Source organism: Xylophilus sp. (genome assembly GCA_009914555.1).
Classification (GTDB): Bacteria; Pseudomonadota; Gammaproteobacteria; order Burkholderiales; family Burkholderiaceae_C; genus WNDY01.
The window spans coordinates 1-53,875 of record WNDY01000005.1; the positions used below are offsets into that span (position 1 = coordinate 1).

At 70.5% G+C, this 53,875-nt stretch carries 57 protein-coding genes, 1 tRNA gene and 9 pseudogenes; 35 read left to right on the plus strand and 32 right to left on the minus strand.

All coding sequences use genetic code 11. The annotated features are described in order from the left end of the window. On the plus strand, positions 1-286 hold a 286-nt coding region (locus GAK38_RS04300; protein ID WP_291783619.1), incomplete at its 5' end, for an IS3 family transposase. Positions 287-322: 36 nt separating this feature from the next. Next, positions 323-1,447 (plus strand): DUF1631 family protein, encoded by a 1,125-nt coding sequence (locus GAK38_RS04305; RefSeq protein WP_325341954.1) that lies wholly within the window; start codon positions 323-325, stop codon positions 1,445-1,447. A gap of 290 nt (positions 1,448-1,737) precedes the next feature. Here GAK38_RS04305 and GAK38_RS04310 read toward each other — a convergent pair whose 3' ends face one another. The 4 genes from GAK38_RS04310 to GAK38_RS04325 form a co-directional block, all read right to left on the minus strand. Then, on the minus strand, positions 1,738-2,760 hold the full coding sequence (locus GAK38_RS04310) for a P1 family peptidase (RefSeq protein ID WP_325341747.1): 1,023 nt from the start codon (positions 2,758-2,760) through the stop codon (positions 1,738-1,740). Continuing rightward, the gene (locus GAK38_RS04315; protein WP_325341749.1) at positions 2,757-3,083 is read right to left on the minus strand and encodes a type II toxin-antitoxin system RelE/ParE family toxin; all 327 of its coding nucleotides are present in this window, start codon (positions 3,081-3,083) and stop codon (positions 2,757-2,759) included. The genes GAK38_RS04310 and GAK38_RS04315 overlap by 4 nt, the downstream gene beginning before the upstream one ends. After that, positions 3,080-3,361 (minus strand): YlcI/YnfO family protein, encoded by a 282-nt coding sequence (locus GAK38_RS04320; protein WP_325341750.1) that lies wholly within the window; start codon positions 3,359-3,361, stop codon positions 3,080-3,082. Before GAK38_RS04320 ends, GAK38_RS04315 begins: the two co-directional genes overlap by 4 nt. A gap of 133 nt (positions 3,362-3,494) precedes the next feature. Next, positions 3,495-5,510: a heavy metal translocating P-type ATPase gene (locus tag GAK38_RS04325; RefSeq protein ID WP_325341752.1), complete on the minus strand. Its 2,016-nt coding sequence runs from the start codon at positions 5,508-5,510 to the stop codon at positions 3,495-3,497. 40 nt (positions 5,511-5,550) lie between these two features. Between GAK38_RS04325 and GAK38_RS04330 the strand changes: the two genes are divergently transcribed. Continuing rightward, the gene (locus tag GAK38_RS04330; RefSeq protein ID WP_325341753.1) at positions 5,551-6,015 is read left to right on the plus strand and encodes a Cd(II)/Pb(II)-responsive transcriptional regulator; all 465 of its coding nucleotides are present in this window, start codon (positions 5,551-5,553) and stop codon (positions 6,013-6,015) included. A 7-nt stretch (positions 6,016-6,022) separates the two neighbouring features. Here the strand turns inward: GAK38_RS04330 and GAK38_RS04335 are convergent, their stop codons facing one another. Beyond that, positions 6,023-6,331, minus strand: coding sequence for a hypothetical protein (locus GAK38_RS04335; RefSeq protein WP_325341755.1), 309 nt, complete (start codon positions 6,329-6,331; stop codon positions 6,023-6,025). Between the two features lie 89 nt (positions 6,332-6,420). On the opposite strand from GAK38_RS04335, the gene GAK38_RS04340 reads away from it, so the two are divergent. The 7 genes from GAK38_RS04340 to GAK38_RS04370 all read left to right on the plus strand — a co-directional run bounded on the left by GAK38_RS04340 (position 6,421) and on the right by GAK38_RS04370 (position 10,971). Then, positions 6,421-7,290 carry a methionine ABC transporter ATP-binding protein gene (locus GAK38_RS04340; RefSeq protein ID WP_325341756.1) on the plus strand — a complete coding sequence of 290 codons (870 nt, stop codon included), beginning with the start codon at positions 6,421-6,423 and terminating at the stop codon, positions 7,288-7,290. Positions 7,291-7,349: 59 nt separating this feature from the next. Further along, the gene (locus tag GAK38_RS04345) at positions 7,350-8,012 is read left to right on the plus strand and encodes a methionine ABC transporter permease (RefSeq protein WP_325341758.1); all 663 of its coding nucleotides are present in this window, start codon (positions 7,350-7,352) and stop codon (positions 8,010-8,012) included. A gap of 43 nt (positions 8,013-8,055) precedes the next feature. Beyond that, on the plus strand, positions 8,056-8,874 hold the full coding sequence (locus GAK38_RS04350) for a MetQ/NlpA family ABC transporter substrate-binding protein (RefSeq protein WP_325341760.1): 819 nt from the start codon (positions 8,056-8,058) through the stop codon (positions 8,872-8,874). 24 nt (positions 8,875-8,898) lie between these two features. Continuing rightward, positions 8,899-9,477 carry a hypothetical protein gene (locus tag GAK38_RS04355; protein WP_325341761.1) on the plus strand — a complete coding sequence of 193 codons (579 nt, stop codon included), beginning with the start codon at positions 8,899-8,901 and terminating at the stop codon, positions 9,475-9,477. Between the two features lie 173 nt (positions 9,478-9,650). After that, positions 9,651-9,726, plus strand: a tRNA-Lys gene (locus GAK38_RS04360). Positions 9,727-10,077: 351 nt separating this feature from the next. After that, on the plus strand, positions 10,078-10,512 hold the full coding sequence (locus GAK38_RS04365; protein WP_325341956.1) for a hypothetical protein: 435 nt from the start codon (positions 10,078-10,080) through the stop codon (positions 10,510-10,512). A gap of 195 nt (positions 10,513-10,707) precedes the next feature. Then, on the plus strand, positions 10,708-10,971 hold the full coding sequence (locus GAK38_RS04370) for a hypothetical protein (protein ID WP_325341763.1): 264 nt from the start codon (positions 10,708-10,710) through the stop codon (positions 10,969-10,971). Between the two features lie 84 nt (positions 10,972-11,055). Here GAK38_RS04370 and GAK38_RS04375 read toward each other — a convergent pair whose 3' ends face one another. The 7 genes and pseudogenes from GAK38_RS04375 to GAK38_RS04405 all read right to left on the minus strand — a co-directional run bounded on the left by GAK38_RS04375 (position 11,056) and on the right by GAK38_RS04405 (position 17,039). Continuing rightward, on the minus strand, positions 11,056-11,841 hold the full coding sequence (locus GAK38_RS04375) for an MBL fold metallo-hydrolase (RefSeq protein WP_325341765.1): 786 nt from the start codon (positions 11,839-11,841) through the stop codon (positions 11,056-11,058). A 42-nt stretch (positions 11,842-11,883) separates the two neighbouring features. Next, positions 11,884-12,987, minus strand: a complete 1,104-nt coding sequence (gene bamC, locus GAK38_RS04380) for an outer membrane protein assembly factor BamC (protein WP_325341767.1) — start codon at positions 12,985-12,987, stop codon at positions 11,884-11,886. 64 nt (positions 12,988-13,051) lie between these two features. After that, entirely contained in the window at positions 13,052-13,948 is an 897-nt protein-coding gene (gene dapA / locus GAK38_RS04385; protein WP_325341769.1) for a 4-hydroxy-tetrahydrodipicolinate synthase, read from the minus strand. Positions 13,949-13,978: 30 nt separating this feature from the next. Then, positions 13,979-14,560 carry a class I SAM-dependent methyltransferase gene (locus tag GAK38_RS04390; protein WP_325341771.1) on the minus strand — a complete coding sequence of 194 codons (582 nt, stop codon included), beginning with the start codon at positions 14,558-14,560 and terminating at the stop codon, positions 13,979-13,981. Then, positions 14,551-14,673, minus strand: coding sequence for a hypothetical protein (locus tag GAK38_RS04395; RefSeq protein ID WP_325341773.1), 123 nt, complete (start codon positions 14,671-14,673; stop codon positions 14,551-14,553). The genes GAK38_RS04390 and GAK38_RS04395 overlap by 10 nt, the downstream gene beginning before the upstream one ends. Further along, a pseudogene (locus GAK38_RS04400) lies at positions 14,670-15,894 on the minus strand (MFS transporter). The gene GAK38_RS04395 and the pseudogene GAK38_RS04400 overlap by 4 nt, the downstream one beginning before the upstream one ends. A gap of 71 nt (positions 15,895-15,965) precedes the next feature. After that, positions 15,966-17,039, minus strand: a pseudogene (locus GAK38_RS04405) (serine hydrolase domain-containing protein). 164 nt (positions 17,040-17,203) lie between these two features. Between GAK38_RS04405 and GAK38_RS04410 the strand changes: the two are divergent. From GAK38_RS04410 to parC, 5 genes and pseudogenes are all read left to right on the plus strand, one after another. Beyond that, positions 17,204-18,172, plus strand: a pseudogene (locus tag GAK38_RS04410) (LysR family transcriptional regulator). A gap of 196 nt (positions 18,173-18,368) precedes the next feature. Then, positions 18,369-18,515 carry a hypothetical protein gene (locus tag GAK38_RS04415; RefSeq protein WP_325341775.1) on the plus strand — a complete coding sequence of 49 codons (147 nt, stop codon included), beginning with the start codon at positions 18,369-18,371 and terminating at the stop codon, positions 18,513-18,515. 80 nt (positions 18,516-18,595) lie between these two features. Beyond that, positions 18,596-20,575 carry a DNA topoisomerase IV subunit B gene (locus GAK38_RS04420; RefSeq protein WP_325341777.1) on the plus strand — a complete coding sequence of 660 codons (1,980 nt, stop codon included), beginning with the start codon at positions 18,596-18,598 and terminating at the stop codon, positions 20,573-20,575. A 254-nt stretch (positions 20,576-20,829) separates the two neighbouring features. Then, positions 20,830-21,411, plus strand: a complete 582-nt coding sequence (locus tag GAK38_RS04425; protein ID WP_325341778.1) for a lytic transglycosylase domain-containing protein — start codon at positions 20,830-20,832, stop codon at positions 21,409-21,411. A 56-nt stretch (positions 21,412-21,467) separates the two neighbouring features. After that, the gene (parC, locus tag GAK38_RS04430; protein WP_325341779.1) at positions 21,468-23,810 is read left to right on the plus strand and encodes a DNA topoisomerase IV subunit A; all 2,343 of its coding nucleotides are present in this window, start codon (positions 21,468-21,470) and stop codon (positions 23,808-23,810) included. Between the two features lie 58 nt (positions 23,811-23,868). On the opposite strand, the gene GAK38_RS04435 is transcribed toward parC, so the two are convergent. Then, on the minus strand, positions 23,869-24,051 hold the full coding sequence (locus GAK38_RS04435; protein WP_325341781.1) for a hypothetical protein: 183 nt from the start codon (positions 24,049-24,051) through the stop codon (positions 23,869-23,871). Between the two features lie 467 nt (positions 24,052-24,518). Beyond that, a complete protein-coding gene (locus tag GAK38_RS04440; RefSeq protein ID WP_325341958.1) occupies positions 24,519-25,124 on the minus strand; it encodes an IMPACT family protein in 606 nt (201 codons plus the stop codon). Positions 25,125-25,292: 168 nt separating this feature from the next. Here GAK38_RS04440 and GAK38_RS04445 point away from each other — a divergent pair, with 168 nt between their 5' ends. Beyond that, positions 25,293-26,024, plus strand: coding sequence for a DUF2383 domain-containing protein (locus GAK38_RS04445; protein WP_325341783.1), 732 nt, complete (start codon positions 25,293-25,295; stop codon positions 26,022-26,024). A 445-nt stretch (positions 26,025-26,469) separates the two neighbouring features. Then, positions 26,470-26,994, plus strand: a complete 525-nt coding sequence (locus GAK38_RS04450) for a YgaP family membrane protein (RefSeq protein ID WP_325341784.1) — start codon at positions 26,470-26,472, stop codon at positions 26,992-26,994. A 9-nt stretch (positions 26,995-27,003) separates the two neighbouring features. Here GAK38_RS04450 and GAK38_RS04455 read toward each other — a convergent pair whose 3' ends face one another. Beyond that, on the minus strand, positions 27,004-27,462 hold the full coding sequence (locus GAK38_RS04455) for a RidA family protein (RefSeq protein WP_325341786.1): 459 nt from the start codon (positions 27,460-27,462) through the stop codon (positions 27,004-27,006). Between the two features lie 229 nt (positions 27,463-27,691). Here GAK38_RS04455 and GAK38_RS23830 point away from each other — a divergent pair, with 229 nt between their 5' ends. The 3 genes and pseudogenes from GAK38_RS23830 to GAK38_RS04460 all read left to right on the plus strand — a co-directional run. Continuing rightward, on the plus strand, positions 27,692-28,141 hold the full coding sequence (locus tag GAK38_RS23830; protein ID WP_443089152.1) for a DUF4131 domain-containing protein: 450 nt from the start codon (positions 27,692-27,694) through the stop codon (positions 28,139-28,141). Further along, positions 28,132-28,176: pseudogene (locus tag GAK38_RS23835) on the plus strand (hypothetical protein); the annotation flags it as partial. The gene GAK38_RS23830 and the pseudogene GAK38_RS23835, both read left to right, overlap by 10 nt. A 12-nt stretch (positions 28,177-28,188) precedes the next feature. Further along, positions 28,189-29,158 (plus strand): annotated as a pseudogene (locus tag GAK38_RS04460) (ComEC/Rec2 family competence protein); the annotation flags it as partial. Between the two features lie 5 nt (positions 29,159-29,163). On the opposite strand, the gene GAK38_RS04465 reads toward GAK38_RS04460, so the two are convergent. Beyond that, positions 29,164-29,811, minus strand: coding sequence for a LysR family substrate-binding domain-containing protein (locus tag GAK38_RS04465; RefSeq protein WP_325341960.1), 648 nt, complete (start codon positions 29,809-29,811; stop codon positions 29,164-29,166). Then, a pseudogene (locus GAK38_RS23840) lies at positions 29,694-30,083 on the minus strand (LysR family transcriptional regulator); the annotation flags it as partial. The gene GAK38_RS04465 and the pseudogene GAK38_RS23840, both read right to left, overlap by 118 nt. A gap of 161 nt (positions 30,084-30,244) precedes the next feature. Between GAK38_RS23840 and GAK38_RS04475 the strand changes: the two are divergent. From GAK38_RS04475 to GAK38_RS04485, 3 genes are read left to right on the plus strand one after another with little or no spacing between them, the layout of a single operon-like run. Continuing rightward, the gene (locus GAK38_RS04475; protein ID WP_325341962.1) at positions 30,245-30,853 is read left to right on the plus strand and encodes an RraA family protein; all 609 of its coding nucleotides are present in this window, start codon (positions 30,245-30,247) and stop codon (positions 30,851-30,853) included. 44 nt (positions 30,854-30,897) lie between these two features. Then, positions 30,898-31,881, plus strand: coding sequence for a Bug family tripartite tricarboxylate transporter substrate binding protein (locus tag GAK38_RS04480; RefSeq protein ID WP_325341787.1), 984 nt, complete (start codon positions 30,898-30,900; stop codon positions 31,879-31,881). A gap of 23 nt (positions 31,882-31,904) precedes the next feature. Next, on the plus strand, positions 31,905-32,558 hold the full coding sequence (locus GAK38_RS04485; RefSeq protein ID WP_325341789.1) for a 4-carboxy-4-hydroxy-2-oxoadipate aldolase/oxaloacetate decarboxylase: 654 nt from the start codon (positions 31,905-31,907) through the stop codon (positions 32,556-32,558). Positions 32,559-32,926: 368 nt separating this feature from the next. On the opposite strand, the gene GAK38_RS04490 is transcribed toward GAK38_RS04485, so the two are convergent. Then, the gene (locus GAK38_RS04490; protein WP_325341791.1) at positions 32,927-33,238 is read right to left on the minus strand and encodes a c-type cytochrome; all 312 of its coding nucleotides are present in this window, start codon (positions 33,236-33,238) and stop codon (positions 32,927-32,929) included. A gap of 203 nt (positions 33,239-33,441) precedes the next feature. Between GAK38_RS04490 and GAK38_RS04495 the strand changes: the two genes are divergently transcribed. The 8 genes and pseudogenes from GAK38_RS04495 to GAK38_RS04525 all read left to right on the plus strand — a co-directional run bounded on the left by GAK38_RS04495 (position 33,442) and on the right by GAK38_RS04525 (position 38,845). Further along, positions 33,442-33,579, plus strand: coding sequence for a hypothetical protein (locus GAK38_RS04495; RefSeq protein ID WP_325341793.1), 138 nt, complete (start codon positions 33,442-33,444; stop codon positions 33,577-33,579). A 35-nt stretch (positions 33,580-33,614) separates the two neighbouring features. Then, positions 33,615-33,902, plus strand: a pseudogene (locus tag GAK38_RS23845) (nitric-oxide reductase large subunit); the annotation flags it as partial. A gap of 24 nt (positions 33,903-33,926) precedes the next feature. Next, a pseudogene (locus GAK38_RS04500) lies at positions 33,927-34,607 on the plus strand (Rrf2 family transcriptional regulator); the annotation flags it as partial. Between the two features lie 15 nt (positions 34,608-34,622). Further along, the gene (locus GAK38_RS04505) at positions 34,623-34,967 is read left to right on the plus strand and encodes a metal-sulfur cluster assembly factor (RefSeq protein WP_325341797.1); all 345 of its coding nucleotides are present in this window, start codon (positions 34,623-34,625) and stop codon (positions 34,965-34,967) included. An 11-nt stretch (positions 34,968-34,978) separates the two neighbouring features. Then, a complete protein-coding gene (locus GAK38_RS04510; RefSeq protein WP_325341799.1) occupies positions 34,979-36,082 on the plus strand; it encodes a hypothetical protein in 1,104 nt (367 codons plus the stop codon). A gap of 68 nt (positions 36,083-36,150) precedes the next feature. Next, on the plus strand, positions 36,151-36,396 hold the full coding sequence (locus GAK38_RS04515; protein ID WP_325341800.1) for a TIGR04438 family Trp-rich protein: 246 nt from the start codon (positions 36,151-36,153) through the stop codon (positions 36,394-36,396). A 137-nt stretch (positions 36,397-36,533) separates the two neighbouring features. After that, the gene (gene ilvD, locus GAK38_RS04520; protein WP_325341802.1) at positions 36,534-38,393 is read left to right on the plus strand and encodes a dihydroxy-acid dehydratase; all 1,860 of its coding nucleotides are present in this window, start codon (positions 36,534-36,536) and stop codon (positions 38,391-38,393) included. A gap of 29 nt (positions 38,394-38,422) precedes the next feature. Further along, on the plus strand, positions 38,423-38,845 hold the full coding sequence (locus GAK38_RS04525) for a PaaI family thioesterase (protein WP_325341803.1): 423 nt from the start codon (positions 38,423-38,425) through the stop codon (positions 38,843-38,845). 17 nt (positions 38,846-38,862) lie between these two features. Here GAK38_RS04525 and bfr read toward each other — a convergent pair whose 3' ends face one another. From bfr to GAK38_RS04570, 9 genes and pseudogenes are all read right to left on the minus strand, one after another. After that, the gene (gene bfr, locus GAK38_RS04530; RefSeq protein WP_325341805.1) at positions 38,863-39,345 is read right to left on the minus strand and encodes a bacterioferritin; all 483 of its coding nucleotides are present in this window, start codon (positions 39,343-39,345) and stop codon (positions 38,863-38,865) included. Positions 39,346-39,471: 126 nt separating this feature from the next. Then, on the minus strand, positions 39,472-41,445 hold the full coding sequence (locus tag GAK38_RS04535) for a TonB-dependent receptor (protein WP_325341807.1): 1,974 nt from the start codon (positions 41,443-41,445) through the stop codon (positions 39,472-39,474). 5 nt (positions 41,446-41,450) lie between these two features. Further along, on the minus strand, positions 41,451-41,705 hold the full coding sequence (locus tag GAK38_RS04540; protein ID WP_325341809.1) for a hypothetical protein: 255 nt from the start codon (positions 41,703-41,705) through the stop codon (positions 41,451-41,453). Between the two features lie 58 nt (positions 41,706-41,763). Continuing rightward, complete coding sequence (locus GAK38_RS04545; RefSeq protein ID WP_325341964.1) at positions 41,764-42,192, minus strand: TonB-dependent receptor domain-containing protein; 429 nt, start codon at positions 42,190-42,192, stop codon at positions 41,764-41,766. A 52-nt stretch (positions 42,193-42,244) separates the two neighbouring features. Beyond that, positions 42,245-43,387 (minus strand): annotated as a pseudogene (locus tag GAK38_RS04550) (TonB-dependent siderophore receptor); the annotation flags it as partial. An 87-nt stretch (positions 43,388-43,474) separates the two neighbouring features. Then, the gene (locus GAK38_RS04555) at positions 43,475-43,939 is read right to left on the minus strand and encodes an STN domain-containing protein (protein WP_325341811.1); all 465 of its coding nucleotides are present in this window, start codon (positions 43,937-43,939) and stop codon (positions 43,475-43,477) included. 96 nt (positions 43,940-44,035) lie between these two features. Next, entirely contained in the window at positions 44,036-44,566 is a 531-nt protein-coding gene (locus GAK38_RS04560; protein ID WP_325341966.1) for a FecR domain-containing protein, read from the minus strand. A gap of 3 nt (positions 44,567-44,569) precedes the next feature. After that, entirely contained in the window at positions 44,570-44,839 is a 270-nt protein-coding gene (locus tag GAK38_RS04565; RefSeq protein WP_325341812.1) for a DUF4880 domain-containing protein, read from the minus strand. Continuing rightward, the gene (locus GAK38_RS04570) at positions 44,826-45,326 is read right to left on the minus strand and encodes a sigma-70 family RNA polymerase sigma factor (protein ID WP_325341814.1); all 501 of its coding nucleotides are present in this window, start codon (positions 45,324-45,326) and stop codon (positions 44,826-44,828) included. Before GAK38_RS04570 ends, GAK38_RS04565 begins: the two co-directional genes overlap by 14 nt. A 94-nt stretch (positions 45,327-45,420) precedes the next feature. Between GAK38_RS04570 and lgt the strand changes: the two genes are divergently transcribed. Further along, entirely contained in the window at positions 45,421-46,248 is an 828-nt protein-coding gene (gene lgt, locus GAK38_RS04575) for a prolipoprotein diacylglyceryl transferase (protein ID WP_325341816.1), read from the plus strand. 70 nt (positions 46,249-46,318) lie between these two features. On the opposite strand, the gene GAK38_RS04580 is transcribed toward lgt, so the two are convergent. Further along, positions 46,319-47,311, minus strand: coding sequence for a TauD/TfdA dioxygenase family protein (locus GAK38_RS04580; RefSeq protein ID WP_325341818.1), 993 nt, complete (start codon positions 47,309-47,311; stop codon positions 46,319-46,321). Positions 47,312-47,388: 77 nt separating this feature from the next. Here GAK38_RS04580 and GAK38_RS04585 point away from each other — a divergent pair, with 77 nt between their 5' ends. The 3 genes from GAK38_RS04585 to GAK38_RS04595 all read left to right on the plus strand — a co-directional run bounded on the left by GAK38_RS04585 (position 47,389) and on the right by GAK38_RS04595 (position 50,536). Then, on the plus strand, positions 47,389-47,646 hold the full coding sequence (locus tag GAK38_RS04585; protein ID WP_325341820.1) for a hypothetical protein: 258 nt from the start codon (positions 47,389-47,391) through the stop codon (positions 47,644-47,646). Positions 47,647-47,650: 4 nt separating this feature from the next. Next, positions 47,651-48,991 (plus strand): LLM class flavin-dependent oxidoreductase, encoded by a 1,341-nt coding sequence (locus GAK38_RS04590; RefSeq protein ID WP_325341822.1) that lies wholly within the window; start codon positions 47,651-47,653, stop codon positions 48,989-48,991. A gap of 273 nt (positions 48,992-49,264) precedes the next feature. Next, complete coding sequence (locus GAK38_RS04595) at positions 49,265-50,536, plus strand: MFS transporter (protein WP_325341824.1); 1,272 nt, start codon at positions 49,265-49,267, stop codon at positions 50,534-50,536. A 10-nt stretch (positions 50,537-50,546) separates the two neighbouring features. Here GAK38_RS04595 and GAK38_RS04600 read toward each other — a convergent pair whose 3' ends face one another. From GAK38_RS04600 to GAK38_RS04615, 4 genes are read right to left on the minus strand one after another with little or no spacing between them, the layout of a single operon-like run. After that, positions 50,547-51,155, minus strand: a complete 609-nt coding sequence (locus GAK38_RS04600; protein WP_325341826.1) for a 2OG-Fe(II) oxygenase — start codon at positions 51,153-51,155, stop codon at positions 50,547-50,549. A 51-nt stretch (positions 51,156-51,206) separates the two neighbouring features. Next, positions 51,207-51,995 carry an ABC transporter ATP-binding protein gene (locus GAK38_RS04605; RefSeq protein WP_325341828.1) on the minus strand — a complete coding sequence of 263 codons (789 nt, stop codon included), beginning with the start codon at positions 51,993-51,995 and terminating at the stop codon, positions 51,207-51,209. Positions 51,996-52,021: 26 nt separating this feature from the next. Then, the gene (locus GAK38_RS04610) at positions 52,022-52,831 is read right to left on the minus strand and encodes an ABC transporter permease (protein ID WP_325341829.1); all 810 of its coding nucleotides are present in this window, start codon (positions 52,829-52,831) and stop codon (positions 52,022-52,024) included. A 4-nt stretch (positions 52,832-52,835) separates the two neighbouring features. Then, a complete protein-coding gene (locus tag GAK38_RS04615) occupies positions 52,836-53,702 on the minus strand; it encodes an ABC transporter permease (protein ID WP_325341830.1) in 867 nt (288 codons plus the stop codon). Between the last annotated feature and the right edge of the window lie 173 nt (positions 53,703-53,875).

The window sequence follows — 53,875 nt, forward strand, 5'->3', positions numbered from 1 at the left end:
TGACCGTGGTAGCCAATACTGCTCGCGCGAGCACCGCGCCCTGTTGGAGCAATACGCTTTGATCGCCAGCATGAGTGCCAGAGGCAACTGCTACGACAACGCAGCAATGGAGAGTTGGAACCACAGTCTGAAGGTCGAGGCCATCCATGGTGAACACCTCGCCACACGGGAGCAGGCCAAGGCTCATGTGTTTGACTACATTGAGGTTGACTACAATCGGATCCGGCTGCACTCGACCCTGGGCTACCTCAGCCCAGAGCAGTACGAGCTGGCCAATGTCGCTTAGATAGGTGTCCGTAAATCAGGGGCAAGATCAGAGAACATCACCCAGGACGAGCGCCTGCTGCCCGGCGTGCGCCAGGCCGTGCGGGACCTGGAGCCGGCGCTGATGCAGCTCGTGCTGGCCGACCCGCGCTTCTTCAGCGACCGCGAGCATCCCGCGCGCCGCCTGCTCGACGAGATGACGCAGCGCAGCCTGGCCTTCGACAGCGAGGCCGCGCCGGGCTTCAGGGACTTCCTGCGCGTGCTGCGCGCGGCGGTCGACCGGCTGGCCGCCGCGCCGATCGCCGACGCCCGGCCCTTCGAGGCCGCGCTGGAGGGCCTGCAGCGGGCCTGGGCCGCGCAGGATGCGGAGGAACTCGCCCGGCGCGAGCAGGCCGTGCAGGAGCTGCTGCATGCCGAGCAGCGCAACCTGCTGGCCGAGAAGATCGCGGCCGACATCCGCGCCTGGCCCGACGCGGCCCAGGTGCCCGACGAGGTGCTGGCCTTCGCCACCGGCCCCTGGTCGCACGTGATGGCCGAGGCCCGGCTGGGCGACCGCGTGGGCGGCGCCAGCGACCCGGGCGGCTACGCGGGCGTGGTGCCCAACCTGTTCTGGAGCGCCCGGCCGGACCTGGCGCGCGCGGCCATCCCGCGCCTCACGCGGCTGATTCCCGGCCTGCTGGCCAAGCTGCGCGAGGGCCTGAAGACCATCGACTACCCGCCCCAGCAGGCCAGCGCGTTCTTCGAACGCCTGATCGGCCTGCACCAGCGGGCGTTTCAGGCCGGCGGCCCGGCCGGCCGGCAGCCGCCGCCCGCGCCCCCCGCAGCCGCCGCGCAGCCGGCGGCCGCCGCGGTCTCGGCCGCGGCCGCCTCGGTGGCGGCGGAGGAATCGGCTGTCGCCGCCGCGCCGGCGCCCGCGTTCGCGCTGGAGGTCGGTGCCTGGGTCGAAATCCTCGACCACGGCCGCCCGGCGCGCACCCAGCTCACCTGGACCAGCCCGCACGGCACCCTCTTTCTCTTCACCGCGGCCGACGGCAGCACCCGCTCGATGACCCGCCGCATGCGCGACCGCCTGGCCGCAGAGGGCGCGCTGCGCGTGGTGGCCGGCGGCGCCGTGGTCGCCGGCGCGCTCGACGCGGTGGCGCAGACGGCGCTGCGCAATTCGATCAAGCCCGGCAAGGGCTGATACTCCTGGCCATGATGCTCCATAGCGCGCATGAGGAGCGCGCCTGTGGCCTATACCCCCCCCATACTGCAGTCCACGCGAGGCCGGGCCGGCAGGCGTCGCACCAGATGGATGTGGTTTTGCGCAGCGCATACGGTTCGTCGGCACAGGCCGGCGGCACGCACGCTGACCTTTTCGACCTGCGCTTCCAGCCGGGCCGGCGCCGTCATTGCCGCGACCGGACCGGCCGGCGGACAGGTCGCGGCTCGGCAGGAGGAAGCGCTTGGCCCAGCGGGGCGGGGTCCCGTCCCTCAGGGATGGAAGTCCGCCGCGGCCGGCAGCCACAGGCCGCCCACGCGCAGCGACTGCGCGGCCCGCACCGCGCGCACCGTGGCCCGCGCCACGGCTTCGGCGGCCATCACGCCGAGCACCATCGGGCCCGGCGCGCCGTCTTCCCCTGGTGCGACGGCGCCCGTGGAGAGCGCGAACAGCACGTCGCCGTCGCCCGTGGTGTGCACCGGATTGACGGCGCGGGCCAGCCCGTCGTGGCCGGCCGTGGCCAGGCGCTGCGCCTGGGCCTTGGTGAGCCGCGCATCGGTGGCGATCACGCCGATCGTGGTGTTGGCGCCCGGCAGCAGCGGGCGCGGCGGCGCGCCGGCCAGCAGCGTGCGGCGGGTGTCGCGCAGGCGCAGGCCGTCGTCGCTGCGGGCGCCGGCCAGGATGCGGCCGCTGTCCGGGTCGACCACGTCGCCGAGCGCATTGCAGGCCACGATCGCGCCCACGGTCACGCCGCCCACGGTGACCGAGGCGCCGCCGATGCCGCCCTTCATCGCCAGGCCGGCGCCGAACAGCTTGCCGACGATGGCGCCGCAGCCGGCGCCCACGTTGCCTTCCTGCGGCGCGGCGGCGGATGCCGCCGCGCAGGCCGCATAGCCGGCGGCTGCATCGGGGCGGATGCGCGCATGTGCTCGGTCGGCGGCCCCCGGCAGGTCGAACAGCACGGCCGCCGGCACGATCGGGATGGTGGCGATACCCATGTCCAGCCCGATTCCGTGCTCTTCGAGCCACTGCACCGCGCCGTCGGCCGCCGCCAGCCCGAAGGCGCTGCCGCCGGCGAGCACCACGGCATGGATGCGCTCGACGGTGTTGGACGGGTCGAGCAGGGCGGTCTCGCGCGTGCCGGGCGCCGCGCCGCGGGCGTCCACCGCGGCCACGGCGCCGTCGCGCGCGAGGACGACGGTGCAGCCGGTGGGGCGGCGCGGGTCGCTGAAATGGCCGACTGCGATGCCGGCAATGTCGGTGATGGCGCCAGCCGGCACGCAGGCAGAGGTCATCGGTGGTAGTCGCTTTCGCGCTGGCGGCGCACGGCGCCGATGGTCACCGTGGCTGCATCGACGATCTCGAACAGCGCCACGTAGCCTTGCGCGCCGAATGGAATGATCAGTTCGCGCACGAAGCTGCTGGCGCCGGCCTTGCGGCAGCTGAAGGGGCTGTGCGACAGAAACAGGCCGGCGCTGCGGATGGCCTGCAAGGCACGTTCGGGCTCTTCCAGGTCGCCTGCGGCGCTCGCCAGTTCGCATTCGACCAGGTGGTCGAACAGCCCCTCCAGGTCTTCCTCGGCCTCGCAGCTGAAGAGGACGGCGTAGCGCTGCGTCATGGAAAGCGGGCTGCCTGCTTCCGCCGTGCGGCGGCGAGGTTCGCATCGAGCCGGGACAGCACCGCGTCGGCCGGCACGCCGTCGCCTGCGGATTGCGTGCGGGCGATGGCGGCCAGACCGCGCCGCAGGAAGTCGGCCTGCTCGCGGCGCCGATGGACCTCCCGGCGCACCGCGCTTTCGACCAGCGCGGCGAGTGTTTCGCCTTCTTCGAGCGACTGCTCCAGCTCCTGGCGGAACTCGGGCGTGGTGCGTACCGGGGGGATGGTGGCGGTCTTCATCGTCGAAATTGTATTGCGAATGTGATGCGGCAGAACGTCAGCCCGCCGGATACCGCTCGAACACCCGGGCGCGCCCGCCCTCCAGCACCAGCAGCACCTCGAACGCATCGCGCCGCCCGCCGTGGCCGGCACGTCACGTCCCGCGCCAGTGCAGCAGCCGCAGCCCGTTGGCGATCACCAGCAGGCTGGCGCCCATGTCGGCGAACACGGCCATCCACATGCTCGCATGGCCGGCGACGGCCAGCGCGAACACCACGGCCTTGATGCCCAGGGCCAGCGCGATGTTCTGCCACAGCAGCGCATGGGTGCGGCGCGACAGGCGCACCGTCTCGGCGATGCGGCGCAGGTCGTCGTTCATGACGACCACGCCGGCCGTTTCCATCGCCACGTCGGTGCCGGCCGCGCCCATGGCGAAGCCGATGTCGGCGCGCGCCAGCGCCGGCGCGTCGTTGATGCCGTCGCCGGCCATGGCGACCGCGCCGTGGCGGCGCTGGAGTTCCTTGACGATGGCGAGCTTGTCGGCCGGCAGCAGGTTGCCGCGCGCGTTCTCGATGCCGGCCGCGCGGGCCACGGTGGCGACAGTGGCCGCGTTGTCGCCGCTGAGCAGGACCGGCGCGATGCCGAGCGCCTGCAGCTGCGCCACCGCGTCCACGGCCTCGGGCCGCATCGTGTCGGCCACGGCGAACAGTGCGTGGACCGTGCCGTCCGCGACCAGCAGGGTGACGGTGCGGCCGGCCTGTTCGTGGGCGGCCAGCGCGGCCTCCAGCGGCGCGTCGGCCGGGCCTGCCAGCAGCCGGCGGTTGCCGAGCGCGGCCAAGCGGCCGTCGAGCCGGCCTTCGGTGCCACGGCCGGGCAGGGCGCGGAAGTCCTGCACCTCGGCTGCCGCCGCTGCGTCGAACCCGGCGGCGATGGCCTGCGAGACCGGATGGTCCGAGCGCGCCGCCAGGCTGGCCGCCGCGCGCGCGGCCCAGGCGGCGTCCGCGCCGTCCCAGGCCCGCCATTCGACCAGCGCGGGTTGGCCGGCGGTGACGGTGCCGGTCTTGTCCAGGGCCACGGCGCGCAGGCCGCGCGCGGCCTCCAGCGGCGCGCCGCCCTTGACGAGGATGCCGCGGCGCGCGGCGGCGGCCAGCGCGCTGACCACGGTGACCGGCGTGGAGATCACCAGCGCGCACGGGCAGGCGATGACCAGCAGCACGAGTGCGCGGTAGATCGCTTTTGACCAATCCCACCCCAGTACCAGCGGCAGCCCCGCAGCTGTCGCGCATGCCAGGGTGAAGACGACGGGGGTATAGACGGCCGCGAAGCGGTCGACGAGGCGCTGGGCCGGCGCCCTGGCGGCCTGGGCTTCATCGACCGCACGGATGACGCGGGCCAGCGTGGAGTCGGCCGCCGCGGCGGTCACGCGCATGCTCAGCTCGCCGTCGGCGTTGACGGTGCCGGCGAAGAGCGCATCGCCCGGCGCCTTGTCGACCGGCAGGCTCTCGCCGGTGACGGCGGACTGGTCGAGTGCGCTGCGGCCCGCGGTCACCACGCCGTCCAGCGGCACGCGGGCGCCGGGCCGTATGCGCACGGTGGCGCCGGCCGGCACGTCGGCGGCGGGGCGGGCCGCCCAGCCGCCGGTCGCCTCGTCGCACACCTCGGCCGTGTCGGGCGCCAGCGCGAGCAGGCCGGCGATGGCGCCGTGGGCGCGGTCGGCGGCACGGTCCTCGATGCGCTCGGCCAGGGCGTAGAGCGCCATCACCATCGCGGCCTCGGGCCACTGGCCGATCGCGAAGGCGCCGGTGACCGCGACGGCCATCAGCGCATCGATGCCGAGCCTGCCGCGCAGCAGCGACCGGAGGCCGCTGCGGTAGACGCCAAGCCCGGCCAGACCGATGGCGGCCAGCGCGACGGCCATGCCGGCGGTTTCCCACACGCGCTGCTGCGGCCCGAAGGCATGCAGCAGTTCGGCTGCGGCGGCCAGTGCGAGCGAGAAGCCGATGCGCGTCCAGCCCGGCAGGTGCGCATGGTCGTGGCCCGCATGCGCGACGTGGCCATCGCCCGGTGCATGGCCGTGACCGTGGTCATGGTGGTCCGCGCCGTGGTCGTGCGCGTGGGCATGGGCGCGAGGCGGGGAGGGTTGGCGGCAACTGCCGCAGTGGCGACTCATGGCACCATTGGAGACCTTCAAGCAGCTTCAAGGTCAAGCCATGGCAGACGGAGATCCTCCCTACCGTATCGGCGAAGCCGCCCGGCTGTCGGGCGTGCCGGCGGCCAGCATCCGCTACTACGAGAACGAGGGTTTGCTGCCCGCTCCCGGCCGGGAGGACAACCGCTACCGCCTGTACGGCGAGGACGACGTGCATGTGCTGCGCTTCATCCGCCTGTGCCGGGCGCTCGACATGTCGCTCGACGAGGTGCGCGCGCTGCTGCGCCTGGACTGGAACGACCGCGACGACTGCGCGGCGGCGCGGGAAACACTCGATGCGCACCTGGGCCACGTCCGTGCGCGGCTGCTGGAGCTGCAGGCGCTGGAGCGCGACCTGCGCGGCCTGCGCGACCGCTGCGACGGCTCGGCCGGCCCCTGCGGGATCATCCACACGCTGCATACGCGCGCCGACGCGCAGCCGCCCGGCCTGCCGCCGCCGGCCGCGCCGGGCAAGCGGCACGTATAGCCCTTCCTCAGGAGGTCCGCACGCCCCTGGCCAGCCGCCGGCCGGCCTTGTCGAGCCAGAGATCGAGGTTGGCCAGCAGGTCCTGCTGGCTGAAGGAGCAGCTTTCCTCGCTGAACAGCGCGCCGGCCTCCAGCCGGTCAAGCAGGCCATGCAGCACCTCGCCGAAGGCCGGAGGCAGCGCTGCCAGCAGGCCCGCCTGGGACCGTGCGGCCTGGCTGAAGTCGGCAATGCGCATGCTGCCGGCGCGCAATTCCGCCAGCGCCGCGCCCAGCGTTCCCAACGCCGACACGGCCTCGCTATAGTTGGAATTCGACATATAAATATTTTTATTTATTCGTTTTGCAACATTGGCGCTGCGACGGATACTCTGAGCTTTTGCGACGGCGCGGCCGGCACATTGCGTTTATGAGCACGATACCAGCGAGCACAGCGGCCGTGATCCGGCTCGAAGCCGTCGGCAGGACCTTCTCCCTGCCCGGCGGGCAGACCTTCGAGGCCGTGCGTTCGGTGTCTCTCGACATCCACGCGGGCGACGTCTTCGGCCTGATCGGCAAGAGCGGCGCCGGCAAGTCCACGCTGCTGCGCCTGATCAACCTGCTGGAGCGTCCGGACCAAGGCCGCGTCATCGTCGACGGCGCGGACCTGACCCGGCTGTCGAAGAAGGCGCTGCGCGACACGCGCCAGTCCATCGGCATGATCTTCCAGCAGTTCAACCTGCTGCAAAACGCCGCCGTGGCCGACAACGTGGCCTTCCCGCTGCGCCTGCACGGCAACCGCGCCCAGACCGAGATCGCCAGCCGCGTGCGCGAATGCCTGGACATCGTGGGCCTCGCCGACAAGATCGACAGCTACCCGGCGCAGCTCTCGGGCGGCCAGAAGCAGCGCGTGGCCATCGCCCGCGCGCTCGCGCCCCATCCCAAGGTGCTGCTGTGCGACGAGCCCACCTCGGCGCTCGACACCGAGACCACGCGCTCGGTGCTGGCCACGCTGCGCAGCATCAACGAACAGTTCGGCGTGACCATCGTGCTGGTCACCCACGAACTGTCGGTCGTGCGCGCGCTGTGCGACAAGGTCGCGGTGCTCGAAGGCGGCAGCCTGGTGGAGCAGTTCGCCGTGGCCGACTTCGACACGCCCCGCATCAGCGCGCTGGGCCGCGAACTGGCCGAGGAGCAGGTGCGCGACCAGATCCTCGCCGAGCAGGCCGAGCACATCGCGGCCATCGCGGCGCGCGTGGCCCGGCCGGTGCCGCCGGCCGCAGCCGTGCGCCTGGCCTGAGCGGCTTCTTTTCTTTTTCTTCCTTCCGGTCCGCCGACCGCCCCCGAGCCGCATCCCCCATGTCCGAAAGCATTGCCGCCATCCTTCCCGAGCTGTGGGTCGCCGTCGGCCAGACCTTTCTGATGCTCGCCATCGGCCTGTCGGCCGCCATCGTGATCGGCGGCCCGCTCGGTGTGCTGCTGTTCCTGCTCGGCCCCGGCCAGTCGCTCGACAACCGGCCGGCCTACCTGGTGCTGAGCTGGGTCGTGAACACCGTGCGCTCTTTCCCGTTCATAATCCTGCTGGTCGCGCTGGTGCCGGTCACGCGGGTGATCGCCGGCACCTCGATCGGACCGCTGGCCGCGTCCGTGCCGCTGTCGTTCGCAGCCATTCCCTACTTCGCGCGGCTGGTGGAGCAGAGCATCCGCGAAGTGCCGCGCGGCGTGATCGAGGCGGCCCATGCGATGGGCGCGTCCGAAATCCAGATCGTCTGGCGCGTGCTGGTGCGCGAAGCCCGCTCGGGCCTGATCCTCGCGCTGACCGTGCTGGCTGTGAGTTTCCTGTCGTACTCGGCCATCGCCGGGGTGGTGGGCGGCGGCGGCATCGGCGACCTCGCGATCCGCTACGGCTACTACCGCTTCCAGACCGACGTGATGCTGCTGACCGTGGCGCTGCTCGTGGTGCTGGTGCAGATCATCCAGTTCGGCGGCAATGCGCTGGCGCACCGCCTCGACAAACGTTGAACCACACGTTTTCCACTCTTCCCTCGCAAGCAGGAGCCTTTCCATGATCTCGATCCGTCGCCGCATCGCCGTCGGCCTCGCCGCCGCCACGCTGGGCGCGCTGGCCCTGGGCGTCCAGGCCCAGCCGGCCACCAAGAAGGAACTGGTGCTCGGCGCCACCGCCGGCTCCAACGGCGACCAGCTCAAGTGGGGTATCGTGCCGCTGCTCGAGAAGAAGGGCTACAAGGTCCGCATCGTCGAGTTCAACGACTACGTGCAGCCCAACCTCGCACTGGCCCAGGGCTCGCTCGACGCCAACCTGTTCCAGCACCGCGTCTACCTGCAGAAGTTCGCCGCCGAGCACAAGCTCGACCTGGCCGAGATCGTGCAGGCGCCGATCGCGCCGCTCGGCGTGTACTCGACCAAGCGCAAGACCCTGGCGGACATCAGGGAAGGCGACCGCTTCGCCATCCCGAACGACCCGAGCAACCTGGCCCGCGCGCTGCTGCTTCTGGAGCAGAACAGGCTCATCACGCTCAAGCCCGGCATCGACCCGCTGCGCGCCACCCAGAACGACGTGGCCGGGAACCCGCGCAAGATCCGGTTCCAGCCACTCGAAGCCGCCCAGCTGCCGCGCGCGCTCGGCGATGTGGAATTCGCGGTCATCACCGGCAACTTCGCCATCTCCTCGGGCCTGAAGCTGACCGAGGCGGTGGTGCTGGAGAAGACGCCGGACCACTACCTGAACGTGGTCGCGGTCAAGTCCGCGGACAAGGACACGCCCTGGGCCAGGGACCTGGTCCAGGCCTTCCGCTCGCCCGAGTTCAAGGCGGTGGTCGACAGCAGGTTCCCGGGCTACGCCAAGCCCGCCTTCCTGCAGTAGGCCGGCCGCGAGCCGAGGCGAGCCATGGCGGCGCTGGTGCATTTCGACGAGGCAGGGCAGTGGGGGGAGACGCTCGTCTGCGAGCAGCCGATCCGCGCGGCCCTGCAGCGCTACGGCTTGGCCTGCGGCCGCTGGCCGCTGCGCGACCTGGGCGACGGCAGCATCGATGCGGTGCGCGCCGCCTACCACGGCGAGCTCGACGGCCTGGGCCTGGCGGTCCGCAGCGTCGACCGCGTGCAGTTGCGGCCCGACCATGCCGGCTGGCCCGAACTGCGGCAGAAGTTCATCGCCGAGCACACGCACGACGATGCCGAGGTCCGCTACTTCCTCGACGGAGCCGGCATCTTCTACATCCGCGTGGACGGCGGCTTTCTGGCGCTGCTGTGCGAGGCGGGGGACTGGGTCGCGGTGCCGGCCGGCACGCGACATTTCTTCGATGCGGGCGAAGCGCCGTCGTTCGATGCGCTGCGCATCTTCACCGCGCCCGAAGGCTGGGTGGCCCGGCCCACGGGTGCCGAGGCGCCGCCGCTGCCGCTGTTCGACGAATTCGTGGCCGGGCTGCTGGAGCTGACCGGCCATGCCGAGCCGGCCTGCGACCTTTGAGCGCCCTCTGCGGGGGCGGGGAAACGGAGGCCGGCATTCTCTTGAGCGAAAAACAAAATTCCGTCGATTGGCTGGGAGAGGGGGAAAATAGTGCATAATCGAGGGCTCATCCACCGGCGCTGTAGATGCCTGACCGAAGCGGGGCGGCGAAAGGTGGGAAAAGTTCGAGGAATGGGTTCTTAGCTCAGTTGGTAGAGCAGCGGACTCTTAATCCGTAGGTCGAGTGTTCGAGTCACTCAGGACCCACCACCATTCCGCGCAAAGGCGCTACAGATTCAAGCTGTAGCGCCTTTGTCGTTTGGCCCTGGCCGTTTGGCTTCGCCGAGGTTTCCATGCCAAACGCCGCATCAGCGTCCTCCGAAGCGCCCCTGCTGCTGGTCGCCGACGACCTCTCCCTCTTTGGTGCCGCCGTGGTCCATGCACTGCGCGGTCCGCCCCGGGGCCGCGCTGCACGACCATCCCCAGAACAGCCAGCCAGCGGCTGTGCGCTCTGGCATACTTGGGTCATGACGACCTCCGACCTGCTTCCCGAGGTGCCCACGCCACTGCCCACTGCCGCTTCCGGCCGCGCGCTTCGAAGGCCGCATTGCCTTCCAGTAGCTGGTGCGCGACGCGCTGGCGGCCGCGGCCCGCGAGGGATGGGCGGAACTGGTGCCGTGCGATGCCGCCTTCGACGACTGGCCGCTCGGCGAGCGGGCGGTGGGCGATGTCTTGCAGGCTTGGTCGCGCACCGGGCGGCGACTCACGCTGCTGGCGCGCGAGTACGACACCGTCGTGCGCCGCCATGCCCTCTTCGTACGCTGGCGTCAGACCTGGGACCACATCGTCGAATGTCGGGACTGCCGCAGCGCGGATCCGCTCGACCTTCCCAGCGCCATCTGGTCGCCGGGCTGGGTGCTGCAGCGCCTCGATCCGGTGCGTTCCGTGGGTGTGACCGGCGCCGAGCCAACGCGGCGCCTGCAGCTGCGCGCGCGGATCGACGAATGGCTGCGGAGGAGTTCGCCGGCCTTCCCGGCCTCCGTGAGCGGCTTGTAAAGTTGGCGGGGCGGTGCATGCAGCGCGCCGCGGCAAGGCCGCAGTGCGGCAGGCGACTCCTATAATTTCCCGCGAGTCCGCTGGCATGCGAGCCCCTTGCCTGCCACGCTCTGTCGAAGCGTTCCGAGACTGTGTGGCAGCTGAACGTTCTGGCATTCCATCCGGATCCTGTTTTGTCCAACTAGGAAACTTGCAATGAAGAAATCGCTCGTTCTGGCATCGCTGATGGCCGCCGTCGCCCTGGCTGCATGCGGCAAGAAGGAAGAGCCGCCGCCCCCGCCCGCACCGGTCGCGCCGCTGCCCGCACCTGCTGGCGCCGATGCGGGGGCCGCCGCGACGTCGGCTGACAGCGCAACGAGGGCCGCCGATGATCCGAAGAAGTCGGCCGACGATGCAGCCGCGGCTGCGAGCGCAGCAGCCGGCGCCGCGAACGCGGCCAGCGACGCTTCCAAGAAGTAATCCAGACCGCGCCGCAAGGCGACGAATAAAGCCCCCTGCCGGTACGCCGGCAGGGGGCTTTATTCTGCGGCAGCGGTCGGGCGGTTACACCACGAACCAGTCGGTGCCCATGGCCGCACTGGCCACATTCACCTGCACAGTCTCCCAGCCCAGCGCCGCAGCGAGTGCGGTCTGTGCCAGCTCAGGCCGGTTGTTGCGTTCGCTCAGGTGCGCGGCCACTACGCGCCGCAGGCCGACGTGCTGCACCGCGCGGGCCAGGTCGGCCGAGGCCGCATTGGATAGGTAGCCATAGGCGCCGCCGACGCGACGCTTGAGGAAGTGCGGATAGGGGCCGTTGGCCAGCAGCTCGCTGTCGTGGTTCGATTCGAGCAGCAGTGCGCCTGGCAGCCGGCCAGTTGCGCCAGCACGGCGTCCGGCGCATGGCCCAGGTCTGTTAGCAGGCCCAGGCGGGCGGCGCCGTCGTCGCACACCAGGTGCAGCGGCTGGCGCGCATCGTGCGGCACGGTGAAGGGCCGGACCGCGAAGGCGCCAAAGAAGTCGATCGTCTCGCCGTCGTGCGCTAGGCGCAGCAGGCCGTCGAAATCCGGTGCCGATGGCGTCGTAGGTGCCGTCGCTCATCCAGACCGGCACGCGGTGGCGCACGGCGAAGGCCTGCACGCAGCCGACGTGATCGGAATGCTCGTGGGTGATGAAGATGTCGTCGATGTCGCCATAGCCGAGCCGGGCGCGGCCGAGGAGGGCGGCGCTCTGGCGGATGCCGAAGCCGCAGTCCATCAGCAGGGGCCGGGGCGTGGCGCCGCTGCTGCCGCTGGCTTCGATGAGGGTCGCGTTGCCCGTGCTGCCGCTGCCCAGGCTGCGGAATCTCAGCATGCTGCGCACGCCCCGGGCCGAGGCGCGGCCGGGGCGATGGTCCTACTGCAGGTCGTCGGCAATGATCTTGAGGATGCGCTGCGCATCGGCCGAGTTTTCCGGCGCTCCTTCGGAGCTGAGCACCGACACATTGGTCTGCGAGCCTTCGGCCTTGACGGCGATGCGGTACTTCGCCGGCGGCTTGGCGTCCGAGGAGCGGCTGAAGAGCTTGCCGAGGAAGCCCTGTTTCTTCTTGTCGGCATTCGGCGGCACGTAGCGCACGTAGTACAGGCCCTGGCTGCGGTCGCGGTCCTCCACGGTGAAGCCGGTGCGGTCGAGCGACAGGCCGACGCGGCGCCAGGCCCGGTCGAAGCCGTCGTCGAGCTGCACGACCGGCATGTTGCCCACGGTGGTCACGCGCGTGGTCTGGCGTGGCGCGGCGGCTTCGGCCACGATCTCCTTGGACTGCGCTTCGGTGGCACCGAGCTTGACCAGCAGGCGGCGCAGGAATTCGGTTTCCAGCTCCGGATCGACCGGGCGCGGTTGCCAGACGGTCTGGTCGCGCGCCGTCTTGTCGGTGTAGACCTCGACCATGCCGCGGTGGCTGATGTAGATCTCGGTGTCGCCGTTGGCGGCGCGTTCCAGACGGGTGCGGAACTTGTCGCGCTCGCCGGTGGAGTAGATGCCGTCGAACACCTTGCCGATGGTGCCGCGGATGAAGTCCTGTGGCAGCTTGGCGCGGTTCTCGGCCCAGTCGGTTTCCATGATGCCGAGCTTGGGCTGGTCGATGGCCAGCAGGAAGCCGTTTTCTAGCCAGAAGTCGCGCACGGGATCCCAGAGCTTGTCGACCGGGCGCTTGACCACCAGCCAGCGCTGGTTGCCGCTGCGCTCGATGCGCGCGTCACCCAGCGTGTTGTTGGCTGCGCTGGGGCTCGATGGCGCGGCCGCCTGGGCGGCCTGCGAGCTTTGCAGCGCATTGGCCGAGACCGCGCCGCCGGCCACCACGTAGCGCGTGTCGCCCTGCAGCTGGGTCAGGTCGGGCGGCACGTCGAGCGTGACGCCCTTGCTGGCGCTCTTGTAGTTGATCTTTTCGGTGTCGAACACGCTGCATGCGGACAGGGCCACAGCGGTCAGGCCGACGAGGCCCACACGGACGAATTGGTTCACGCGGAAGTTCCTTGGCAATCTCGGGAAAACGTCGGGCAAGCGACCGATGCGGGGAGGCGGGGGCTCACAGCAGCCCGCTCGCGCGCAGGGCGGCTTCGACCATGGGCTGGTGGGCCGCGTCGAGCGGGGTGAGCGGCAGGCGGAGCGCGCCGCCGCTCCTGCCCAGGCGCTGCAGCGCCCACTTCACTGGGACCGGGTTGGGCTCGACGAACAGCGCGCGGTGCAGCGGCAGCAGCCGGGCCTGGATCGCGCGGGCGCGCTGCACGTCGCCGCTGGTGGCGGCCGCGCAGAGCTCGTGCATCAGGCGCGGCGCGACATTGGCCGTCACGCTCACGTTGCCGTGGCCGCCCAGCAGCATCAGCGCCACGGCGGTCGGGTCGTCGCCCGAATAGATGGCGAAATTCTCGGGCACGTCGCGGATCAGCCACTGTGCGCGCTCGATGTTGCCCGTGGCTTCCTTGATGCCGATGATGCCCGGCACCTGGGTCAGGCGCAGCACGGTGCCGTGCTGCAGATCGGCGACGGTGCGCCCCGGCACGTTGTAGAGCACGATCGGCAGGTCGCCCACCGCCTCGGCGATGGCCTTGAAGTGCTGGTACTGGCCTTCCTGCGTCGGCTTGTTGTAGTAGGGCACGACCTGGAGCTGGCTCGCGGCACCGACCTTGCGGGCGTACCTGGCCAGTTCGATGGCCTCGGCGGTCGAGTTGGCGCCGCAGCCAGCCATGACGGGCACGCGGCCGGCCGATTGCTTGACGGCCACGCGGATGATTTCCTGGTGCTCCTCCACGCTGACCGTTGGCGACTCGCCGGTGGTGCCGACCACGCCGATGCAGTCCGTACCTTCGGCCACGTGCCAGTCGATGAGTTTGCGCAGCGTCGGATAGTCGACGCCACCCTCGTCGAGCAACGGCGTGGCGAGGGCGACGATGCTGCCTGTCAGGAGGCCGGAAGAAAATGTCATGTCCGCGGTTGGGAACGCAAAAAGCGCATTCTAGCCGTCGGCCAAGGCGTGGCGTATCGGCGTGGTAGCGGGGGTTTCGCGGACGGCCGCGATGCGCTGCACGAAGCGGTCCGGTCCGGACGCGAAGCCGTCCTCGTAGGCCACCACGCGCAGCCCCTGCGCGGCCTCCGGCAGTTCCTCGGGGCGCAGCAGGAAATCCGGGCGCGACGGGCGGCCGATGGTTTCCTGGCCGCGCGCCTGGCCCTGGCCGCGCGCCTGGCCGCGCGCGAAGGTTTCGTAGAGCAGCACGCCGCCGCGCGCGACGCTGGCCGCCAGCGTGGGCAGCAGCGGGCGCCAGAGGTAGTGGGTGAAGACGACCGCGCCGAAGCTGCGGCCCGGCAGCGGCCAGGGGCCGGCTTCGATGTCGGCCGGCAGCGTCGAGCCGAAGGCGGCGGCCGTTTGCAGGGCCGGGGCATCGCAGTCGATGCCGGTCACCGCGTGGCCACGGCTGTGGATCCAGGCCATGTGCCGGCCGCTGCCGCAGGTCACGTCCAGCACCGTGCCGCCGGCCGGCACCAGGTGCGACCAGCGCTGGATCCACGCCGATGCCGGGCCGGGCGCGTTCAGAAGCATGCCCACAGCTGGTCGGCCACCATCACTACGAAGTCCGGCCGGGCATAGAGCGCGAAGGCGCCGGCCAGCGCCAGCGCCGCGGCGGCCGTCCAGGCCAGGCGGCGCAGCGTCATGCCGCGACCCCTTGCGGCAGGCGGGCGATCGGCCGCTCGTGCACTGGCAGGTTGACCAGGGCCGCGAACACGCCGAGCGCGATGGCGATGTACCAGACCACGTCGTAGCTGCCCGTGCGGTCGTACAGGTAGCCCCCGAGCCGTACGCCCAGGAACGAGCCGATCTGGTGGCTGAAAAAGCCAAAGCCGCTGAGCGTCGACAGGTGCTGCACACCGAAGATCTGGGCCACGGTCGCATTGGTCGGCGGCACCGTCGACAGCCACAGCAGGCCCATCACGGCCGAGAACAGGTAGACCGACAGCGGCGACAGCGGTGCGGCGAGGAAGAGCGTGATCGCCACCGCGCGGCCGATGTAGATGAAGGCCAGGATCTTGCGCTTGGCCCAGACCTGGCCCAGCGTGCCGGCCACGTAGGTGCCCACCACATTGAACAGGCCGATCAGCGCCAGCGCATAGCTGGCGACCTGGGGCGGCAGGCCGTGGTCCTTCAGGTAGCTTGGCATGTGCACGCCGATGAACACGACCTGGAAGCCGCAGACGAAGTAGCCGGCCGTCAGCAGCAGGAAGCTGCGGTAGCCCAAGGCTTCGCGCAATGCCTGGCCGATGGTCTGGGTGCGCTTCGCGGCCGGTGCGCCGCCGGTGAAGCCGGGCTCACGCAGGCCCAGCGCGGCGGGGGCGATCAGCAGCACGAGCACGGCCAGCGCCAGCAGCGCCTGCTGCCAGCCCAGGCCGGAGATCAGCCAGCCTTCCACGAGCACCATGAAGAACTGGCCGAACGAGCCGGCCGCCGCGACCACGCCCATGGCCCAGGAGCGGCGCGCCGCCGGCACCTGCCGGCCCAGGATGCCGTAGACCACGGCATAGGTCGTGCCGGACTGGGCCGCGCCGATCAGCGCGCCGGCCGTCAGCGCGAACGCCAGCGCGCTGGTCGACAGCGCCATGCCCCAAGCCCAGCGCATAGAGCACCGCGCCGGCGATGATGACCCGGAAGGCGCCGAAGCGGTCGGCCGCCATGCCGGCGAAGATGCCGAACACGCCCCAGGCCAGGTTCTGGATGGCGATGGCCAGGGCGAAGTCCTGCCGCGTCCATCCCTGTGCCTGGGTGATCGGCTGCAGCCACAGGCCGAAGCCGTGGCGGATGCCCATGGCCAGCGTGACGACAAGGGCGCCGCAGGCGAGGATCCGGCCGATCGGCAGCGTGGAGGCGGAGGTGGTGGTCATGGTCTTTGCGGCAGCGGCGTGCATTGTCCGCCAGACGGCCGCGCGCTGCCTGTGCTCGCAGGGACACCCCTTTAGCGCCCGACGCCCGCATAGACCGCTTCGCGCAGTTCCTGCACGAAGCGGCCCGACATGCCTTCGTAGAGCGTGTTGGTCAGCGCGACCACGGAGAGCGCCCGGGCACGGTCCACGAACCAGCTGTGGCCGTAGGCGCCGCCCTAGCGCCAGGTGCTGGCCGATTCGGGCGAGCCGGCGGCGGACGGGTCGCGCAGCACCGAAAAGCCCAAGCCGAAGCCGGTGCCCGGCGCGTCGGGCGGCCCCAGGCGCCGGTCTGGTTGCGGCCCATCTCGTCGACCAGCGCGGTGGGCAGCAGCGGCGCACCGCCGGCGCGCAGGGCTTCGAGCAGCCGCAGCACGTCGCCCGCGCTGCCGACCATACCGTGGCTGCCCGAGGGGAAGGCTGCCGGGTCGAGCGCGCGCGACGGTGAATAGCGCACGCCGACCAGCTCCTCGTAAGGCGAGACCGTCTCGCCCTCGGCCAGCCGGTGTGGCCCGGGCGCATCGTTGACGTAGGGCACGGCGAGCCGGGCCGCGTCGAGCGCGTGGAAGGCCGTGTCGCGCAGCCCGAGCGGGCCGGTCACCAGCCGCGCCACGGCCTGCGGCAGCGGCGCGCCGGCGGCTGCCTCGATCACGCCGCCGAGCACGTCGGTGGCGAGCGAATAGCTCCAGGCCGTGCCGAGCGCGAACAGCAGCGGCACGCCGGCCAGCCGGCGTAGGTTCTGGGCCAGCGTGATGCCGCTGGCGTCCAGGCCGTCGGACACGCCGGCGCGCGCCAGCGGCCCCTGGCCGTCGCTTTCGAGGAAGCGGTAGCCCAGGCCCGCCGTGCGGGTGAGCAGCTGGCGCACGGTGATCGCGGCCGGCGCGCCGTCGGGCCCGGGCGGGCGGAAGTCCGGCAGCCAGTCGGTGATCGGCGCGTCGAGCGCGAGCCTGCCCTGGCCCACCAGCGCCAGCGCGGCCGGCGGCGTAGCGGAGCACGGTGCGGCCGTCGCGGGCGACCAGCACGACGGCGCCGATGAGGCGCCGTTCGGCCAGCGCGCGGGCGACGGCATCCTGGGCGGGGCGGGGGTCGAAGAAAGAGGAGGAAGTCATGGAAAGGGCAGGCAGGGGAAGGAGCAGGCCGGGAAGGGACAGGACGGATCGTCTGTACAAGGAAGAAGGCATAGGTGCCGCAGGGGAATGGGACCATCCGCGCACGATAGGCCGCAGCCGATTGGCGATAAAGCGGGTCGGAGTTTATTTCGCCAAGGATGCCCATGTCCGCAATCGACCCGGCCCTAGCCCTCGCGCCGGCGCTCGACAGCCTGGGCGGCTTTGCCGTCTTCGTGCAGGCGGCCGAGACGCGCAGCTTCGTCGCCGCCGGCCGTGCGCTCGGCGTCTCGGCCTCGGCCGTGGGCAAGCGCATCGCGCGGCTGGAGCAGCGCCTGGGCGTGCGCCTGTTCCATCGCAGCACGCGCAGCATCGCCCTGACCGACGCGGGCGCCCTGCTGCTGGCGTGCAGCCGCCGCGTGCTGGCCGAGGTGGAGCAGGCCGAGGCCGAACTCTCCGCCACCACCGCCGTCCCGGGCGGGCGGCTGCGCGTGAGCCTGCCGGTGGTCTGCTCGCTGGTGCTGCCGGTGCTGGCGGACTTCATGCGCGCCTACCCCGATATCGTGCTGGACCTCGATTTCACCGACCGTCTGGTCGACGTGGCGGAGGAGGGCTTCGATGCCGTGGTGCGCACCGGCGACCCGCCAGATTCGGGGCTGTTGGCGCGTCTTCTGGGATACTTCAAGTGGTGTATCGTCGCAGCGCCTGAATATCTTGCGCAGCGAGGATATCCTGGCGACAGTATGGATTTGATGCGACACACCTGCCTGCACTACCGCGCGCCTGGAACGGGCCGGATCGAACGCTGGCCGTGGCGCGCGGGCGTGGCTGTGCCGGAGTTGCCCACCGCGCTGGTCTGCAACAACCTTGAGACGCGCGTGCGCTTCGCGCTGCGCGGCCGGGGCATCGCCTGCGTGCCCGACTTCGCCGTGCGTGATGCGCTCGCCGACGGTCGGCTCGTGACCATGCTCGATCACCAGGTGGACGCGCAGCCCAGGGCGGTGCGTGTGCTCTAGCCCTCGGGTTGGCAGACGGTACCCAAGGTGCGGGCGTTCGTGGACTTCCTCACCGCGAATCTCGACCTGCCGGAAGCCGTCCCGGCCCGCCTGCGGCGCAGCCCGCAGCCGCAGACTTGAGCGGCGTCAATCGAAGCCCCCATCTCCTGCCCGGCAACCGGGTGCGGCTTCGATAATCGCCCCACAGTGGAGCGTCTCCGCCGTCGCCGCCACTGGACCGTCGGGGTCCGGCTCGCCTTTGCGCTGGCGTTGGCCGTGGCAAGATTTCGGCGTGGTGTCGCTGCATGCGGGCTCTGCGGTCAATCCGAGGTTCAAGGTGACGGCCGGCATCGACAACCTGTTCGACGAGGCCTGTGCCGAACACCCGAACCTGGCGGGCAGCGCCGGCTTCGGCTCTGCCGGCGCTGCCCGCATCAACGCGCCCGGCCGCAACATGTGGCTGCGGTCGGATTGGAAGTTCTGACCGCGCCAATTCCGCAGGGGCTGTATGTAGATCCAGTAAAGACCGGCGCGCCGCGCCGGCTCTCACTACAATCGCCGCCCATGGCGACTTCCTCTCCCAAGACATCTCCTGCGTATTCCGAAGGCTCCATCCGCGTGCTCAAGGGCCTGGAGCCGGTCAAGCAGCGCCCGGGCATGTACACGCGCACCGACAACCCGCTGCACATCATCCAGGAGGTGCTGGACAACGCCGCCGACGAGGCGCTCGCGGGCCATGGGAAGAAGATCAAGGTCACGCTGCATGCCGACGGCTCGGTCAGCGTCGAGGACGACGGCCGCGGCATCCCGTTCGGCCTGCATCCCGAGGAGAAGGCGCCGGTGATCGAGCTGGTCTACACGCGGCTGCACGCGGGCGGCAAGTTCGACAAGGGCGCGGGCGGCGCCTACAGCTTCTCCGGCGGTCTGCACGGCGTGGGCGTGTCGGTGACCAATGCGCTCTCCCGGCGGCTCGAGGTGACCTCGCACCGCGAAGGCTCGGCCGCGCGCATCGTGTTCGCGGGCGGCGACGTGGCCGAGCCGCTGGTCGTGCGGCCGCTGGAGAGCGGCGAGCGCCGGCAGGGCACCACGGTGCGCGCCTGGCCCGACGCGAAGTATTTCGAATCGAGCGCGCTGCTGCAGGCCGAACTGCTGCACCTGCTGCGCAGCAAGGCCGTGCTGATGCCGGGCGTGACCGTTTCGCTGCTCAACGAGAAGACGAAGGAGCAGCAGACCTGGCAGTACAAGGGCGGCCTGCGCGACTACCTGACGCAGACGCTCAACGGCGAGCCGGCCATCCCGCTGTTTGAGGGCGAAGGCTATGCCGACAAGGGCCACGACAGCTTCGCCGAAGGCGAGGGCGCGGCCTGGGCCGTGGCCTTCACCGAGGACGGCGCGCCGGTGCGCGAGAGTTATGTCAACCTAATCCCCACGAGCGCCCACGGCACGCACGAGAGCGGCCTGCGCGACGGGCTGTTCAATGCGGTCAAGGGCTTCATCGAGCTGCACTCGCTGCTGCCAAAAGGGGTGAAGCTGCTGCCCGAGGACGTGTTCGTCCACGCCAGCTACGTGCTCAGCGCCAAGGTGCTGGACCCGCAGTTCCAGGGCCAGATCAAGGAGCGGCTCAATTCGCGCGACGCGGTGCGGCTGGTGTCCGGCTTCGTGCGTCCTGCGCTGGAGTTGTGGCTGAACCAGCACGTCGACTACGGCAGGAAGCTCGCCGAACTCGCGATCAAGGCCGCGCAGACCCGCCAGAAGGCCGGCCAGAAGGTCGAGAAGAAAAAAGGCTCCGGCGTCGCCGTGCTGCCGGGCAAGCTGACCGACTGCGAAAGCCGCGACCTGTCGCACAACGAGGTCTTCCTCGTCGAAGGCGATTCGGCGGGCGGCAGCGCCAAGATGGGCCGCGACAAGGAAAGCCAGGCCATCCTGCCGCTGCGCGGCAAGGTGCTCAACACCTGGGAGGTGGAGCGCGACCGCCTGTTCGCCAACACCGAGATCCACGACATCTCGGTGGCCATCGGCGTCGATCCGCACGGCCCCGACGACACGCCGGACCTCGGCGGCCTGCGCTACGGCAAGATCTGCATCCTGTCGGACGCCGACGTGGATGGCTCGCACATCCAGGTGCTGCTGCTCACGCTGTTCTTCCGCCACTTCCCTAAGCTGATCGACGCCGGCCATGTCTTCATTGCGCGCCCGCCGCTCTACCGCATCGACGCACCGGCGCGCGGCAAGAAGCCCGCGGCCAAGTTCTATGCGCTCGACGACGGCGAGCTTACGGCCACGCTCGACAAGCTGCGCAAGGACGGCGTGCGCGAGGACGCCTGGACCATCAGCCGCTTCAAGGGCCTGGGCGAGATGAACGCCGAGCAGCTCTGGGAGACGACGCTCAACCCCGATACCCGCCGCCTGCTGCCGGTGCGTCTGGGCGACCTCGGCTTCGCCGACACCGAGAACCTCATCACGCGCCTCATGGGCAAGGGCGAGGCCGCGGCGCGGCGCGAACTGATGGAGCTGCATGGAGATGCGGTCGAGATCGATGTCTGAGGGGGTATATGGCAATAGCTTCCAATCCATAACGGCAATGAGGCAGTACTGCATTGGGTATATGGCAGGCCGAATGCTTGCATGCGCTGCTCTGCTGGTGGCTTTGGCCCCCGCGGCCCATGCCGACGTCTGGGGCTACATCGACGGCAACGGCACGGCCCACTTCGCCGCCGAGCGGGTCGACGCGCGCTATGCGCTGTTCTACCGCGGGGACGACTTCGACAGCACGCGCGACATGCCCGACCCCGCGGCCGGTGGCGGTGCCGGCCGGGCGCAAGCTGCTCGCATTCTTCGACGTGTCGCCGGCCTACAAGCGGGTCAAGCACCTGCTGCGCGAGGCGGCCGAGCGCCATGCTATCGACTACGAACTGCTCCAGGCGGTGGTCGCCACCGAGTCCGGCTTCGACGGCGGCGTGGTCTCGCCCAAGGGCGCGATCGGCCTCATGCAGGTCATGCCGGCGACGGCCCAGCGCTGGGGCGTGTACAGCGACCGTGCAGCCTCGGTCGAGAAGAAGCTGGCCGATCCGGGGACCAACATCGGTGCGGGCGCACGCTACCTGCGCCATCTGCTCGACCTGTTCCCGGGCTGCATCGAGCTCGCGCTTGCCGCCTACAACGCCGGCGAGGGCGCGGTGCAGCGCGCTGGCAACCGCGTTCCCGACTACCGCGAGACGCAGAACTACGTGAAGACGGTGCTGCAGCTCTACGACCAGCTCAAGCCGCCGTTGGGCGCCACCCGGCCTCGCGCCGCGGCTGCCAGCCGGGTGCGCGTCGAGCTCGACGGCCCGGCCGCCGACGTGGCCCCGGCGCCCGCGTACCCCATCGAACGTGACTGAGCCCAGGCCTGGCAGCGCCGCGCGGCGCTGCCAGGCGTTTCGTGCCCCTTTTGTGAATGAGTGACCAACCCACCCTCGACCTCGCCGGCGCCGAGTCGGCCGACGAACTGAACCTCGCGGGCTATGCCCAGCGTGCCTACCTCGAATATGCGCTCTCGGTCGTCAAGGGCCGGGCGCTGCCCGACGTCTGCGACGGCCAAAAGCCGGTGCAGCGCCGCATCCTCTATGCGATGGAGCGCATGGGCCTGGGCTGGTCCGGCAACAGCGGCGCCAAGCCGGTCAAGAGCGCGCGCGTGGTCGGCGACGTGCTCGGCCGCTTCCATCCGCACGGCGACCAGTCGGCCTACGACGCGCTGGTGCGCATGGCGCAGGACTTCAGCCAGCGCTACCCGCTCGTGGACGGCCAGGGCAACTTCGGCAGCCGCGACGGCGACGGCGCCGCGGCCATGCGCTACACCGAGGCGCGGCTCACGCGCATCAGCGGTCTGCTGCTCGACGAGATCGACCAGGGTACGGTCGATTTCATTCCCAACTACGACGGCAGCACCACCGAGCCAAAGCAGCTGCCGGCGCGCCTGCCGTTCTCGCTGCTCAACGGCGCCTCCGGCATCGCCGTGGGCCTGGCCACCGAGATACCGAGCCACAACCTGCGCGAGGTGGCCGATGCCTGCGTGGCGCTGGTGAAGAACCCGAATCTCTCCGACGACGAACTCTTCGCGCTGCTGCCCGGGCCGGACTACTGCGGCGGCGGCCAGATCATCAGCGCCGCCGGGGACATCGCCGACGCCTACCGCAGCGGCCGCGGTTCGCTCAAGGTGCGCGCGCGCTGGAAGATCGAGGACCTCGCGCGCGGCCGGTGGCAGCTGGTCGTGACCGAGCTGCCGCCGGGCGTGTCGGCGCAGAAGGTGCTCGAAGAAATCGAGGAGCTGACCAACCCCAAGGTTAAGGGCGGAAAGAAGGCCCTCACCGCCGACCAGGCCAACCTCAAGGCCGGCCTGCTCGCGGTGCTCGACGCGGTGCGCGACGAGTCGAGCAAGGAGGCCGCGGTGCGCCTCGTCTTCGAGCCCAAGACCGGCCGCACGCCGCAGCAGGAACTCGTCACCACGCTGCTGGCCCACACCAGCCTGGAAACCTCCGCGTCGATCAACCTGACCGTCGTCGGCCTCGACGGCAAGCCGGTGCAGAAGGCTTTGCGCACGCTGCTGACCGAATGGATCGCCTTCCGCCAGACGACGATCGGCCGGCGCTCGCAGCACCGCCTGAACAAGGTGCTCTACCGCATCCACATCCTCGAAGGGCGGCAGACCGTGCTGCTCAACATCGACGAGGTGATTGCGATCATCCGCGCCTCCGACGAGCCGAAGGCTGCGCTCATCGCGCGCTTTCACCTGTCGGACCGGCAGGCCGAGGACATTCTCGAAATCCGCCTGCGCCAGCTCGCACGGCTCGAAGCCATCAAGATCGAGCAGGAGCTCAAGGAACTGCGCACCGAGCAGGGCAGGCTCGAGGAAATCCTCGCCAGCCCGGCCGCGCTGCGCCGCCTGATGGTCAAGGAGATCGAGGCCGACGCGAAGCAGTTCGCCGACCCGCGCCGCACGCTGATCCAGGCCGAAAAGCGCGCCGTGGCCGAGGTCAGGGTGGTGGACGAGCCGGTCACCGTCGTCGTCTCGCAGAAGGGCTGGGTGCGCGCGCGCGGCGGCCATGGGCACGACCCGCAGGGCTTCGCCTTCAAGGCCGGCGATGGCCTGTACGGCACCTTCGAATGCCGCACGGTGGACCAGCTCATCGCCTTCGGCAGCAACGGCCGGGTCTATTCGGTGCCCGTCGCCGCGCTGCCGCGTGCGCGCGGAGAGGGCCAGCCGGTCACCACGCTGATCGAACTGGAGTCAGGCACGCAGCTGGTCCACTATTTCGCCGGCCCGCCGCAGGCCACGCTGCTGCTATCGGGCTCGGGCGGCTACGGCTTCCTCGCCAACGTCGAGAACCTCGTCTCGCGGCAGAAGGGCGGCAAGTCGTTTATCACGCTCGGCGAGGGCGAAACCCTCAACCAGCCGTCGCACGTGTCCGGCACCAGCGGCAGCCAGCCGCTGCCCGACGCCACACACGTGGCCTGCGTCTCGGCGCAGGGCCGGGTGCTGACCTTCGAGATGGGCGAACTCAAGCGCCAGCCAGCCGGCGGTCGCGGCCTGCTGCTGATCGACCTGGAGGCCAGGGACGCGCTCTCGGGCGCCGCTGCTTATACACGCAGCGTGCGCATCGACGGCCTGGGCCGCGGCGGCAAGGAGCGCGACGAGACGCTGGAGATCCGGTCGCTGAACAACGCGCGAGGTATGCGCGCGCGCAAGGGCAAGGAAACCCAGCTGGGATTCAAGCCGGTGCGCGTCACGCGGGTAGAGTAGGGGGTATGGGGTTAGAGCGGCCGGATGGCAGCCGCTTCCAGTGCATGACCCCGGGGTATCAGAGGTCGAACGTCCCGGCCGGGAAGATCTGCTCGATGTTCATGTTCACGTCGAGCACGGCGTCGGCCGCTTCGTGGGCGTTGTCCGGCAGCAGCGCGGCTGCGGCTGCAGAAAACGCGAGGACGACCGTGATCACAAAAGCGGAGAAGGCATGGTTGCCAAGGCGGCGGATGTGTTTCATGGTGCGTTCCTTCGATCGGGACGGCAGGGCGGGAAAAAGCGTGGAGTGAAGCGTTGTCCTCGGTTGACGGGTAGCGTAGGCAGTTGCTGCTGTGATGCTTGTCAGACGGATGCCTGAAGTGTCCGCCTAAATTTACGAGCGGGATGCTCGGAAATGTTGCCAACTGTACGTCGGTTCATGGTGGGAGCCGGTGGCAGGCAAAGGACGGGTTGCCTGTGGTTACATGCTCGACCGCATACGGCGGCGAGACTGCGTCTTCCTCTTACGACCAGGATCCTCTTCCATGCTTCGCGATGCATAGTTGTCCGGCTGCCCGGCGATCCAGGTGTCCAACCCCAGCACACCGCCCAGCCCCGAATGCGACGCTGCAGCACCGGTGCAGACGCCGCACACGCCCATTCGCGCGCCGGTGTCGCGCCGACCGCAGCCGATCGAGCCGGCGGAGCGCAACCGGCCCAGCGCCTGACCTAGGGATTGACCTGGGGATCCAGCCAAGCCGCGCTGCCCTGGCTGGCGTTGTCGATGCGTGCGGCCAGTTCCGCCGCGCGGCTTCGCGCGATGGTCAGCGTGAAGGTCACCAGCTGGCTGTGGTCCGCGGCGACCAGTTCCGCGCCGTAGGCCGCCAGTTCGCGCCGGACCGTGCCTTCCTGCGCATAGCGCACTGCGCAGCGCAGCGTCGCGCGCTCCTCGCGCGGCACTTTCTCTGCGCCCAGCAATGCCTGCGCCACCGCGTCGGTGTAGGCGCACACGAGGCCGTCGGCGCCCAGCTTGACCCTGCCGAAATAGCGCACCACCGTCGCCAGTACGCCCTCGAGCTGCTGGTGCCGCAGCACCTCCAGCATCGGCCGGCCGGCGGTGCCGCCGGGCTCGCCGTCGTCCACGGCCGCCGACTCGCCGCCGGCCAGCAGCGCCCAGCAGACATGCGCCGCGCCCGGATGTTCGGTACGCAGCTGCGCCACGATGGCCTGGGCCTCGTCACGGCCCTGTACCGGCTCCACGCGGCCGACGAATCTGCTTTTCTTGATCAGGAGTTCGCTGTGGACGGGGCTGCGTAGGGTCGAGGAGGAAGCCAGGGGTGGGGCTTAGCGGCGTGTTCCTACTTCGGCTGCCTGCGCTGCCTGACCTGCGTCGTTGCCCGGCACTGAAAGCATGTTCTGCCAATGTACGGGGGCCGGCCGATCCTGCCGGCGGTGTGCCCCAGCAACCAATGCGACTGCATTCATTCAATCAAGGAGTGGACCATGGCTATCGACAACCGTGACGACAAGGATCTCAACCTCGACCCGATCACCAGCGAGCCGGGGGCTCATCCGGTAGGCACGGGCATCGGTGCCGCAGCGGGCGGTGTGGCTGCCGGCGCGGCCGTGGGTGCCTTCGGCGGCCCGGTGGGCGCGGCCCTGGGCGCCGTAGCTGGCGCCGTGGCCGGCGGCCTGGGCGGCAAGGCCGTGGCCGAGGCCGTCAACCCGACGGCCGAGGAAGCCTACTGGCGCGAAAATTACGAGCGCGAGCCCTGCTACGTGAACGGTCGTCCTTACGACGACTACGCCCCCGCCTACGGACTGGGGTGGAACAGCCGCGCCACCTATGACGAGCCCTTCGATGCGGTCGAGCCGCGCCTGGCGGCCGACTGGGAGGCCAGCCCCGGCGCATCGACTCTGACCTGGAACGAAGCCCGCCCGGCCACCCGCGCCGCCTGGGACCGCATCGACGCCCGCGTCGCCGGCCGGACCACGGCCGAGATCCCGGCCAACACCGCCGACCGCGACGAACTGATCGACGTGCTCAACGACCTGCTGGAAACCGCCCGCGACGGCGAATACGGCTTCCGCAAGCTGGCCGAGCATGCCCAGGCGACCGAGGTGAAGGCGCTGTTCGAGCGCGGCGCCAACGAGTCGGCCACGGCGGCCAGTGAACTGCTGGCCCAGATCACCGCGCTGGGCGGCAAGCCCGACGACGGCGGCACCGCGCGCTGACCGGCCACAGCGACAAATCGGCCCTCGACGAGGCCGAGCGCGGCGAGTATGCCGCCGTCGCCCGCTATCGCAAGGCCGCCGAGGAGCCGCGCCTGCCGGCCTCGATCCGCGCTCTGGTCGAGCGCCAGCTGGCCGGCGCCAAGCGCAACCACGACAAGGTGAAGGCCTTGCGCGACCGCGTGCACGCCGCGACCTGATCCTGTGGGCGTAGATCCAGGGGCGGGGGCCGCAGGGCCTTCGCCCCTTTTTCGTTGGGAAACAAGCGCCATCCCGGCGCGGAATCGCGGCGCGGTCGCCTGAGGGTTTTCCAGCCAGCCCGGGCGCGGCGAAACAGGCCAATTGCGCTGACACTTTTTTACCCGCGGCTCCTGTGCGCCCGGCCTCGCGGTGGCGGCATAGTGATGGCGAACCGATCCGTCCATCCCTCAGAAACAGGAGCACCGCCATGGCCTTTCCGGCGACCACCGCCAGCCGCGTCACCGCCAACACCAGCGATTTCATCAACCGCCGCATCCGCGAAGAGACGGACGCCAGCGTGCGCGGCCTGGCCGGCGCCGGCACGGCGGTGATCAATGTGCGGCTGCGCGAGCTGGACCAGGAATGGGACATCGAGCGCTGCCTGGAGACCGGCGCTTCCAGCCTGATCGTGCTGGGCACGGCGCTGGGCCTGACCGCGCACAGGCGCTGGCTGCTGCTGCCGGCCGGTGTCGCTGCCTTTTTGTTGCAGCACGCCCTCCAGGGCTGGTGCCCGCCGCTGCCGGTGTTCCGCCGCCTGGGCGTGCGCACGGCCGAAGAGATCAACGTGGAGCGCTACGCGCTCAAGGCATTGCGCGGCGACTTCGGCGCGGTGGACCCGGCCGCGCCAAGCGCGGCGCGGCGCGCGCTGCTGGCGGCCCGCAAGCAGGCCGACGACAACGAAGGATCGCCATCGCCGTCGACGTCTGCACCGGCCGGAGACGCCGCCGGCTGACCGGACGCTTCAGTCGACTTCGGCGATCAGTTCGATCTCGACGGCCGCGCCGGTGGGCAGCTGGGCCACGCCGAAGGCGGAACGGGCATGCGAGCCCTTCTCGGCGCCGAACACCTCGGCGATCAGCTCGCTGGCGCCGTTGATGACGAGGTGGTGCTCGACGTAGTCCGGCGCGGAATTCACCAGGCCCAGCAGCTTGACCACGCGCGTGACGTGGTCGAGGTCGCCCACGGCGGCGTGCAGCGTTCCCAGCAGGTCGATGGCGACGGCGCGGGCGGCGGCCTTGCCGGCGGCGGTGTCCAGGTCCTTGCCCAGCTGGCCGGCGACCGTCCTGCCGTCCTTCTTGCTGATGTGGCCGCTGAGGAAGACCAGGTTGCCGGTGCGCACGAACGGTACATAGGCAGCGGCGGGCACGGCGGCCGGCGGCAGGATGATGTCGAGTTGCTTGAGCTTGTCGTAGACGCTCATGGCGGGCCTTTCGTTGAAGTGGAGGGCAGCGCGGAATTGTAGGGAGCCCTGCCGGCTGCAGCACCGGGGATCCGCGCGGTCCTCCACCGGCATCACCGTGAGCGCCGCGTCGAGGCGGCGGTGGACGCGCAAGCGTGGATCGACATGCGAGCGGCTTCCTTTGGTGCGACGCTGGCAAGTGGCAGGTGGTCGCCCGACCCGACTGCCGTACGCACTACCATCTGCGCCCATGCCGACCCCTCTGCACCGTTCCCGGCCGGCGCTGCCGCTGGCTTGGCTGCTGGCCGGCTTCGTCGGCGGCACGGCCTGGCAGCTGCAGCAGGCGGCGCTGGCGCTACGGCCATCGCGGCCCCTGGCCGTGCTGGCGCTCGTGGCCGGACTGGCCGCCGGCTTTGGCACCGCCGGCCTGCGGGCCTGCGCCTTCGCGGCCGACGCGCTTGCGCCGGCGCTCGAAGGGCGCGACCTGCGCGTGGAGGGGACCGTCGCGGCGATGCCGCAGCCCAGCGATGCGGGTCTGCGCCTGCGGCTGGAGGTGGATGCGCGGCGCGGCTGGCCGACGGCAGCGGCAATGCCGCGGTCCGCCTTCCACCGCTGCTGGACTTGGGTTGGTATGCCTTCGACGGCGCGGCGCCGCCCGAGGTGCGGGCTGGCGAGTGCTGGGCGGCCACTGTGCGGTTGAAGGCGCCGCACGGCCTGCGCAACCCGGGCGGGTTCGATTACGAACTGTGGCTCTGGGAGCAGGGCGTGCAGGCCACCGTCTCCGTTGCGGCCGCGCCGCTCTGGGCCGGCGCCGCCTGTCGCGGGCGGGCTGCTGCTGGTCGCGCGGATGCCGCCGCCGCTGCGGGCGCTGGGCCTGCCACTGCTGCTGCCGGTGCTGCTGTGGCAGCCGCCGCGGCCGGCGCCCGGCAGCTTCGAGCTGACCGCCGTCGACGTGGGTCAGGGCGCCGCGGTGCTGGTGCGCACGGCCACGCATGCGCTGCTTTACGACACCGGCCCGCGCTACAGCCGCGACAGCGACGCCGGCCACCGCGTGCTGGTGCCGCTGCTGCAGTCGATGGGCGAGCGGCTCGACACCGTGGTAGTCAGCCACCGCGACGAGGACCATGCCGGTGGTGCCGCCGCCGTGCTGGCGCAGCAGCCGGCGGCCGCGTTGCTGGCCGCGATCGAGCCTGGCCATCCGCTCTGGGCGTTGCGGCCGGGCACGCGCTGCGAGGCCGGCCAGCGCTGGGAGTGGGATGGCGTGCAGTTCGCCGTGCTGCGCCCGGAGGCTGGCAATTACGACCGGCCGCGGCTGCCGAGCAACGCGATGAGCTGCGTGCTGCGCATCACGGCCGGTGGCACGTCGGCGCTGCTGACCGGCGACATCCCGGCCGCGCAGGAGGCCGCGCCGGTCGCCGGCGGCGCGGCGCTCGCGGCCGACTGGCTGCTGGTGCCGCACCACGGCAGCCGCCATTCTTCGAGCGAACCGTTCCTGCGCGCTGTTGCGCCGCGCTGGGCCGTGGTGCAGGCCGGCTACCGCAGCCGCTTCGGCCACCCGGCGCCGGACGTGGTGGAGCGGCTGCGGGTGGCTGGGGCGGCGGTGGTAGCCAGCCCCTCCTGCGGCGCGGCGAACTGGAGCAGCGCTTCACCGGGGACACTGCGGTGCGAGCGAGATGTCGCGTCGCGCTACTGGCAGCATGCCGCTGCGCCGTCGTAGCGCCATCACGCTGCCGACGAAACGTCGTAAGCCGCCGCAGCCTGCCGCAGATCCTCCAGAAAGGCCTGGGTCAAGGCATGCGGACTGGCCTCGGGCGTCAGCGCCGTCACCGTGCTGGTGACCTGCAGGTCTAGCACTGGCAGGAATCGGATGTCTGGCCGCGCATGCTGCGCGACCGACGCGCCGACGAGCGCAAAGCCCAGCCAACCCGCGACCAGGCCCAGTGCGGTGTGGATCTCCATGGCCTCATGCTGTACCTCCAGGGCGATGCCGCGCTCCGCGGCGGCGGCCAGCACCTGGGCCGCATAGCTGGTCTTGGGATCGCGCGGGCAGGTGATGAAGGGCAGGGCGGCCAGTTCTGCCAGGCCGATGTCGGAGGGTTGCGCCTGCGGCGCGCCGGCCGGCAGCGCGGCGAGCAGGGGCTCGGTGAATAGGGCGCGCGCATGGCGCAGCCCGGCGGTGCCGCCGTGGCCGGCCCCACGTGCCGCGCAATGCCGAGGTGGATCTTGCCGGCCTCGATCTGCGCTGGCTGGTGCTCCGACAGCAGCTCCGCCATGTCCAGCCGCACGTCGGGACAGCGGCTGCGGAAGCTGCGGATCGCCGTCGGCAGCAGCGACAGCATGGCCGAGCGGGCGAAGCCGATGCCCAGCCAGCCCGCGCGCGCCGAGGCGACGCGGCGGGCATCGCTTTCGAGCCGGTGCGCCTGGGCCAGCAGTTCCTGGGCGCAGGGATGCACGAACCGGCCGAGCGCCGTCAGCGGCATGGGGCGCGCGGCGCGGTCGAACAGCGGGCCGCCGATCTCCTCTTCCAACTGCGCGATGCGCATGCTGATGGCCGTCGGCGCGACGAAGAGCGTCTGCGCCGCCTTGGCGGCGGAGCCCGCCTCGACCACTTCGCAGAAATACTGCAGTTGCTTTAGATTCATTTTTATTAAACAAATCGGCGAAAATGCTGCTTTGTTCTGATTATCTGCGGCTCTAGACTGCGCCGCATGGCAACCTCCGCTGGCCTTTCTTCCTCCGACCCCCGGGCGCTGACGCTGGAGTAGAGGGGCGCGCGAGCGCGCGCGGCCTGGTCACGGCCGAGATCTCCGATGCGCTCGACGCGCTGCGGCTGCCCGGCAGCGCCCTTGGCATCCGTCACGTCGCAGGCCCGGCGGCACTGCTCGGGCGGGCGTTCACCGTGCGGTTCGCACCAATCTGCCGCGCGGCGCCGGGCACGGTGGGCGACTTCATCGACGACGTGCCAGAGGGTGCGGTGGTGGTGCCGGACAACGGCGGCCGGCCGGACTGCACCGTCTGGGGCGGCATCCTGAGCCAGGTGGCGGCGCGGCGCGGCATTGCCGGCACGGTGGTGCACGGCGCCTGCCGCGACACGGCCGAGGCCCACGCGGCGGGCTATCCCCTCTATGCCACGGCTTCGTTCATGCGCACCGGCAAGGACCGGGTGCAGGTCGAGGCGGTGAATGCTCCCGTCACGCTCGGCGACGTGCGCGTGGAGGCGGGCGACTACGTGTTCGGCGATGCCGATGGCGTGGTGGTCGTGCCCGCAGTGCGCGTGGGCGAGGTGCTGGACAAGGCCCGCCAGACCAGCGAGCGCGAGGCGCGCATCCTCGCCGCCGCGCTCGACGGCCAGCCGCTGCGCGCGGCTCGGGTGGAGCACGGCTACCACACGCTGCAGCGCCCCGCGGACTGATCCGTCCCGACCCTCCCGATCCAAAACACCACAGGAGACTTTCCATGACACGCATCCATTCCTTCGTTGCAGGTGGCCTGGCCGCCGCCGCGGCCCTGCTGGCGATGCCGCTCCAGGCGGCCCAGGCCGATGCCTATCCGTGCAAGACGCTGACCCTGGTGTCGCCCTATCCGCCGGGCGGCACCACCGACATCCTGGCCCGCCTGGTCGCGCCGGGCATGTCGTCCGAACTGGGCACGACGGTCATCGTCGACAACAAGGGCGGTGCGAGCAGCAACATTGGCACCGAGTTCGTCGCCCGCGCGGCGGCCGACGGCTGCACGGCCCTGCTGGGCAACAACACCGGCGTCGTCATCAACCGCAACCTCTATCCGCTGCGGCTGGACCCGGTGAAGGCGCTGGCGCCGGTGGGCGAGGTGGCGTCGGTGCCGCTGCTGCTGTACGTCAACGCCGGCGTGCCGGCCAGGAGCGTGGCCGAACTGGTGGCGCTGGCGCGGCAGGCGCCCGGCAAGTACAGCTATGCCTCGGGCGGCTCCGGCAGTCCGCAGCACCTGGCGGGCGAACTGCTCAAGATCGACCGCGAGATCGACCTGCTGCACCTTCCCTACCGCGGCCAGGGTCCGGCGCTGACCGACGTGCTCTCCGGCCAGGTGCCGATCGCCTTCGAGACGACGACGGCATTGCTGCCGCACCTGGCCTCCGGCCGCGTCCGCGTGCTGGCCACCACGGCCCCGAAACGGGTCGACGGCCTGCCCGACGTGCCGACCATGAAGGAGGCCGGTGTCGACAACTTCGTCATCGAGAACTGGTACGGTGTCTTCGTACCCTCCCCGACGCCGCCTGCGCTGGTGCAGCGGCTGAATGCCGCCCTGGTCAAGACGCTGAAGTCCCCCGCCGTCGCGGCCAAGCTGCGCGAGATGGGGTCGGCCGATGTGAGCGGCTCGACCGAGGCGTTCAAGCGCTTCGTCGACAGGGAGACGCCGTACTGGACCTCGGTGGTCAAGCGCTCCGGCGCCAAGGTCGACTGATCCGCAATCCGCAAAGGCTGCGCATGTCCCAAGAGAACCTCTCCTTCGACGACATCCTCGCCCGGCTGCGCGACTTCGGCGCCGCCACCGTCTACGAGGCCCAGGGCGCCTTCGGCGCGCTCGACGGCGGCATCAAGCCGCTCGACGCGGCCAGCCGCATCGCGGGCCCGGCCTTCACCGTCGATGCGCGGCCGGCCGACAACCTCGTGCTGCACCTCGCGGTGCAGAAGGCCCGGCCCGGTGACGTGCTCGTGGTCGATGCCAAGGGCTGCCTCGAAGCCGGGCCCTGGGGCGACATCCTGACGCTGCAGGCCCAGCACAAAGGCATTGCGGCGCTGGTCATCGACGGATGTGTGCGTGACGCGGCGGCCATCGTGGCGAGCGGCTTCCCGGTGTTCTGCCGTGGGCTGTCGATCAAGGGCACGGGCAAGAACCAGCCGGGCCGACTGGGCATGCCGCTGAGCCTGGGCGGTGCCGTGGTGCGGCCGGGCGACATCGTTGTCGGCGACCGCGACGGTCTGGTCATCGTGCCGCGGGAACAGGCGGCTTCGGCCGTCGAGAAGAGCCAGGCGCGCGAGCAGAAGGAGCAGGCACAGCGCGAAGCGATCCTGCGCGGTACGTCCACCGTGGAGTTGCTGGGCCTCCAGACTGCGCTGGACCGGCTCGGAATGGCCTGATCCCTCTGCGGGTACAGCCTCGGCGCGGCTGCGCGGCTGGCGCGGCGGTCGTGGCCAGCTCGTCCTGCGGCGCGAGCGCAGAATCCATCGGCGCTGCCGGACAAGCGGGAGTATAGGATTGGAGCCCTTTAAAATAAAGGGCTAACCGTTGGTAATGGCGGGGGTATATGCATTACCTTCCGTTCGCTGCCGCTCGGCCGCATGACGCAGGTCGCTCAGGAAAGCCTCAGCCGCCGCGTCTGGCGCATGCTCCGCCACGAGCGCCGTCGCGGTGCGCCGCGCGTCGCGGCGACGGTGGCGGGCGCGATGCGGTAATCGAGGCTGCGCAGGCCGAAGTCCTGCCGCTGGAATCGCAGGGGGAGGGGTGCTCACCGCACCGTCAGCACCCAGGCCGCGAGCTGCCTGGCTTCGGCCTCGCTGACCTGCGAGTTCGCCGGCATCGGCACCGGCCCCCAGACGCCCGCGCCGCCCTTCAGGATCTTGGCCGCGAGCTTGTCGGCCGCGCCCGGCTGGCCGGCGTACCTGGCCGCCACGTCCTTGTACGACGGGCCGACCAGCTTGCGGTCCACCGCGTGGCAGGCCATGCATTGCTTCGCCTTGGCCAGCGCCAAGTCGGCCAGGGCAGGCGTGGAGCCGAGGATGCAGCCGGCGGCCAGGACGAGGGCGGGCAGTCGTTTCATCGTGGGATTCTGTCGTTCGCGAAAAGGGCTGCGGGACATTGTAGTGACGCGGTCCCCGCGCCCGTCGGTGTCCCCGGCCCGGCAGTGGCCGGAAGAACGCTCCGTCGCGGCAAGGTTTGACGAAGGTCAGAGGGGCGCCGCAGGCCCTGCAGAGAATAGGTGCATTCCCAATGCATCTTTATCTGTCCACCCACGGAGCCCCCGTGCCCGCACCAGCCGCCAGACGCGCGTTCGACGTGCGCCGGACCGCGCCCGACGACCGCCATCCGCTGATCTCCTCCACCTTGCGCAGCCTGGCCGCGGGCCGGCATGCGCCGCACGGCTGCGGCCGCCGCGCCTGAGGCGCCCGACCATCCGATTCGACGGAGGAACCATCATGGCATCCGCAAACAGGCTCTGGCGCTGGCTGGGCCTCATCTTCGGCCTGTCGTTCGGGGCCCTGGGCTGCCTGGGATGGCAGATCTACCTGTCGGCGCCGCCTATTCCCCGGCAGGTCGTCACCACCGAAGGCGAGGTGCTCTACACGGGCGAGCAGATCCAGCTCGGCCAGCAGGCCTGGTTGGCCGCGGGCGGCCAGCAGTTCGGCACGGTCTGGGGCCACGGCAGCTACGTGGCGCCGGACTGGTCGGCCGACTGGCTGCACCGCGAGGCTGTGGCGCTGCAGGAGGGCTACGGCGCCGCAGCGCAGCCGGTGATTGCCGTCGGCGCCGTGTTCTCGGCCCTCGAAGTGGTGCCGCTGACGCTGATCGGGCTGGAGGCGCTGCAGACCTGGCGCCGCTCGAAGGATGTCGCCTGGCTCGGCGCCTACCGGTGGGTGATTCTGTCCTTCGCCGCGGTGGGCTTCTGGAACACCGTGGGCGCCGGCCTGCTGGGCTTTGCGATCAACCCGCCGGCCTCGCTCTACTACGTACAGGGCCTCAACATGACCGCCGCCCACGGCCATGCGGCGCTGTTCGGGGTCTACGGCATGCTCGGCATCGGCCTCATGCTGTTCTGCCTGCGCGGCCTGTTCGACCGGCAGCTGCATGCCGACCGCTTCCTCAAGCCGGCCTTCTGCTGGGTCGAGACGATCCGTGGCAAGGGCGGCGGGCTGCGGCTGGCCCGGCCGGCCGACGGGATCAGCATTGGCCAGGTCGTGCGGGACACCGAGGGCCGGGCCCTGCCGGCCGAGTGCTTCGCCGACGGGCAGGGCGACTGCGTCATCGGCCGCTGCTGCCGCCTCAAGGGCGTGCTCGCCGAGGCGGTGGACGCGTTCTACGGTGTGCTGGACCGCTACACGCTCGCCGTCGTCGCCTGCAACCCGCAGGAGCTGGCGGCCATCCTCCATTTCCACCGGCCGGCCGCGAATGCGGCGCGGGCCGTCGCGTAGAGAAGGGCACGCGCCATGAGCGAAGCAACATGCCTGCCGCCGTATCCCTATGAAGGCCCCGAGGAACTGCGCGCGCCGGTCCTCGCCGCACTGCGCCGTGTGGTGGACCCCGAGGTGGCGCTGAACATCGTGGACGTCGGCCTCGTCTACGGCGTCGCGGTGACCGCGCAGCGCCTGCATGTGCGGCTGGCGATGACGTCGGCCGCCTGTCCCGTCGCCGATGTCATCGTCGGGGATGTCAGCGCGGAACTGGACCGGGTGGCGCCGGACGGCGCGGCCGTGGACGTCGAACTCGTCTGGGAGCCGCCCTGGACCACCGACCGCATGAGCGACCGGGCCAAGGCGTTCATGGGCTGGTAGGCGGCCGGGGCATGCACCGCGCCGCACCGTCCCGCACGGCATGGCCGGCCGCGCCGCTGCGCCTGGCCCTGGCGCCGCTGGTCGTGGTGGCCTTGGCGGCCGGGCTGGCCGGCGGCCTCGCGCGCGCCGGCGTCGGCCTGCCGGCAGCGCTCGCGGGGGACTGGCTCGGCCCGGCCGCCATGGCGCATGCCTTCCTCATGGTCTGCGCCTTCATGGGCACGGTCATCGGCGTCGAGCGCGCCGTGGCGGTCCGGCACCCGCTGGCGTTCGCCGGCCCGCTGGCCTCGGGCGTGGCCGGCGCCGCCGCGCTCTGCGGGTGGCCGGCGAGCGCAGCCTGGCTGGCCGCCGCCGCGGCGCTGGCCTTCGTCGCGGTCAACGTGGCCGTGGTCATGCGCCAGCGCGCCGCGCACACCGTGCTGCTGCTCGTGGGGGCGCTGGCCTGGGCGGCCGGCTGCCTGCTGCATGCGCTCGGCGCGCTGCCGGGCGCGGTGGTGCCGTGGTGGTTCGCCTTCCTCGTCCTGACCATTGCCGCCGAACGGCTGGAGATGACGCGGCTCATGCGCCGCCGGCGCGGCGCCGCGCCGGCGCTGCATGCCGTGCTGGGCGCCCTGCTGCTCGGCGCGGGGCTCTCGGCGGTCTGGCCCGTGGAGGGCGGGGTGCTGTACGGCCTGGCGCTCGCAGCCCTGGCTGCCTGGCTGCTGGCCTTCGACATCGCGCGCCGCACGGTCCGCGCGCAGGGGCTGAGCCGCTACATGGCGGTCTGCCTGCTGCTGGGCTACGTCTGGCTCGGCGTCGCCGGCTGCGCCTGGACGGCGACGGCGCTCGGGCTGCCTTGGCGGGACGCGGCCCTGCATGCGCTGGCGCTGGGCTTCGTCTTCGGCATGATGCTCGGCCATGCGCCGGTCATCCTGCCGGCCGTCGCGCGGGTCAAGGTGCTGTTCGGCTGGCCGTACTACCTGCCGCTGGTGCTGCTGCACGGCTCGCTGGCCGTGCGCCTGCTGGCGGTGCATGCCGATGCGCGCGCCCTGGCCGCCGGGGCGGCCGGCAATGCGCTCGCCATCGCGCTGTTCGCCGCCACGATTGCCGGCTCCGCGCTTGCCTGGGGGCGCCGCTGACGCCGCCCCGGCAGAATCGCGCCGTCGTTCTTCCTTTTTTCCGCGCCGCCGCGAAAGGAGTTGTCGCCATGTACCTGCTCGGCCTCGGCATCGTGCTGCTGCTGCTCAAGACCTTCGAGATCGGCCCGGTCGCCGCCTGGCCGTGGTGGTGGACGCTGGTGCCGTTCGCGCTCGCGGCCGCCTGGTGGGCCTGGGCCGATGCCACCGGCTACACGCGCCGCCGCGCGATGGAGAAGATGGAGCGCCGCAAGCAGGACCGCATCGACCGTCAGCGCGCCGCGATGGGCCAGCCGCCGAAGCGGCGCGGCAAGTAACGCCGCTGTCACGAAACACGCGCTGCGAGATAATCGCCGCTTGCCCCCGCGCGGCTCAAGAGGCACGCCTGCCCGGGCATTCCAGAGGCCACCATCGCCACGGCCCGTTTTTCGCGACCCTCTCACTCTCGACCACGATGCCCGCATACCGTTCCAAGACCTCGACCGCCGGCCGCAACATGGCGGGCGCGCGCTCCCTGTGGCGCGCCACCGGCATGAAGGATGACGACTTCTCCAAGCCGATCATCGCGGTGGTCAACTCGTTCACCCAGTTCGTGCCGGGCCACGTCCACCTGAAGGACCTGGGCCAGCTCGTCGCGCGCGAGATCGAAGCTGCCGGCGGCGTCGCCAAGGAGTTCAACACCATCGCGGTGGACGACGGCATCGCCATGGGCCACGACGGCATGCTGTATTCGCTGCCGAGCCGCGACATCATCGCCGACTCGGTCGAGTACATGGTCAACGCGCATTGTGCCGACGCCATGGTCTGCATCTCCAACTGCGACAAGATCACGCCCGGCATGCTGATGGCCGCCATGCGGCTCAACATCCCGGCGATCTTCGTCTCCGGCGGCCCGATGGAGGCCGGCAAGACCCAACTGGTCAACCCGGTCACCAAGACCATCGAGTTCAAGAAGCTCGACCTGGTCGACGCGATGGTGATCGCCGCCGACCAGCGGTACTCCGACGCCGACGTGGCCGAGGTCGAGCGCTCGGCCTGCCCGACCTGCGGCTCCTGCTCGGGCATGTTCACCGCCAACTCGATGAACTGCCTGACCGAGGCGCTGGGCCTGTCGCTGCCGGGCAACGGCACCGTCGTCGCCACGCACGCCGACCGCGAGCAGCTGTTCAAGCGCGCCGGGCGCCGCATCGTCGAGCTGGCCAGGCAGTACTACGAGCAGGACGACGCGCGCGTGCTGCCGCGCTCGGTCGGATTCAAGGCCTTCGAGAACGCGATGACGCTCGACATCGCCATGGGCGGCTCGACTAACACCATCCTGCACCTGCTGGCGATCGCGCGCGAAGCCGAGATCAAGTTCGACATGGCCGACATCGACCGCCTCTCGCGCGTCGTGCCGCAGCTCTGCAAGGTCGCGCCCAACACCAACAAGTACCACATCGAGGACGTGCACCGCGCCGGCGGCATCTTCGCCATCCTCGGCGAGCTGGACCGCGCCGGCCGGCTGCACACCGACGTGCCGACCGTGCACGCGCCCACGCTCGGCGATGCGCTGGCGCAGTGGGACATCGTCCGCACCCAGGACGAGGCCGTGCGAACCTTCTACCGGGCCGGCCCCGCCGGCATCCCGACGCAGGTCGCCTTCAGCCAGAATACCCGCTGGCCGAGCCTGGACCTCGACCGCGCCGAAGGCTGCATCCGCTCCTACGACCATGCGTTCAGCAAGGAAGGCGGCTTGGCCGTGCTGACCGGCAACATCGCGCTGGACGGCTGCGTGGTCAAGTCCGCCGGCGTGGACGAGAGCATCCTCGTCTTCGAGGGCACGGCCCATGTGACCGAATCGCAGGACGAGGCGGTCGAAAACATTCTGGGCGACAAGGTCAAGGCCGGCGACATCGTCATCGTGCGCTACGAAGGCCCCAAGGGCGGCCCCGGCATGCAGGAGATGCTCTACCCGACGAGCTACATCAAGTCCAAGGGCCTGGGCAAGGCCTGCGCGCTGCTGACCGACGGCCGCTTCTCGGGCGGCACCTCGGGCCTGTCGATCGGCCACTGCTCGCCCGAGGCGGCGGCCGGCGGCGCGATCGGCCTCGTGAGGAACGGCGACCGCATCCGCATCGACATTCCCAACCGCACCATTAACGTGCTGGTCAGCGATGAAGAGCTGGCCCACCGCCGCGAGGCGCAGAACGCCAAGGGCTGGAAGCCTGCGCTACCGCGCCCGCGCAAGGTGTCGGCCGCGCTCAAGGCTTATGCCAAGCTGGTGATGTCGGCCGACAAGGGCGCCGTGCGCGACCTGTCGCTGCTGGACGATTGAGGCTCATGGAACCCGAGGCCGGCCGGCCCATGGACGATCTGCACCAGCGGATCGCCGGCAGCTTCGCCGCCCAGGGCCTGATGACCACGCTCGGGGCGCGGCTGGCCTTCGTTGCCGAGGGCGAGGTGCACGTCGCGCTGCCGTTTTCCGCCGGCCTGTCGCAGCAGCATGGCTACGTGCACGCCGGCGCCGTGGCGAGCGTCGTGGACAGCGCCTGCGGCTTCGCGGCGCTGACCCTGGCGCCGCCGCGGTGCGAGGTGGTCGCGGCGGAGTTCAAGGTCAACTTCGTGCGGCCCGCGGTAGGTGCCCGCTTCCTCGCGGTGGGCCGGGTGCAGCACGCGGGGAGGAAGCTCACGGTGTGCACCGGGGAATTGCGCGCGTTCCCCGCAGAGGGGCCGCACTACAAGGTGGTGGCGCTGATGCAGTCCACCATCGTCAACGTGGAGCAGTGACCGCGGGGCGCGTGCGGTCAGTCGTCCGGGCCGGCGCCGGTCTGCGACTGCAGGTAGTTGTGCAGGCCGATCTTGTCGATCAGGCCGATCTGCTTCTCCAGCCAGTAGGCGTGGTCTTCCTCGGTATCGCGCAACTGGGCCAGCAGGATGTCGCGGCTCACGTAGTCGCCCGCGCTCTCGCACAGCTGCATGCCGCGCTGCAGCGCGTCGCGCACCTCGTACTCGGTGGCCAGGTCCTTGCGCAGCATCTCGGGCACCGTCTCGCCGGGCGTGAAGTCCTTGGGCCGCATGTCGGGGCGGCCGCCGAGGAAAAGGATGCGGCGCAGCAGCGCGTCGGCATGCTGCGTCTCTTCCTGCATCTCGTGGTCCAGGCGGGTGTAGAGGCGGGTGAAGCCCTGGTCTTCGTAGATGCGCGAGTGGGCGAAATACTGGTCGCGCGCGGCCAGCTCGCCGCGCAGCAGATCCTTGAGATAGTCGACGACTTGCGGGTTTCCCTGCATGGTGTTTTCCTTCTTCTGAAGGCAAGGAGTATCACCCGGGCTGCGGCTTGCGGCGGCAATTCCCCGCGATGGCGTTCTGCATGCGTACCGGCATCAGAAACGTTCGCATCGCGGGGAGGAAAGCCGTCAGAAGTCGAACTGCGCCGACACCGTCAGCGTGCGCGGCAGGCCGGTGGTGGAGTAGCCGTTGATGCCGGTGATCCAGTACGCCTTGTCGGTCACGTTTTCGAGGTTGGCGCGCAGCACCACGGGCGTGTTCACCAGCTTCGTTGCGTAGCGCGCGCCGAGGTCCAGGCGCGTCCAGCCGGGCGTGCGCAGCGTGTTGGCGGCGTCGATGTAGACGGCCGACGAGCTGATGACGCGGCCGTTGAGGCTCAGGCCCGGCACCCACGGCGTATCCCAGTCCAGGCCCAGGTTGTAGTTGTGGCCCGGCACGCCCGTGGCCTTGTTGCCCTCGTTGGCGCCGCCTTGCTGGCGGGTGAGCTTGGCGTCGTTGAACGCCGCGCTGGCCATCAGGCGCAGGCCGCGCTGCAGTTCGCCGTAGGCCGTCAGCTCTAGGCCGCGGTTGCGCTGCTCGCCGCCGTAGCTGTAGTGGTTCTTGCTGGGGTCTGTAGTCGAGGTCGTGGAGTAGCCGCTGGGCTGCTTGATCTGGTAGATGGCGGCCTGCGTGGTGATGCGGCCCCAGTCCGCCTTGACGCCCGCTTCGATCTGCTTGGACTTGTAGGGCGGGATGACCTCGCCCGCGTTGTCGTAGGCCGGGCTCGCCGTCTCGGACACCTTGCTGCCGCGCGTGAGGCCGGCTGTGTAGTTGGCATAGACCGAGGTGTTGCGCGTCGGCTTGAACACCACGCCCCCCAGCGGCGTGGTGCTGCTGGCCTTGTAGTTGCCGGACAGGCTGGAGCTGACGGTGGAATATTCGTTGGCTGCGGTCGATGCGTAGGTGAACGCATAGTTCGTGTAGTCCATCGTCTGCCTGCGCGCGCCCACCGTGACCAGCAGGCGGTCGTCGAGGAAGGCCAGGGTGTCGGTGATGGCGATGCTGTGCTGCTTGTTCTCGGTGGACTTGAGCGGCGAGCCGTGTGCGCTGGACAGCGGGGCGGCGGCCACGGGGCTATACAGGCTCGACGCGGTGGAGACCGAACTGTAGGTGTAGTAGTAGCTCGAGTCCTGCGACATGTAGTTCAGGCCCAGGGCGACCGTGTGCTTGACGGCGCCGGTGGCGAAGCGGGTGCGCAGGCCGAGGTCGGCTGACTTGGACTCCAGGAGCTGGTCGTACCAGGCATTGGTGATGCTGAACGTGCCCGCGGCGTTGGGCCTGCCGCTGGGGAAGTCCTGCGCAGACTTCGCCTGCGACCAGCCGATGCCGCCGTAGAGCGTGGTGCTGTCGCCGATGTCCTGCTCCAGGCGCGAAGAAACGAGCTTGAGGCTGTCCTTGAGCTTGGCGCCGGGGTAGATGGCCGTTCGCGGATCGGGCACGGCAGGCACCGAACTCGCGTTGGCCAGGCTGGTCTGGTTGCGGTAGTTCTCCGTCTTGCCGTCGGTGGCGACGGCGTCGAGCGACCAACGGGTGCGCCCGCCCGCGTAGTCCAGACCGAGGGAGCCGAGGTTGAGGTTCTGCTTGCCGCCGTCGATGGTGCCTTCGCCGCCGCGCACGAGGCCGTTGACGCGGATGCCCCATTCGTTGTCCTGGCCGAAGCGGCGGCCCACGTCCAGGTGGGCGCCGAAGTTCGCCTTGCCCATGTAGCTGGTCGTCAGGCGGGTGAGCGGGACGTCGCCCGCGCGCTTGGTCACGACGTTGATGCTGCCGCCCACGCTGCCGCTGGGGCCGACGCCGTTGGTCAATGCGCCGGGGCCCTTGAGCACTTCGATGCGTTCGATGAATTCCAGCGGAATGCGGGTGGCCGGGGCCAGACCGTACAGGCCGTTGATGCTGACGTCGGTGTTGGACAGGGTGAAGCCGCGGATCTGGAATTCATCGCCGTAGCCGCCGCGTGCGGTCAGCGGGCGCACCGATGCGTCGTTCATCACCACGTCGGACACGCTCTGGGCCTGCTGGTTCTCGATCAGCTCCGAGGTGTAGTTGGTGGTGCTGAAGGGCACGTTCATCAGATCGACCCGGCCCAGCAGCCCAAGTCGCCGCCGCGCGCCAGCTGGCCGCCCGAATAGGTCTTCTGCAGGCCGCCGATGGCTTCGGCCTGGTCGGTCACCTCGACCTGCTGGAGCGTCGAGCCCGACGGTGCGGTTTGCGCCGCCACGCCGGCCGCGGCGACGGCGAGCCCGGCGCCGAGGCACTGGCGGATCAGGCGCGCAAGCGGCGTGGGTGCGAAGCAGGGACGGGCATGCGAGGAATGGCTGCTCATGGTTTTCATGGTTGCTGGTGGTTGAGAAAAAAGCGGAAAAGGGGACCGTGCAGGCGACTCAGAAGCTGGCGCGCAGCGTGAGGCTCGCGTTGCGCGGATCGCCGTAGGTGAAGTAGGTGGCGGTGGGGGCGAACTTGACGTAGTACACCTTGTCGAGCAGGTTGTTGACGTTGAGCTGCACCGCGTACCGGGGATTGATGCGGTAGCCCACCATGGCGTCGACGACCGCGTAGCCGCCCTGGCGGGAAGTGGCCTCGCCGACCGTGGGGCATGGCGCCGCTCTGGACCCGCGCGCCGCCGCCCACGGTCCGGCCCTGCAGTGAGCCGCCGAGCCGGCGGCTTCGAGCTCCCAGCCTTCGCTGCGGCTCTTGCCGCCGGCCACCTTGCAGTAGCCGGTGCTGGCGGGGTCGGCCGGGCCGGGGCTGGCGCTGCTGGTGTCGTCTACGGCCTTGCCCACGTCGGTGATGCGGGTCGCCGCCGATGTCATAGACCAGCCCGGCGTAGGGGGTGGTCGCGCGCGCGATGCCGTAGCTGCCGGACGCCGTGGCCGGCTCGTCGTGGCGCCACCAGCCCATGCGGGCGCCGACGAGGGCGGTGAGCCGGCCGGTCAGCGACAGGCGGGCGGTGGAGTAGATGCCCTGCTGCTGGGTCTGCGACGGCGTGCCGGCATAGGCCGTTGCGTTGCCGGGCGTGTAGAAGGGCTCGGGATAGCTGGTGTAGGGGTTCCAGCTGCGCAGGTCCACGCCGCGCAGCGGGCTCACGCCCCAGTAGCCGGCGGTGCCGGTGTTCTTCACGTGCAAAGTCTGCGCGCCGACGGTCAGCATGTGCTGGCGACCCAGCAGCGTGAAGGGGCCGTCGGCCACCAGCGCCGCGGCCGTCTGGGCGCTGGAGCCGCCGTCGTAGATCGCGGTGCTGACATCCACCAGGTCGGGATCGGTGGCGCTCGCGCTGGTGAACGAGGTCTGCCTGAAGCCGTCGGAGCGCAGCCGCGCATGCGCGGCGCTGAGCCGCAGGCCCCAGCCGTTGTCGAGCCGGTGGGCGAGCTCGGCGAAGGCCTGGTCGTTGTGGCGGTCCCAGCGGTTCCAGGAGGTGCCCAGGTAGGTGCTGCGCGGCAGGCCGAGCTGGCTGCCGTCGGCGTTGGCCGGCAGCCCGCCCCAGGAGCCGGACGCATCGGGCTCGGTGTGCTGGAGGCTGGCGGTGAGCATGGTGCGCGGGCCGAGGTCGGCCTCGACGACGCCGTAGAGCGCCCTGCGTTCCTCCCGGCGCCCGGTCTGGAAAAAGCCCTTCGCCTCGGCCACTGCCACCGCGCGGCCGCGCACGGTGCCGGCGTCGTTCAGGGGGCGGGAGAGATCGGCCTCGGCGCGGCGGCGGTCCCACGAGCCCAGGGTCAGCGCGGCCGAGCCCCCGGCCTCCCGCGCCGGGCGCTTGCGCACCAGGTTCACTGCGGCCGACGGATGACCTGCGCCGCGCAGGATCTCGATGCGATCCAGCATGGCGGTGTCGGGCTGGATGAAGATCGACGCCGATGCGTTCTGGTCGAGCGTCAGGCCGTCGACCTGCAGGGTGTCGATCTGGTGGCCGCGCGCGTAGTAGTTCACACGCTCGCTGTCGATGTAGTCCACGGTGATGCCCGGCGTGTGCTGCAGCACGGCATGCAGGTCGGGCAGCGCACGGTCGTCCATCCACTGGCGTGTGGCCACGCTGACCGGCTGCGGGATGCCGCGCACCGTCTGCGCAGCCTGGAAGGCCGTGACGGCGCCGGTGAAGGGTCATGAATGCTCGGTCGTGGCGCTGGCCGGCGCTGCCGCGGCGGCGCTCACGGTGACGGTGGGAAGCGTGGCGTCGCCGGCTGCCGGCGGGCCATCCGGGCCCGCGCGCCGCAGCGCGGAGACGCCGTCGGCCTCGCGGACGGCGCGCAGGCCGGAACCTTCGAGCAGCCGGGCGAAGCCGGCCTCCACCGTGCACTCGCCCTGCAGCCCGCCGGACCGCAGGGAGGCGAGGGCGGCCGCATCGCAGGACAGGGCGACGCCGGCCGCATGGGCATACTGCGCCACCGCCTGGGGCAGCGGGCCCGCCGCGACGGCATAGTGCCGCGTGGCCGCTGCCTGGCCCTGGGCCAGGGCGCAGGGCAGGGCCAGCACGGCGACCAGGGCTGCCACGGCCCACGGCGGCGCCGGCCGCGCGGCGCGGGCCGGCGGGCGGTAGGCGGAAGGTCGGGCGGCTCCGGGGGACATGGCAGGAAACGGTAGTCTCGAGCGGTATGTCGTTCGAGGTGTGCCGATCCTGCAAACAGGAATCGTTTTTTTCTCTGCGGGCTGCCGGCGGGCGCTTCAGCGGGGCCCGACGTCGACCCAGAAGCGCGTGCGGTAGCGCGCCTGCACCGGGAAGCCTTGCGCCGGCGCGGCCAGGGCACGGTCGGTGTCGTCCAGCGGGAACGCGCCCGAAACCCGCAGGCCGGCCACGCGCGGGTCGCGCGGCTCGCCATGGGCCGGCAGGAGCCGCACGGCCGCCTCCATCACCGCCACGCGCGTGGTGCCATCGGCTGCGAGCTGCACCGAAAAGCGCGTGCCCAGCGCCAGCACGCGGCCCTGCGGCGTCTCCACGCTGAACGGCCGGCCCAGCGGGTCGGGGTGCGTGGCCACGAAGATGCGGCCGGCATGCAGCCGGAGCATGCGCTGGCGGGCGCCGAAGGCCTCGTCGACCGCGCTGGCGGTGTCCAGCGCGAACTGCGCGCCATCGGACAGTGCGACGCTGCGGCGTTCGCCGGTCGCGGTGCGGTGGCTGGCCTGCCACTGCTGCCAGGGCAGCAGCTGCCAGCCGAGCAGGCCGGCCGCGCCGGCGCCGAGGGCGAAGCCGCGCAGGGCCTAGCGGCGCGCCGGTGGGCGGCCGGGCGCATCGAGGCCGGGCAGGCCGGCCGGCAGGCGGGCGAGCCGCGCCTCGACGGTCTGCACCTTCTGCCAGGCGCGCCGGTGCGCGGCCGAGGCGGCGTGCCAGCGCTGCCAGCCGGCATGCGCCTCGGGCGCGGCGGCCTCGCCGCGCAGCCGCGTATGCCAGGCCGCCGCTTCGCGCAGGGCGCGGCGCTCCTCTTCGCCGGCGCCTGCGGCGCCGGGCGGCGGACGCTCAGGCGAGCTCAAGGCAGCACTGCTCCATCGCGCGGGTCAGGTAGTTGCTGACGGTACGCAGCGACACGCCGAGCCGCTGCGCGATCTCGGGATAGCTCAGCTCTTCGAAATGCGACAGCAGGAAGGCCCGGCGCACCTTGTCCGGCAGACCGCCGAGGGCGCGGTCCAGCGCGGCCAGCGTCTGCCGGACGGCGGTCTGCTCCTCGGCGGAGACCGCTGCCTGCTCGGGCTGGATGGAGAGATAGTCGAGGTAGGCCTGCTCCAGCGTGCGGCGCCGGAAGAAGTCGGCCGCCAGTCCGCGCGCGACCGTGGCCAGGTAGCGCTGCGGCTCGCGGATGTCGTGCAGGGATTCGGGGGCGCGCAGCAGGCGCACGAAGGTGTCCTGGGCGAGATCGGCCGCGTCTTCGCTGTTGCCCACCCGCTTGCGCAGCAGGCTCTGCAGCCAGCGGTGGTGTTCTTCGTAGAAGGCACGCATGGAGACGGAGCGAGCGGCGGTCACGGCGGATTCAATGAGAAGGATTATCAATTATAGGTGCCGACGCCGGGTGCGTCCCTCCGGCAGGGGCCGCAGGGTAGGCACAATACGGACCGCCATGCTGATGTACCCCCGAATCGATCCCAGCGCCCTGCAACTCGGGCCGCTGTCCATCCACTGGTACGGCATCACCTACCTCGCGGCCTTCGGCCTGTTCCTGTTCCTGGGCTTTTGCCGCCTGCGCCACGAGCCCTATGCGTCGCTGCCGGCCGAGCGGGCCTGGACGCGCAAGGACGTGGAGGACCTGCTCTTCATCGGCGTCGTCGGCGTGGTGGTCGGCGGCCGGCTCGGCTATTGCCTCTTCTACAAGCCCGGCTACTACCTGAGCCATCCGCTCGAGATCTTCGCTGTGTGGCAGGGCGGCATGGCCTTCCACGGCGGGCTGCTCGGCGTGCTCGCGGCGATGACCTGGTTCGCCCACAGCCGCCGCAAGCCCTGGCTGGAGGTGACCGATTTCGTCGCGCCCTGCGTGCCCACGGGCCTGGCCGCGGGCCGCGTCGGCAACTTCATCAACGGCGAGCTCTGGGGCCGCTTCAGCAGCCCGGACCTGCCCTGGGGCATGGTGTTCCCGCAGAGCGGCTCGATGCTGCCGCGCCACCCGTCGCAGGTCTACCAGTTCCTGCTCGAAGGGTTGCTGCTGTTCGTGCTGCTGTGGTTCTATGCGCGCGGGCCGCGCCGGCTCGGCGAGGTGTCGGGCGCCTTCCTGGTGGGCTACGGCGTACTGCGCTTCACGGCCGAGTTCTTCCGCGAGCCCGACGACTTCCTCGGCCTGCTGTCGCTGGGCATGAGCATGGGCCAGTGGCTGTGTGTGCCGATGATCGCCGCCGGCATCGCGCTCTGGGCGTGGGCGTCGCGCCAGCGGGCGCCTGCCGCATCGCTGCGTTGACAGGCATTTCAGGGGTATCTTATGAAAGCGCCCGAAGGACGGGCGCTGCATGGGTATAGGCCAGGGGGTATCAGGCCGCGACCGGCTCTTCCTGAGGGGCGGACGCCTGCTTCTGCTCCTGCCGCTGCTTCCAGACCTCCGGCACGTCCTTGCCGAAGACGTGGCCCTGGACGATCTGCGAGCGGAAGCCGTCCACGCCCACGGGAATGTCGCCGGTGATCGTGGTGCGGTAGAGCACGCGCTCGACATCGAGGTGGTCGAGGTCGGTCGGCGCCTGGTGCGCGGTGGCACGGTTGTCCCAGAACGCGATGTCGCCGTTGTTCCAGCGGAAGCGCGTCGTGTAGGCCGGTCGCGTGATCTCCTCGAAGAACAGCTCAAGCAGCCGGTCGCTTTGGCGCGGCAGCACGTCGAGGATGCGCGCGGTGAAGCCGGGGTTGACGAACAGCGCGCGCTCGCCGGTCTCGGGATGCACCCGCACGACCGGATGGATGGATACCAGCGGGTTCGCGTTGACGCGCTTGGCGAACGGATGGTCGGCGGGGTAGTGGGTGCTCGCGAAGAAGCGGTGCTCGGCCTTGAGCGAATCGGCCAGGTCTTTCAGCGGCTGCGGCAGCCCCTCGTACGCAGCCACGAGGTTGGTCCAGGTCGTGTCGCCGCCGACGGCCGGCACGTTCACCGCGCGCAGGATCAAGACGGCCGGCGGGTTTACCGCGGCCGTCACGTCGGTGTGCCAGCGGCTCTCGTAGCTCGCGCGGCGGACGCCGTTGCGCTTCTCGTAGCGGCTGCGGTCGATCGGCAGCAGCTGCGGGAAGTCGGGGATCGGCTCGTCCTCGTGCGGATGGGCATAGGTCACCTCGCCGAAGCGGCCGGTGAAGGCGATCTGCTGCGCATGATCGATGTCCTGATTGCGGAAGAAGATGACCTTGTAGCGGAGCAGGGCGCTGCGGATGTCGCGCACCTGCTCGTCGCCGAGCGCGTGCTTGAGATCGACACCTTCGATTTCCGCGCCGATATGCCCAGCAATGGGATTGACCTGAACCGTGGAAGCGACGTCTTGCGTCATGGTGACCCCTTTGGAAAACAAAAATGAATCGAATCGGAGGGTCTCTCGCCCCAAGCGGATCATGGTGGCGAAAGACGGTGGAAATTAGCAAAAGCCGTGCCGCCCGCGCGGGGCGTATTCGTCGCAGCATTCCATCAAACGGTGTCGTGAATCGGGCGCGCGGCCGCATCCGGCATGTTGCGGCCGCACCAGTGCTGCTGGATTCCAGCACCGGTGCGCGTCCGGTCCGAAGCGGCGGCTCCGCGGTGGCGATGGCCTGGTTTTTGCAGTCGCCTCTGCGGCTCGCCGGTAATATATTTTCCGGTCTTTCAAATGAGGATTTTTCAACAGGCTGATTCCATGAGCACACGCAAGCTCCACCTGGGCGCATTTATTCTCCCGACTGGGCATCACGTCGCCGCCTGGCGGCATCCCGGCTCGCGGATCGACGCCGGCGTCGATATCGACCACTACATCGCGCTGGCGCAGTTGGCCGAGCGCGGCCGTTTCGACCAGATCTTCTTCGCCGACAGCCCCGGCCTGTGGCAGCGGGGCGACAGCGAGGCTTTCAGCCGCCAGGGCCGGGTGTCGCACCTGGAACCGGTGACCGCGCTCTCCGCCATCGCCGTGCCCACGAAGCACATCGGCCTCGTCGCCACGGCGTCCACCACCTACGAGGACCCGTACCTGCTCGCGCGCAAGTTCGCCTCGCTCGACCACATCAGCAAGGGCCGGGCCGGCTGGAACATCGTCACCACCGGCGCCGAGAGCGTGCACGGCAACTTCGGGCTCGACCGCCATCCCGAGCCGGAGGTCCGCTACGAGCGGGCCCATGAGTTCCTCGACGTGGTCAAGGGCCTGTGGGACAGCTTCGAGGACGACGCCTTCATCCGCGACGCGGCCTCCGGCGTCTACTTCGACCCGGGGAAGCTGCATGCGGTCAACCATGCCGGCAAGCACCTCAAGGTGGCCGGGCCGCTGAACATCGAGCGACCGCCGCAGGGCTGGCCGGTGCTGGTGCAGGCCGGCTCGTCCGAGCCCGGCCGCGAACTGGCCGCGGCGACGGCCGAGGCCATCTTCACCGCCTGGAACACGCTCGGGGAGGCCCAGGCGTTCTACCGCGACGTGAAGGGCCGGCTCGCGAAGTACGGCCGGCGCCCGGAGGAACTGCTGGTCCTGCCGGGCATCTCGCCGGTGGTCGGCCGCACCGAGGCCGAGGCCCGCGAGAAATGGGCGGAGCTGCAGAAACTCATCCATCCCTCGGTCGGCCTCAACACGCTGTCCCATTTCTGGCCGGTCGAAGAAATCGCGACATGGGATCTGGACGCGCCGCCGCCCTATTATCCCGAGGCGCCGGCCGGGCGCAGCAGCCGTTTCCACGTGGTCATCGCGCTGGCGAAACGCGAAGGCTATACGGTTCGCCAGCTGTATGAATATCTCGCCGGTGCGCGCGGCCACTGGTTCGTGGTGGGTACGGCGCAGCAGATCGCCGATGAAATCCAGGCGTGGTTCGACAACGGCGCCGCCGACGGTTTCAACGTCATGCCGCCCGTGCTTCCAGCATCGCTGGAGGATTTTGTCGAACTCGTGGTTCCCGAGTTGCAGCGGCGCGGCCTGTTCCGCACCGAATACGAGGGGACTACGCTGCGGGATAATCTGGGACTCGCACGTCCGGCCAACCGGTTCGCCGCGAAGCAGTAAATCGACGCAGAATATCGGCAAAGGGCGCCCGCGTGCGACGCGGGCGCCCTTTTTGCGTTTGCGCCGGCGCATGTGTCCGCGGTTCTGTGGCATCTTGCCTTTCCGATGTGTCTATTTTCCGTCGTCCAGGCGGTTTTCGATGCGAGGAATGCGACTAAACAAGATCGCCGATCGGCTTTGACGCGGGCCCGTGCGCGGAAAGAAACTCGGCCCCCCCGCAAGCGAGGGAATGCGGGTGCCTTCCGTCGATTTCCTCGAAACCCGGCACAACCCATGCAACTGCTTCCTGCAAAGGTCTATCTCGCCACCTATGGCGCGAGCGGCGCGATCCTGTCGGCGCTGCCGGTCTTCCTGCCGCTCATCCTGCTCGACCGGCTCGCCGCGGCGACCTATGCGTCGCTGCTCGTGATGTCCGGCCTCGTCACCTTGGTGCTGGTGCCGCTGCTCGGCCCGGCGACCGACCGCTACGGCAGCGCCCGGGTGTTGATCGTGGGCGAGGGCCTGTTCCTCGGCAACCTGCTGTTCGGCTGCGTCCTCGTCGCGGCCGCGCGGGCGCCCGTCGCGGGCTGGGCCGTCCACTACGCCCTGTCGGGTGCGCTGGGCGCGCTCATGATGCCCGCGCGTGCGACCGTCATCCAGGCGCTGGTGCCCGAAGCCAGCCTCGCGCGCTACCTCGGCTTCGAGAGCGCCGTCTCCGTCTCGGGGCGGCTGTTCGGGCCGACGCTGGCCGGCGCATGGATGATCGCGGCGCGCCCGTCCGACGGCTACTTCGCGGTGGTGGCCGTCTGGTGCATGCTCTGGCTCGTGCACGTCGCCCTGCTGCGGTCGCTGCTGAAAACCCGGGCGGGGGCGGGCGCAGCGCGGCCCGCGGCGCTCGCGGGCTGGCTGCGCGAGGCCGGCGCGGGCCTCGCGCTGCGCTGGCGGCTGCGCACCGAGCGCTGGCTGACCGTGCAGGCGGGCATTGAGCTGTTCGCCATCGTGCCGGCCTTCTCGATGAACCTCGCCCTGGCCGTCAAGGCGCTCGGCTGGGGCAACGTCTGGCTCGGCTGGCTGCAGGCCGGCTGCGGGCTGGGCTTGGTCGGCGCCAACCTCGTGGCCGGGCGCATCACCGACCGCTGGGGCAGTTGGCGCACCGCGCAGGCGGCCGGCACTGCCTGCGTGGCCGCGATGTTCGCGACGGCGGCCTACGTGGCGGGGTCGCAGCCGTGGGGCGCCTGCGTGGCCGTCTGCATCGCCAACTTCGCCATCGGCCTGCGGATCTTCTGCGGCCGGGCGCAGCGGCGGGTCGCCCTGCCGAAGGAGTACCTCGGCCGTTTCGCGGCCAGCCACGCGCTGGTCAACGCGCTGGCCGCGCAGCTCGGCAACGCGCTCGCCGCCGTGGCGTTCGCCGCGCTGGGCGCGGCTTCGTGGTACGTCATCGGCGCGCTGGCGTTCGGCCTCGCCGTGGCCATGACCGGCCTGATCCCGGACTGGCGCATCCTGATGTCGCTGCCCGTCGCGCAGGCGCGGGGCTTCTACGGGACGCGCGGCGCGGGCCGGCCCTGAGGGGGCGCTTTCAGTCCCGCGTCCGGATGAAGGTCTGCACGATGTACTTGGCGCCCGATTCGGGCACATGGCCGCAGTGCATGTAGTTCCAGCCGGCCGGGAACAGCAGCAGGTGGCCGGCCCGCGGGCAGACCTTGACGCCCTGGTGGAAGAACTCGGTCTCGCCGCCCCGCAGCACATCGTTGAGGTACAGGATCAGCGCCACCACCCGGTTGCCATGGTTGCGGCCCAGTGCGTCGGCGTGCCAGCGGAAGTAGCCCTCGTGCCGGGAATACATCTGGATCTTGTAGCCGGTGCCCTGCAGGGCGAAGGACTGCAGCACCGGGCTGCGGGCCAAGTAGTGCTGCACGCAGTCCGTGATCCGCGGGTGGATGCTGCGGAACACCTCGCGCCAGGCGCCTTCGTCGCGGATCTCCAGGTCCCAGGAGCGCTTGGTCTGCTCCTGCCGGGCCACCTCGCCCGCGTGGCTGATGATCCTGCCGCGCCACTTGGCCGGATCGCGGTCGAAGCGCTCGACGATGTCGCGGCACAGCGCCGCGTCCAGCGCCCGGTAGACGGTGATGAAGTCCTCGTCGTAGACCACGTCGGCCGGCGGCGGGGCGGTGGCGGCATCGGTCATGGATCCTTCGTCGCTCTGCATGAAAGTGGACGGGTGGCCGCGGCTGCGCATTCAGGAATCCGCCAGCAGGGCCTGCCGCGCGCCGGACGGCTCGAACTCCTCGAGGATGTCGTCCTTGATCGCGGCGAAGTCGGCGCTGCCGCGCGCACGGGGGCGCGGCAGCTCCACCTTCACGATGCGGCTGATGCGGCCGGGCCGGGGCTGCATCACCACGACGCGGTCGCCGAGGTAGATGGCTTCCTCCACATCGTGCGTCACGAGGATGGCCGTGATGCCCTCGGCCAGGCAGATGCGCTGCAGCTCGCGCTGCAGCCGGCTGCGCGTGAGCGCGTCGAGGGCGCCGAACGGCTCGTCGAGCAGCAGCACCTTCGGCCGGTTGACGAGCGCGCGCGCGATGGCCACGCGCTGCGACATGCCGCCCGAGAGCTGGTGCGGGTATGCCTTCTCGAAGCCCTGCAGCCCCACCAGCGCGATGTGCTCCTGCACGCTGCGGCGCTTGTCCTGCGGCGTGCCGGGCGCGTTCAGCAGGCCGGTGGCGATGTTCTGCTCGACGGTCTGCCACGGAAAGAGCCGGTGCTCCTGGAACACGATGCCACGGTCCAGGCTCGTGCCTTCGACCGGCTGCCCGCCGACGCGGATCTCGCCCGCGTAGTCGCCCTCCAGCCCGACGACGAGGCGCAGCAGCGTCGATTTGCCGCAGCCGCTGGCGCCCACGATGCTCACGAATTCGCCCGCGGCCACCGAGAGCGTGATGTCCTGCAGCACCTGCAGGGGCGTGCCCTTGACGTCGTACTGCTTGGAGAGGTGCCGGATCGCGACCGGGCTGCCGTGCTGGGCCATGCGGGGGATTTCCTTCGGTGGGGTGTTCAGTATTTCGCTGTGGATGTGCCGCGCCAGCGCAGGGCCCGGCGTTCGAGCCAGCCTGCCGCAAGGTTGAGCGCGAAGCCGACCAGGCCGACGACAGCCACGCCAAGGAGGACTTGGTCCATGAGGAAGTGCTCTCGCCCGTCGACCAGCAGCGTGCCGATGCCGGCGCCCGAGGTGAGCAGGTATTCGGCGCCGAGCGTTGCCAGCCAGGCATAGAGCAGCGCGAGGTAGATCCCGGTGAAGATCGAGGGCAGGGCGGACGGCAGCACGACCTGCCGCAGCAGCTGCGCGCGGCTGAACTTCAGCACACGCGCGACTTCCACGAGCTCGCGCGGCACGCTGCGGATGCCCTCGAACGTGTTGAGCATGACCGGGAAGAACGCAGCCAGCGAGAGGAATGCGATCTTCGCCGTGTCGCCCAGGCCGAACCAGACCGAGATGAGCGGGATCCAGGCGAGGATCGACACCTGCTTGATTGTGTGCAGCGTGGGGCCGATCATCTTCTCCAGCAGCCCCGACAGCCCCAGTGCCGTGCCCACCAACGCGCCGGCCAGCGAGCCGGCGGCGAAACCGGCGAGGAAGCGGCTCCAGCTCGCGCCGAGCGACTGCCACAGGGTGCCGCTGTCGGAGAGGTGCACGGCGGTGGACCAGACCTTGCCGATCGGCACGAGCAGCTCCGAGCGGGTCCAGCCGAAGTGGTAGGCAGCCCACCACAGGCCCAGCAGGGCCGCCGGCAGAGCGAGCCCGCGCAGCACGCTGCGCGCGGAAAGCGCCGGCGTGCTGCGCGGTGCGGAGGATACCTGCGCCATGGTGTTACTGGAAGGACGCGCGCCGCCAGTGCAGCAGGCGGCGTTCGATCACGGCCAGCACCTTGTCGAGCGCGAAGCCGATCGCGCCGACCACGACCACGGCCGCGAGCACCACGTCGAGCTGGTAGAGCTGGCGGCCGTAGACGATCAGGAAACCCAGGCCCTCCGAGGAAGCCAGCAGCTCCACGCCGACCAGCGCCAGCCAGGCGTGCGTGAGCCCGTAGCGGATGCCGTTCCACAGCGGGGGGAACGCGGCCGGCAGGATCACCCGCCACACGAGCTGCGTGCGGCTGAAGCGGAATACGCGCGCCACCTCGACCCAGGACGTCGGCACGTTGCGCAGCGCGCCGTAGGTGCTCAGCGCGATGGGCACCAGCGTGGCCTTGGAGATCAGGATGATCTTGAGCGCCTCGCCGATGCCCACCAGCATCATCAGGATCGGCAGCCAGCCCAGCGACGGCACCTGCGCGACCACCTTGAAGGTGGGAAAGAGATAGTCTTTGGCCAGGGGCGACAGGCCCATGAGGATGCCGAGCGCGCTGCCCAGTGTCGTGCCGATGACGAATCCCAGCGCCATGCGCTGCAGGCTGATCTGTGTGTGCTCCCGCAGCTCGCCCGAGGCAAACAGTTCGCCGAACGTCTGAGCCACCGTCAGCGGCGAAGGCAGGATCTGTGGCGGCAGCCAGCCGAACTGGGAGGCCAACTGCCACAGCAACAACACGGTCAGCGGGAACGGCCAAGCCAGCGCGGCGCCGCTCGCTTGCGTACGCCAGCCGAACGCCCGGTTGACGGCACGCTGCCAGCGCGGCAGTGCAGGGACTGTTTCCTTCGAGATCGGCAGGGCCGTTTCAGCGAACGAAGGCGGCGCCATTCAATAGTCCTTCCAGCAGGGCATGCACAGGCTTCTCATTACTTAATCTATGAACATCAGTCGGAAAATGAATTAGACCCTGTGCATTTTCGGCCTCATCGAAGCGCCAGCGCGTTCGGCCGGTGCGAGAGCATCCTTTTTGCGTAAGTCGTGTGAACTTCAACTCTGCCAAG

Coding starts and splice junctions, on each gene's coding strand:
- GAK38_RS04510 (WP_325341799.1), top strand. CDS start 34,979: ATGCACCGCGCCGCACCGTCCCGCACGGCATGGCCGGCCGCGCCGCTG.
- GAK38_RS04420 (WP_325341777.1), top strand. CDS start 18,596: ATGGCGACTTCCTCTCCCAAGACATCTCCTGCGTATTCCGAAGGCTCC.
- GAK38_RS04335 (WP_325341755.1), bottom strand. CDS start 6,331: ATGTCGAATTCCAACTATAGCGAGGCCGTGTCGGCGTTGGGAACGCTG.
- GAK38_RS04525 (WP_325341803.1), top strand. CDS start 38,423: ATGGACGATCTGCACCAGCGGATCGCCGGCAGCTTCGCCGCCCAGGGC.
- GAK38_RS04615 (WP_325341830.1), bottom strand. CDS start 53,702: ATGGCGCCGCCTTCGTTCGCTGAAACGGCCCTGCCGATCTCGAAGGAA.
- GAK38_RS04580 (WP_325341818.1), bottom strand. CDS start 47,311: ATGACGCAAGACGTCGCTTCCACGGTTCAGGTCAATCCCATTGCTGGG.
- GAK38_RS04320 (WP_325341750.1), bottom strand. CDS start 3,361: ATGAAGACCGCCACCATCCCCCCGGTACGCACCACGCCCGAGTTCCGC.
- GAK38_RS04595 (WP_325341824.1), top strand. CDS start 49,265: ATGCAACTGCTTCCTGCAAAGGTCTATCTCGCCACCTATGGCGCGAGC.
- GAK38_RS04545 (WP_325341964.1), bottom strand. CDS start 42,192: ATGACATCGGCGGCGACCCGCATCACCGACGTGGGCAAGGCCGTAGAC.
- parC (WP_325341779.1), top strand. CDS start 21,468: ATGAGTGACCAACCCACCCTCGACCTCGCCGGCGCCGAGTCGGCCGAC.
- GAK38_RS23830 (WP_443089152.1), top strand. CDS start 27,692: ATGCCGACCCCTCTGCACCGTTCCCGGCCGGCGCTGCCGCTGGCTTGG.
- bfr (WP_325341805.1), bottom strand. CDS start 39,345: ATGCAGGGAAACCCGCAAGTCGTCGACTATCTCAAGGATCTGCTGCGC.
- GAK38_RS04375 (WP_325341765.1), bottom strand. CDS start 11,841: ATGCTGAGATTCCGCAGCCTGGGCAGCGGCAGCACGGGCAACGCGACC.
- GAK38_RS04450 (WP_325341784.1), top strand. CDS start 26,470: ATGGCCTTTCCGGCGACCACCGCCAGCCGCGTCACCGCCAACACCAGC.
- GAK38_RS04480 (WP_325341787.1), top strand. CDS start 30,898: ATGACACGCATCCATTCCTTCGTTGCAGGTGGCCTGGCCGCCGCCGCG.
- GAK38_RS04350 (WP_325341760.1), top strand. CDS start 8,056: ATGATCTCGATCCGTCGCCGCATCGCCGTCGGCCTCGCCGCCGCCACG.
- GAK38_RS04610 (WP_325341829.1), bottom strand. CDS start 52,831: ATGGCGCAGGTATCCTCCGCACCGCGCAGCACGCCGGCGCTTTCCGCG.
- GAK38_RS04390 (WP_325341771.1), bottom strand. CDS start 14,560: ATGCTTCTGAACGCGCCCGGCCCGGCATCGGCGTGGATCCAGCGCTGG.
- GAK38_RS04505 (WP_325341797.1), top strand. CDS start 34,623: ATGAGCGAAGCAACATGCCTGCCGCCGTATCCCTATGAAGGCCCCGAG.
- GAK38_RS04315 (WP_325341749.1), bottom strand. CDS start 3,083: ATGACGCAGCGCTACGCCGTCCTCTTCAGCTGCGAGGCCGAGGAAGAC.
- GAK38_RS04605 (WP_325341828.1), bottom strand. CDS start 51,995: ATGGCCCAGCACGGCAGCCCGGTCGCGATCCGGCACCTCTCCAAGCAG.
- GAK38_RS04540 (WP_325341809.1), bottom strand. CDS start 41,705: ATGAGCAGCCATTCCTCGCATGCCCGTCCCTGCTTCGCACCCACGCCG.
- GAK38_RS04435 (WP_325341781.1), bottom strand. CDS start 24,051: ATGAAACACATCCGCCGCCTTGGCAACCATGCCTTCTCCGCTTTTGTG.
- GAK38_RS04515 (WP_325341800.1), top strand. CDS start 36,151: ATGTACCTGCTCGGCCTCGGCATCGTGCTGCTGCTGCTCAAGACCTTC.
- dapA (WP_325341769.1), bottom strand. CDS start 13,948: ATGACATTTTCTTCCGGCCTCCTGACAGGCAGCATCGTCGCCCTCGCC.
- GAK38_RS04325 (WP_325341752.1), bottom strand. CDS start 5,510: ATGAGTCGCCACTGCGGCAGTTGCCGCCAACCCTCCCCGCCTCGCGCC.
- GAK38_RS04340 (WP_325341756.1), top strand. CDS start 6,421: ATGAGCACGATACCAGCGAGCACAGCGGCCGTGATCCGGCTCGAAGCC.
- GAK38_RS04455 (WP_325341786.1), bottom strand. CDS start 27,462: ATGAGCGTCTACGACAAGCTCAAGCAACTCGACATCATCCTGCCGCCG.
- GAK38_RS04485 (WP_325341789.1), top strand. CDS start 31,905: ATGTCCCAAGAGAACCTCTCCTTCGACGACATCCTCGCCCGGCTGCGC.
- GAK38_RS04600 (WP_325341826.1), bottom strand. CDS start 51,155: ATGACCGATGCCGCCACCGCCCCGCCGCCGGCCGACGTGGTCTACGAC.
- GAK38_RS04490 (WP_325341791.1), bottom strand. CDS start 33,238: ATGAAACGACTGCCCGCCCTCGTCCTGGCCGCCGGCTGCATCCTCGGC.
- GAK38_RS04590 (WP_325341822.1), top strand. CDS start 47,651: ATGAGCACACGCAAGCTCCACCTGGGCGCATTTATTCTCCCGACTGGG.
- lgt (WP_325341816.1), top strand. CDS start 45,421: ATGCTGATGTACCCCCGAATCGATCCCAGCGCCCTGCAACTCGGGCCG.
- GAK38_RS04555 (WP_325341811.1), bottom strand. CDS start 43,939: ATGTCCCCCGGAGCCGCCCGACCTTCCGCCTACCGCCCGCCGGCCCGC.
- GAK38_RS04445 (WP_325341783.1), top strand. CDS start 25,293: ATGGCTATCGACAACCGTGACGACAAGGATCTCAACCTCGACCCGATC.
- ilvD (WP_325341802.1), top strand. CDS start 36,534: ATGCCCGCATACCGTTCCAAGACCTCGACCGCCGGCCGCAACATGGCG.
- GAK38_RS04395 (WP_325341773.1), bottom strand. CDS start 14,673: ATGACGCTGCGCCGCCTGGCCTGGACGGCCGCCGCGGCGCTGGCGCTG.
- GAK38_RS04310 (WP_325341747.1), bottom strand. CDS start 2,760: ATGACCTCTGCCTGCGTGCCGGCTGGCGCCATCACCGACATTGCCGGC.
- GAK38_RS04370 (WP_325341763.1), top strand. CDS start 10,708: ATGAAGAAATCGCTCGTTCTGGCATCGCTGATGGCCGCCGTCGCCCTG.
- GAK38_RS04355 (WP_325341761.1), top strand. CDS start 8,899: ATGGCGGCGCTGGTGCATTTCGACGAGGCAGGGCAGTGGGGGGAGACG.
- GAK38_RS04345 (WP_325341758.1), top strand. CDS start 7,350: ATGTCCGAAAGCATTGCCGCCATCCTTCCCGAGCTGTGGGTCGCCGTC.
- GAK38_RS04330 (WP_325341753.1), top strand. CDS start 5,551: ATGGCAGACGGAGATCCTCCCTACCGTATCGGCGAAGCCGCCCGGCTG.